This window comes from Microbulbifer harenosus, from assembly GCF_005771435.1.
Lineage (GTDB): Bacteria > Pseudomonadota > Gammaproteobacteria > Pseudomonadales > Cellvibrionaceae > Microbulbifer > Microbulbifer harenosus.
Genome location: NZ_VANI01000004.1, coordinates 287689 through 344762, shown reverse-complemented (window position 1 = coordinate 344762; position 57074 = coordinate 287689). Strand labels below are relative to the sequence as shown.

At 61.2% G+C, this 57074-nt stretch carries 56 protein-coding genes (2 of these 56 only partly in view); 34 read left to right on the top strand and 22 right to left on the bottom strand.

The genetic code is table 11. The annotated features are described in order from the left end of the window. The 5 genes from speA to FDY93_RS03720 all read left to right on the top strand — a co-directional run. On the top strand, window positions 1-1410 hold the 3' portion of the coding sequence (gene speA / locus FDY93_RS03740; RefSeq protein WP_138234395.1) for a biosynthetic arginine decarboxylase. 513 nt of this gene lie to the left of the window's left edge; the window shows 1410 of its 1923 coding nt (coding positions 514-1923); the start codon falls outside the window, past its left edge; its stop codon occupies window positions 1408-1410. Window positions 1411-1916: 506 nt separating this feature from the next. Next, window positions 1917-3116, top strand: coding sequence for a saccharopine dehydrogenase family protein (locus FDY93_RS03735; protein WP_138234394.1), 1200 nt, complete (start codon window positions 1917-1919; stop codon window positions 3114-3116). 175 nt (window positions 3117-3291) lie between these two features. Further along, on the top strand, window positions 3292-4485 hold the full coding sequence (gene nspC, locus FDY93_RS03730; RefSeq protein ID WP_138234393.1) for a carboxynorspermidine decarboxylase: 1194 nt from the start codon (window positions 3292-3294) through the stop codon (window positions 4483-4485). Between the two features lie 396 nt (window positions 4486-4881). Next, the gene (speB, locus tag FDY93_RS03725) at window positions 4882-5754 is read left to right on the top strand and encodes an agmatinase (protein WP_138234392.1); all 873 of its coding nucleotides are present in this window, start codon (window positions 4882-4884) and stop codon (window positions 5752-5754) included. Window positions 5755-5932: 178 nt separating this feature from the next. Then, a complete protein-coding gene (locus FDY93_RS03720; protein WP_138234391.1) occupies window positions 5933-6589 on the top strand; it encodes a DUF6515 family protein in 657 nt (218 codons plus the stop codon). 26 nt (window positions 6590-6615) lie between these two features. On the opposite strand, the gene FDY93_RS03715 is transcribed toward FDY93_RS03720, so the two are convergent. Then, the gene (locus FDY93_RS03715; protein ID WP_246068445.1) at window positions 6616-7797 is read right to left on the bottom strand and encodes a winged helix-turn-helix domain-containing protein; all 1182 of its coding nucleotides are present in this window, start codon (window positions 7795-7797) and stop codon (window positions 6616-6618) included. 70 nt (window positions 7798-7867) lie between these two features. On the opposite strand from FDY93_RS03715, the gene FDY93_RS03710 reads away from it, so the two are divergent. Beyond that, on the top strand, window positions 7868-8674 hold the full coding sequence (locus FDY93_RS03710) for a cyclase family protein (RefSeq protein WP_246068444.1): 807 nt from the start codon (window positions 7868-7870) through the stop codon (window positions 8672-8674). Between the two features lie 5 nt (window positions 8675-8679). Here the strand turns inward: FDY93_RS03710 and bioC are convergent, their stop codons facing one another. Genes bioC through bioB form a run of 3 tightly spaced genes read right to left on the bottom strand, consistent with a single transcriptional unit; the run spans window position 8680 to window position 12501 of the window. After that, window positions 8680-10218 carry a malonyl-ACP O-methyltransferase BioC gene (gene bioC / locus FDY93_RS03705; RefSeq protein ID WP_138234390.1) on the bottom strand — a complete coding sequence of 513 codons (1539 nt, stop codon included), beginning with the start codon at window positions 10216-10218 and terminating at the stop codon, window positions 8680-8682. Beyond that, entirely contained in the window at window positions 10215-11420 is a 1206-nt protein-coding gene (bioF, locus tag FDY93_RS03700) for an 8-amino-7-oxononanoate synthase (protein ID WP_342776597.1), read from the bottom strand. Before bioF ends, bioC begins: the two co-directional genes overlap by 4 nt. A 13-nt stretch (window positions 11421-11433) precedes the next feature. Further along, a complete protein-coding gene (bioB, locus tag FDY93_RS03695) occupies window positions 11434-12501 on the bottom strand; it encodes a biotin synthase BioB (protein ID WP_138234569.1) in 1068 nt (355 codons plus the stop codon). Window positions 12502-12718: 217 nt separating this feature from the next. Here bioB and FDY93_RS03690 point away from each other — a divergent pair, with 217 nt between their 5' ends. The 3 genes from FDY93_RS03690 (at window position 12719) to FDY93_RS03680 (ending at window position 15203) form a co-directional block, all read left to right on the top strand. Then, window positions 12719-13420, top strand: coding sequence for a ComFC family protein (locus tag FDY93_RS03690; RefSeq protein WP_138234389.1), 702 nt, complete (start codon window positions 12719-12721; stop codon window positions 13418-13420). Between the two features lie 173 nt (window positions 13421-13593). Continuing rightward, window positions 13594-14739 (top strand): beta-ketoacyl-ACP synthase III, encoded by a 1146-nt coding sequence (locus FDY93_RS03685; protein WP_220446086.1) that lies wholly within the window; start codon window positions 13594-13596, stop codon window positions 14737-14739. A 5-nt stretch (window positions 14740-14744) separates the two neighbouring features. Then, window positions 14745-15203 (top strand): nuclear transport factor 2 family protein, encoded by a 459-nt coding sequence (locus FDY93_RS03680; RefSeq protein WP_138234388.1) that lies wholly within the window; start codon window positions 14745-14747, stop codon window positions 15201-15203. Between the two features lie 7 nt (window positions 15204-15210). Here FDY93_RS03680 and FDY93_RS03675 read toward each other — a convergent pair whose 3' ends face one another. Continuing rightward, entirely contained in the window at window positions 15211-15537 is a 327-nt protein-coding gene (locus FDY93_RS03675; RefSeq protein ID WP_138234387.1) for an antibiotic biosynthesis monooxygenase family protein, read from the bottom strand. A gap of 144 nt (window positions 15538-15681) precedes the next feature. Here FDY93_RS03675 and FDY93_RS03670 point away from each other — a divergent pair, with 144 nt between their 5' ends. The 3 genes from FDY93_RS03670 to FDY93_RS03660 all read left to right on the top strand — a co-directional run bounded on the left by FDY93_RS03670 (window position 15682) and on the right by FDY93_RS03660 (window position 18422). Further along, the gene (locus FDY93_RS03670; protein ID WP_220446095.1) at window positions 15682-16668 is read left to right on the top strand and encodes a serine/threonine protein kinase; all 987 of its coding nucleotides are present in this window, start codon (window positions 15682-15684) and stop codon (window positions 16666-16668) included. A 21-nt stretch (window positions 16669-16689) separates the two neighbouring features. Then, window positions 16690-17508 (top strand): serine O-acetyltransferase, encoded by an 819-nt coding sequence (cysE, locus tag FDY93_RS03665; protein WP_138234386.1) that lies wholly within the window; start codon window positions 16690-16692, stop codon window positions 17506-17508. A gap of 62 nt (window positions 17509-17570) precedes the next feature. Continuing rightward, window positions 17571-18422: a GNAT family N-acetyltransferase gene (locus FDY93_RS03660; RefSeq protein WP_138234385.1), complete on the top strand. Its 852-nt coding sequence runs from the start codon at window positions 17571-17573 to the stop codon at window positions 18420-18422. Between the two features lie 23 nt (window positions 18423-18445). Here FDY93_RS03660 and epmA read toward each other — a convergent pair whose 3' ends face one another. Both epmA and efp read right to left on the bottom strand, forming a co-directional pair. Next, window positions 18446-19414, bottom strand: coding sequence for an EF-P lysine aminoacylase EpmA (epmA, locus tag FDY93_RS03655; RefSeq protein ID WP_138234384.1), 969 nt, complete (start codon window positions 19412-19414; stop codon window positions 18446-18448). A gap of 226 nt (window positions 19415-19640) precedes the next feature. Then, window positions 19641-20213: an elongation factor P gene (gene efp / locus FDY93_RS03650; protein WP_138234383.1), complete on the bottom strand. Its 573-nt coding sequence runs from the start codon at window positions 20211-20213 to the stop codon at window positions 19641-19643. A gap of 131 nt (window positions 20214-20344) precedes the next feature. On the opposite strand from efp, the gene epmB reads away from it, so the two are divergent. The 4 genes from epmB (at window position 20345) to FDY93_RS19405 (ending at window position 26533) form a co-directional block, all read left to right on the top strand. Continuing rightward, on the top strand, window positions 20345-21394 hold the full coding sequence (epmB, locus tag FDY93_RS03645; protein ID WP_138234382.1) for an EF-P beta-lysylation protein EpmB: 1050 nt from the start codon (window positions 20345-20347) through the stop codon (window positions 21392-21394). 309 nt (window positions 21395-21703) lie between these two features. Next, on the top strand, window positions 21704-23788 hold the full coding sequence (locus tag FDY93_RS03640; protein ID WP_138234381.1) for an EAL domain-containing response regulator: 2085 nt from the start codon (window positions 21704-21706) through the stop codon (window positions 23786-23788). A gap of 306 nt (window positions 23789-24094) precedes the next feature. Further along, window positions 24095-26080 (top strand): M1 family metallopeptidase, encoded by a 1986-nt coding sequence (locus tag FDY93_RS03635; protein WP_220446085.1) that lies wholly within the window; start codon window positions 24095-24097, stop codon window positions 26078-26080. 282 nt (window positions 26081-26362) lie between these two features. Further along, entirely contained in the window at window positions 26363-26533 is a 171-nt protein-coding gene (locus FDY93_RS19405) for a hypothetical protein (protein ID WP_171018878.1), read from the top strand. A 14-nt stretch (window positions 26534-26547) separates the two neighbouring features. Here the strand turns inward: FDY93_RS19405 and serB are convergent, their stop codons facing one another. Further along, window positions 26548-27573: a phosphoserine phosphatase SerB gene (gene serB / locus FDY93_RS03630; protein WP_138234380.1), complete on the bottom strand. Its 1026-nt coding sequence runs from the start codon at window positions 27571-27573 to the stop codon at window positions 26548-26550. Window positions 27574-27721: 148 nt separating this feature from the next. Between serB and FDY93_RS03625 the strand changes: the two genes are divergently transcribed. From FDY93_RS03625 to FDY93_RS03605, 5 genes are all read left to right on the top strand, one after another. Next, a complete protein-coding gene (locus FDY93_RS03625; protein ID WP_138234379.1) occupies window positions 27722-28813 on the top strand; it encodes a hypothetical protein in 1092 nt (363 codons plus the stop codon). Window positions 28814-28999: 186 nt separating this feature from the next. Next, the gene (locus tag FDY93_RS03620) at window positions 29000-29266 is read left to right on the top strand and encodes a hypothetical protein (RefSeq protein ID WP_138234378.1); all 267 of its coding nucleotides are present in this window, start codon (window positions 29000-29002) and stop codon (window positions 29264-29266) included. A gap of 82 nt (window positions 29267-29348) precedes the next feature. Further along, complete coding sequence (locus FDY93_RS03615; protein WP_138234377.1) at window positions 29349-29738, top strand: hypothetical protein; 390 nt, start codon at window positions 29349-29351, stop codon at window positions 29736-29738. A gap of 115 nt (window positions 29739-29853) precedes the next feature. Then, on the top strand, window positions 29854-30639 hold the full coding sequence (locus tag FDY93_RS03610; protein WP_240914031.1) for a 3-hydroxybutyrate dehydrogenase: 786 nt from the start codon (window positions 29854-29856) through the stop codon (window positions 30637-30639). Between the two features lie 41 nt (window positions 30640-30680). Next, entirely contained in the window at window positions 30681-31301 is a 621-nt protein-coding gene (locus FDY93_RS03605; protein WP_220446084.1) for a response regulator transcription factor, read from the top strand. A 359-nt stretch (window positions 31302-31660) separates the two neighbouring features. Here FDY93_RS03605 and FDY93_RS03600 read toward each other — a convergent pair whose 3' ends face one another. The 3 genes from FDY93_RS03600 to FDY93_RS03590 all read right to left on the bottom strand — a co-directional run bounded on the left by FDY93_RS03600 (window position 31661) and on the right by FDY93_RS03590 (window position 37340). After that, a complete protein-coding gene (locus FDY93_RS03600) occupies window positions 31661-32593 on the bottom strand; it encodes an alpha/beta hydrolase (RefSeq protein ID WP_138234374.1) in 933 nt (310 codons plus the stop codon). Next, window positions 32580-33779 (bottom strand): MFS transporter, encoded by a 1200-nt coding sequence (locus FDY93_RS03595; protein ID WP_138234373.1) that lies wholly within the window; start codon window positions 33777-33779, stop codon window positions 32580-32582. The genes FDY93_RS03600 and FDY93_RS03595 overlap by 14 nt, the downstream gene beginning before the upstream one ends. Before the next feature lie 153 nt (window positions 33780-33932). Next, window positions 33933-37340, bottom strand: coding sequence for a PAS-domain containing protein (locus tag FDY93_RS03590; RefSeq protein WP_138234372.1), 3408 nt, complete (start codon window positions 37338-37340; stop codon window positions 33933-33935). Window positions 37341-37521: 181 nt separating this feature from the next. Between FDY93_RS03590 and FDY93_RS03585 the strand changes: the two genes are divergently transcribed. From FDY93_RS03585 to FDY93_RS03575, 4 genes are all read left to right on the top strand, one after another. Beyond that, window positions 37522-39690: a TonB-dependent receptor gene (locus tag FDY93_RS03585; protein ID WP_138234371.1), complete on the top strand. Its 2169-nt coding sequence runs from the start codon at window positions 37522-37524 to the stop codon at window positions 39688-39690. A gap of 373 nt (window positions 39691-40063) precedes the next feature. Beyond that, window positions 40064-40204: a hypothetical protein gene (locus tag FDY93_RS19395; protein WP_171018876.1), complete on the top strand. Its 141-nt coding sequence runs from the start codon at window positions 40064-40066 to the stop codon at window positions 40202-40204. Window positions 40205-40356: 152 nt separating this feature from the next. Further along, on the top strand, window positions 40357-40830 hold the full coding sequence (locus FDY93_RS03580) for an META domain-containing protein (protein ID WP_138234370.1): 474 nt from the start codon (window positions 40357-40359) through the stop codon (window positions 40828-40830). 114 nt (window positions 40831-40944) lie between these two features. After that, the gene (locus tag FDY93_RS03575) at window positions 40945-41475 is read left to right on the top strand and encodes an META domain-containing protein (RefSeq protein ID WP_138234369.1); all 531 of its coding nucleotides are present in this window, start codon (window positions 40945-40947) and stop codon (window positions 41473-41475) included. A 323-nt stretch (window positions 41476-41798) separates the two neighbouring features. Here the strand turns inward: FDY93_RS03575 and smrA are convergent, their stop codons facing one another. The 6 genes from smrA to FDY93_RS03545 all read right to left on the bottom strand — a co-directional run bounded on the left by smrA (window position 41799) and on the right by FDY93_RS03545 (window position 45235). After that, the gene (smrA, locus tag FDY93_RS03570; protein WP_256367335.1) at window positions 41799-42395 is read right to left on the bottom strand and encodes a DNA endonuclease SmrA; all 597 of its coding nucleotides are present in this window, start codon (window positions 42393-42395) and stop codon (window positions 41799-41801) included. Window positions 42396-42428: 33 nt separating this feature from the next. Beyond that, complete coding sequence (locus tag FDY93_RS03565) at window positions 42429-43292, bottom strand: SDR family oxidoreductase (RefSeq protein WP_138234368.1); 864 nt, start codon at window positions 43290-43292, stop codon at window positions 42429-42431. Window positions 43293-43329: 37 nt separating this feature from the next. After that, window positions 43330-43767, bottom strand: coding sequence for an acyl-CoA thioesterase (locus tag FDY93_RS03560; protein WP_138234367.1), 438 nt, complete (start codon window positions 43765-43767; stop codon window positions 43330-43332). Between the two features lie 126 nt (window positions 43768-43893). Further along, window positions 43894-44409, bottom strand: coding sequence for a protein-export chaperone SecB (gene secB, locus FDY93_RS03555; RefSeq protein WP_371808111.1), 516 nt, complete (start codon window positions 44407-44409; stop codon window positions 43894-43896). A 118-nt stretch (window positions 44410-44527) separates the two neighbouring features. Beyond that, on the bottom strand, window positions 44528-44779 hold the full coding sequence (gene grxC, locus FDY93_RS03550) for a glutaredoxin 3 (RefSeq protein ID WP_138234365.1): 252 nt from the start codon (window positions 44777-44779) through the stop codon (window positions 44528-44530). A 45-nt stretch (window positions 44780-44824) separates the two neighbouring features. Beyond that, complete coding sequence (locus FDY93_RS03545; RefSeq protein ID WP_138234564.1) at window positions 44825-45235, bottom strand: rhodanese-like domain-containing protein; 411 nt, start codon at window positions 45233-45235, stop codon at window positions 44825-44827. 346 nt (window positions 45236-45581) lie between these two features. Between FDY93_RS03545 and gpmI the strand changes: the two genes are divergently transcribed. Continuing rightward, window positions 45582-47126, top strand: a complete 1545-nt coding sequence (gene gpmI, locus FDY93_RS03540; protein WP_138234364.1) for a 2,3-bisphosphoglycerate-independent phosphoglycerate mutase — start codon at window positions 45582-45584, stop codon at window positions 47124-47126. 47 nt (window positions 47127-47173) lie between these two features. Beyond that, the gene (locus FDY93_RS03535; RefSeq protein ID WP_138234363.1) at window positions 47174-48316 is read left to right on the top strand and encodes a murein hydrolase activator EnvC family protein; all 1143 of its coding nucleotides are present in this window, start codon (window positions 47174-47176) and stop codon (window positions 48314-48316) included. A gap of 39 nt (window positions 48317-48355) precedes the next feature. Here the strand turns inward: FDY93_RS03535 and FDY93_RS03530 are convergent, their stop codons facing one another. Then, window positions 48356-48787 carry a MarR family winged helix-turn-helix transcriptional regulator gene (locus FDY93_RS03530; protein WP_138234362.1) on the bottom strand — a complete coding sequence of 144 codons (432 nt, stop codon included), beginning with the start codon at window positions 48785-48787 and terminating at the stop codon, window positions 48356-48358. A 118-nt stretch (window positions 48788-48905) separates the two neighbouring features. Between FDY93_RS03530 and FDY93_RS03525 the strand changes: the two genes are divergently transcribed. From FDY93_RS03525 to FDY93_RS03505, 5 genes are all read left to right on the top strand, one after another. Beyond that, window positions 48906-49883, top strand: a complete 978-nt coding sequence (locus FDY93_RS03525; protein ID WP_138234361.1) for a quinone oxidoreductase family protein — start codon at window positions 48906-48908, stop codon at window positions 49881-49883. Between the two features lies 1 nt (window position 49884). Then, entirely contained in the window at window positions 49885-50388 is a 504-nt protein-coding gene (locus FDY93_RS03520) for a DUF4405 domain-containing protein (RefSeq protein WP_138234360.1), read from the top strand. Between the two features lie 94 nt (window positions 50389-50482). Next, window positions 50483-51460 (top strand): lipocalin family protein, encoded by a 978-nt coding sequence (locus tag FDY93_RS03515; RefSeq protein ID WP_138234359.1) that lies wholly within the window; start codon window positions 50483-50485, stop codon window positions 51458-51460. Window positions 51461-51678: 218 nt separating this feature from the next. Continuing rightward, entirely contained in the window at window positions 51679-53067 is a 1389-nt protein-coding gene (locus tag FDY93_RS03510) for a S41 family peptidase (RefSeq protein WP_138234358.1), read from the top strand. A gap of 105 nt (window positions 53068-53172) precedes the next feature. Beyond that, complete coding sequence (locus FDY93_RS03505) at window positions 53173-53418, top strand: DUF6316 family protein (protein WP_138234357.1); 246 nt, start codon at window positions 53173-53175, stop codon at window positions 53416-53418. Between the two features lie 9 nt (window positions 53419-53427). Here the strand turns inward: FDY93_RS03505 and hisF are convergent, their stop codons facing one another. The 4 genes from hisF to hisB form a co-directional block, all read right to left on the bottom strand. Then, complete coding sequence (gene hisF, locus FDY93_RS03500) at window positions 53428-54198, bottom strand: imidazole glycerol phosphate synthase subunit HisF (protein ID WP_138234356.1); 771 nt, start codon at window positions 54196-54198, stop codon at window positions 53428-53430. A 16-nt stretch (window positions 54199-54214) separates the two neighbouring features. Continuing rightward, window positions 54215-54958 (bottom strand): 1-(5-phosphoribosyl)-5-[(5-phosphoribosylamino)methylideneamino]imidazole-4-carboxamide isomerase, encoded by a 744-nt coding sequence (hisA, locus tag FDY93_RS03495; RefSeq protein ID WP_138234355.1) that lies wholly within the window; start codon window positions 54956-54958, stop codon window positions 54215-54217. Between the two features lie 302 nt (window positions 54959-55260). After that, window positions 55261-55905 carry an imidazole glycerol phosphate synthase subunit HisH gene (gene hisH, locus FDY93_RS03490; RefSeq protein WP_138234354.1) on the bottom strand — a complete coding sequence of 215 codons (645 nt, stop codon included), beginning with the start codon at window positions 55903-55905 and terminating at the stop codon, window positions 55261-55263. Window positions 55906-55927: 22 nt separating this feature from the next. Beyond that, window positions 55928-56515: an imidazoleglycerol-phosphate dehydratase HisB gene (gene hisB / locus FDY93_RS03485; RefSeq protein ID WP_105102396.1), complete on the bottom strand. Its 588-nt coding sequence runs from the start codon at window positions 56513-56515 to the stop codon at window positions 55928-55930. Window positions 56516-56676: 161 nt separating this feature from the next. On the opposite strand from hisB, the gene FDY93_RS03480 reads away from it, so the two are divergent. Beyond that, complete coding sequence (locus FDY93_RS03480) at window positions 56677-56967, top strand: hypothetical protein (RefSeq protein WP_138234353.1); 291 nt, start codon at window positions 56677-56679, stop codon at window positions 56965-56967. A 73-nt stretch (window positions 56968-57040) separates the two neighbouring features. Continuing rightward, a protein-coding gene (locus FDY93_RS03475) for a TonB-dependent receptor (RefSeq protein WP_138234352.1) crosses the window boundary here: on the top strand, window positions 57041-57074 show its beginning. It continues 2120 nt past the right edge of the window; only the first 34 of its 2154 coding nucleotides appear in the window; the start codon lies at window positions 57041-57043; its stop codon lies off the right edge, out of view.

The window sequence follows — 57074 nt, the reverse complement described above, 5'->3', positions numbered from 1 at the left end:
GGCGTGCAGGTGTTCTTCGTCGTGGAGACGCCCTCTGAGGTGGACACCATTATCCGCTGTGCCGAGCGCGAGCAGGTGGAGCCCAATATCGGCGTGCGCGTGAAGCTGGCGAGCAAGGTGGGCGGCTACTGGAACGCCACCAGTGGCGACCGCAGCATTTTCGGCCTCGGCAGTAACGACCTGATCGCGATGGTCGACAAACTGCGCGACCACAACATGCTGCACTGCCTGAAGCTGCTGCACTACCATCTGGGCTCACAGGTGCCGAACATCCGCGATATCCGTACCGGCGTGCTGGAGGCCTGCCGCTACTACGCGGACCTGGTGGAAGAAGGCGCGGCCATGGGTTTTCTGGACCTGGGCGGCGGCCTGGCGGTGGACTACGACGGCTCCAAGACCAACTACACCCATTCCAAGAACTACTCGCTGGACGAGTACTGCGTGGACGTGGTGGAAGCCATCATGGGCACCATGGACAGCGAGGGCGTGGAACACCCGGTAATCATTACCGAGTCGGGCCGCGCGACGGTAGCCTATTCGTCGGTGCTGCTGTTCAACATCCTGGACACCACCAGCTTTGAGCCCATTGAGCTTGAGGACGACCAGATCGGCGAGGACGCGCACCCGATGCTGAAGTACCTGCAGCATGCGCTGAAGAATGTGGCGCTGAAGAATCTGCAGGAGAGCTACAATGATGCGCTCTACTACCGCGATGAGATCCGCGCGCTGTATCTGCACGGTCAGGTGAGCCTGCGGGACCGCGCGCTGGCGGAGAACCTGTTTTTGCAATGCGCGCAGAAGATCCGCAAACTGCTGGACGAGGTTGAGGAAATCCCGATGGACCTGCAGGCGCTGCCGGAGGTGCTGTCGGACATTTACTACGCGAACATGAGTGTGTTCCAGTCGCTGCCGGATATCTGGGCCATCGACCAGCTGTTCCCGCTGGCGCCGGTACACCGCCTGGATGAGGCGCCGACGCGCTCGGCGATCATTGCGGATATTACTTGCGACTGCGACGGCAAGATCGACCGTTTCATCGACCGTCAGGATGTGCGCAAGACGCTGCCGCTGCATGCGCTGAAGGATGGCGAGGAGTATATTCTCGGGGCGTTCCTGGTTGGCGCGTACCAGGAGACTCTGGGCGACTTGCACAATCTGTTTGGCGATACCAATGTGGTGAGTGTGCACATTGAGGAAGACGGCCATGTGAATTACAGCCGTGAGATTCACGGTGACAGCATTGCCGATGTGTTGAGCTATGTTGAGTATTCGCCGCAGGACCTGTTCGAGCGTTTCCGCAAGCTGGCGGAGAGCGCAGTGAAGAGTGGCAGAATTACCGCGCAGCAGCGCAAGGAAATTCTGCACACTTATACGGCGAGCATGAGTGGGTATACCTACTTCGAGAAATGATTTTTTAGTTGGAATTTTCTTTAGGTGGATTGGTAAATGGCCTCTCCACCTTGTTGCTAGGGCGGCGGAGACCGAGTTCTTTCGCTGGTCCGGTGGCGGCAGAGCGCTGGGTATCTGTTTTCAAAACCGCTGTAAATACGTCCCTGTACGCTGCGTCGGCGACATCCCTGTCGCCGACGCTTTTGAAAACAGATCCCCATCACTCCGCCTTAACTTTAAATTTCTGCACTTCGTAGCGATGCACTGCGTTGCTAGTGTCGGAGTACGCGATTTAATGCGAAGGGCGTGCTGCCGGGATTTGTTTGCGGGACCGTCTGCGGCCTGGATGGCCGCAGCCGAGCCCCCAGGGCAGATTTTTGCTCCTGCAAAATCTGCATTTCCGCCATCCATGGCGGTCAGATGGTGGTTTACGGCGTGTCCCGCAAACAAATCCCGGCAGCAGGCCCGCCCGGTAACCATCTAGCGGGGCCCCGAACCCCGTTAGCACCCAAAAAAGGGAGAAATAAATGGCCAACGTTCTGATTGTCGGCGCCGGTGGCGTCGGTCAGGTGGTAGCACACAAGTGTGCGCAAGTAGAGGAAGTGTTCGAGAACATTACCCTCGCCAGCCGCACCAAAAGTAAGTGCGACAAGATCGCCGACATGCTGCCGCGCAAAATCGACACCGCGGAAGTAGACGCCGATAACGTGAGCGAGATGGTCGCGCTGATCGAGAAGGTCAAGCCCGACATGGTCATCAATGTCGCGCTGCCCTATCAGGACCTGCACATCATGGATGCGTGCCTGGAAACCGGCGTGCACTACCTGGATACCGCCAACTACGAACCGCCGGAAGAGGCCAAGTTCGAGTACAGCTGGCAGTGGGCCTACCAGGACAGATTCGAAAAAGCCGGCCTGATGGCACTGCTCGGCAGCGGCTTCGATCCGGGCGTCACCAGCGTGTTCACCGCCTACGCGAAGAAACACCACTTCGACCGCATCAAGACCCTCGACATCCTCGACTGCAACGCCGGCGATCACGGCCTGCCGTTTGCCACCAACTTCAACCCGGAAATCAACATTCGCGAAATCACCGCGAACGGTCGCTACTGGGAAAACGGCCAGTGGGTAACCACCAAGCCGATGGAAGAAAAGCGCGTGTTTTCCTTCCCGGAAGGCATCGGTGAAAAAGACCTGTACCTGCTGTACCACGAGGAACTGGAATCCCTGTCCAAACACTTCCCGGAAATCGAGCGCGCGCGCTTCTGGATGACTTTTGGTGCGAGCTACCTGAAGCACCTGGAAGTGCTGCAGAACGTGGGCATGACCAGCATTGAGCCCGTGGAGTTCCAGGGCCAACAGATTGTTCCAATCCAGTTCCTGAAAGCACTGCTGCCCGATCCGGCGAGCCTCGGCCCGCTGACCAAGGGCAAGACCTGTATCGGCAATATCATCAAGGGTACGCCGAAAGGTGGCGGTGAAGACAAGATCTACTACGTCTACAACATCTGCGACCACCAGGAAGCGTATAAGGAAGTGCAGTCCCAGGCGATTTCCTACACCACCGGCGTACCGGCCATGATCGGCGCGAAGATGATGATGGAAGGCAAGTGGATGAAACCCGGCGTGTGGAACATGGAACAACTGGACCCGGATCCCTTTATGGACGACCTGAACCAGTACGGCCTGCCCTGGCAGGAGACCTGGCTCGACAAGCCGTTCGTCTGATATTCCCTGGATGCCGGCCTGCGCCGGCATGACATTGACCACCCTGTAGGAGCCTGCCTGCAGGCGAACGAACCCGGCACCACGCCCGTTCGCCTGCAAGCAGGCTCCTACAGAGATTACGTAGGTTGGGCAAAGCGCAGCGTGCCCAACATTTCCGGACGATGGGCACCTCGCAATGGATTTAACCCCCCGCAAAGACTACTTCGGCGAATTCGACCCAACCCGCGTAACCACGCCCTGTTTCGTGGTGGACGAAATCGCCCTGCGCGACAACCTCGAAGTCCTGGCCGATGTACAGAAACGCAGCGGCGCCAAGGTACTGGCCGCGCTGAAAGCGTTTTCCATGTTCAGCGTCGGGCACATCGTTGCCGAGTATCTCTCCGGCACCTGCGCCAGTGGTATTAACGAAGCCAGGTTGGGATTCGAGGAGTACGGCGGCAAGGATCTCGGCAAGGAAGTTCACGTGTTCAGCGCCGGCTACAAGGAGCAGGAGCTGAAGGAAATCCTCGAGTTTGCCCACCACGTGATTTTCAATTCGTTTTCGCAGTGGAAACGCTACAAGTCACTGTGCCTGGACGCGCAAAAAAAACGCCCGGAACTGCAATTCGGCCTGCGTATCAACCCGGAACACTCCGAGGGCCACACACCGATTTACGATCCCTGCGCGCCCTGCTCGCGCCTGGGCATCGTGCGCTCACTGTTTGACGGCGAGGATCTCACCGGCATCAGCGGCCTGCATTTCCACACTTTATGTGAACAGGATTTCAAACCGCTGGAGCGCACGATTGCGGCGGTAGAGGAAAAATTTGGCGATCTGATTCCGCAGATGGCGTGGATCAACTTCGGCGGTGGCCACCACATCACCCGCTGTGATTATCAGGTGGAAGAGCTGATTGCAGCGGTAAAGGCGTTTTCCGAAAAGCACGATGTGCAGGTTTATCTGGAACCCGGTGAAGCGGTTGCGCTGTTCTGCGGTGTGCTGGTGGGCGAGGTTGTGGATTTGACCTGGAATGGAAAGAATCAGGCGATCCTCGATGTGTCGGCCACCTGCCACATGCCGGATGTGATCGAGATGCCGTATCGCCCGGAAATCACCGGCGCGTCGCTGCCGGGCGAGTTGCCACACAGCTACCAGCTGGGCGGACAGAGCTGTCTCGCCGGCGATCGCATTGGCGAATACAGTTTTGCCGATCCGCTGAAAATCGGCGACCGGATTGTGTTTGAGGAGATGGCCTACTACACCATGGTCAAGACCAACACCTTTAACGGCATCCCACTGCCTTCGATTGCTTTGTGGAACTCCGATACCGATGAACTTCGGGTCGTTAAAGAGTTTGGATACGAGGACTTTAAGGGTCGCCTTTCCTGATTTTGCTCGAACCCGCCGCTTCTCGCTTGGTAGCAGGTGCGGTGGCGGAAAAGCACCGGGTACAGGTTTTCGGGACCGCTGTGAACCCATCCCTGGGCGCTGCGGCGCAAACTTCCTGTTTGCGACGCTCCCGAAAACCTGTACCCGGTACTTTTCCTTAAATTCCAAATTAGAGACTTCGTTAGATCGTCTTGAGGCTACGAAGTAGTAAACGTGATGCGAAGGCCGAGTGCCGGGGATCTGTTTTCAAAAGCGTCGGCGACATGGACGTCGCCGACGCAGCGTACAGGGATGTATTCACAGCGGTTTTGAAAACAGATCCCCGGTGCTCGGCCGCCACAGCAGGTCAATCAAGGCACCAAACAGGGCCAGACCGCAGCACCAGAGATTAAAACCATGCACACAGAAGACCCGAACATTTTCCTGGGCTCCGAAATCGAACAACCGAAGCCGGAAGAAGCCCTGTTCCACATCCTGCCAATCCCCTACGAGGAAACCGTCTCCTACGGCGGCGGCACGGGCAAGGGCCCGGCGGCGATCATCGAAGCCTCCCACCAGCTGGAAACCTTCGACAACTTCTCCTCCCCCTGCGAACTCGGCATCTACACCCGCGAAGCCGTAGATGTCAGCGGCCCCGCCGAGCAGGTCATGGAAAACATCGCCAGCGCCACCCGCGAGATCCTCGCCATGGGCAAAATGCCCGTCGGCATCGGCGGCGAACACTCGGTCACCTGGGGCATCATCAAAGGCTACCTGGACGCCGGCATCACCGACTTCGGTGTGGTGCAGATCGACGCCCACGCCGACCTGCGCGACCGCTACGAAGGCCACAAGCACAGCCACGCCAGTGTCATGCGCCTCGTATGCGAAGCCGGCATACCGCTCTTCCAGCTCGGCATCCGCGCCTACTGCGAAGAAGAGATGGAAGCGCGCAAGCAGTACAACGTCGGCTATTTGGATGCCCACCAGCTGGTGCCCACCCAGGTGCAGTCCTTCGAGCTGCCGGAAAACTTCCCCAGCAAAGTGTTCTTCACCCTCGACATCGACGGCATGGACCCGTCGGTCTTCCCCTCCACCGGCACTCCCGTGCCCGGCGGCCTCGGCTGGTATCAGACACTGAACCTGTTCGAATCGGTGGCGAAACAGCGGGAAATCATCGGCTTTGATCTGCTGGAGTTTGCACCCATCGAAGGCTTCCACGCCTACGAGTTTGGGGCGGCGCATCTGCTGTACAAACTGATGGGTATCGTCCAGCGCAACCAGCGCTGACCCTGTGGAAAAGCACCGGGCGGTCAGAAAAATTGCCATAGCCCGGCGCCGTACCTGTGGATAACTTTAGCGGTGATCTGACAATTCTTAACGTTCAAGCGCTGCCGTTGCGTAGCGCCTGCCCGGGAATGCGGTTATTATTTATCCAGATAGTAAGTACTCGCTCGCGGGGGATTTCATGAACAAGGCAGTCAAATTCCTACTGTTTGGAACAGGACTTGTCGCTCTATTGTCTTTTGCCTTTGCGGCACCAGCCGATGCGCATTCAGGCCATCGGGGACATTATCACGGGCACGGCTACGGCCATGGCCACCGCCACGGTTATTGGGGCCCGCGTTACCGCGGTCCGCGTATCGGCATTGGCTTTACCGTGCCCATACTGCCGGCGGGCTTTGTGAACCTGGCGGTAGGCGGCGTGCCCTACTACTACCACGGCGGTTATTACTACCGTCCGGCACCTTCCGGTTACGTGGTGGTGAATGCGCCGCTGGGTGCGGCGGTAGTGACCTTGCCGGCGAGCGCTGTGCAGGTACAGATCGGTGGATTCACCTATTACCAGTACGGCAGTGCCTATTACCAGTGGCAGCCACACATGGGCCGCTATGTTGTGGTGCCACAGCCGGCGACCGTAGTCGCGAGCGCCGCACCGGTGGCTGCAGCCCCCGTGGCGGGTGCGACTCAGCCGGCCTACGCGCCGGGACAGGTGGTCAATGAACTGCCGGTGGGTTACACCGCGGAAGTGATCAACGGTATCCAGTACTACCGCTACGGTGGCCACTACTTCATGCCCACCCAGCGCGACGGACACGAGGTGTACGTGGTGGTGCAGGTCTGAAGCCCTGGCGGGAAAAACACAACCACCTACACAGTGGCGTTTAAGGGGCCCTCGGTGACCAGTCCGTGATAGCGGGCAAAATCACCCAGGGCCTTGTTGTATCCGGCCAGTAATCCGGCCCCCGGTTTCTGCCGCCAGTGCAGCGCCTTGACCCGCAGCACGCCCGCCTCCCGGTCCGCCTTGAGGTCCGCCACCCCCGCAAAGCTGTCCCGGTACAGGATCGGTAGGCAGAAGTAACCGAACTTGCGCTTGGGACCCGGCACATAGCACTCCAGCTGATAGTCAAAATCGAACAGCCGCTTCAGGCGCTTGCGCTGCAGTACCAGCGGGTCGAAGGGCGACAGCAGCCGCACCTTGCGCGGTGCCGCTGGCGGGTCCATTTCCAGGTCCTCTGTCAGCATCCACTCCTTGCCAACGGGAGTCAGCTCGCCGCTCTTCAGCATTGCCGCGGTCGCGTCCAATACCAATTGTTTATCGTGTTTGCGCAGATAACTCATCTCCTCAGCGCGGCCGAGCCCCTGGGCGCGCAGGAAGCGGCGCACGAGATGCTGCCCGTACTCGGTTTCACTGGCTGCGGCGGTTGTCACGCTCGCAGGCAGCAGGCGCTCCGGCAGATCGAACACTTTCTGGAAGCCCTCGCGGTGGCTCACCATCAGCTCGCCTTCGTGGAACAGCTGCTCCAGCGCTTTTTTCTCCTCGCTCCAGCTCCACCAGCCGCCCTTGGCGCGCACAAAGTCGCTCGCCTTCAGCGGGCCCTCGGCGCGAATGCGGTCGAGTACGAAGCGGCACAGCTTCGCGTTTTTTTTGAACCAGTGATTCTGCCCCTTGCGGATGCGGTCCATGCGCACCCGCGCGAAACGGTAGTCTTCCACAGGCAGGTAGGCGGCGGCGTGGGACCAGTATTCGAAAATCTGCCGCTCACGTTCTGCCCGCTCCAGCGTGTCCAGCAACTTTGCCTCCCGCAGCCGCGGCAGGCGGATGTGCAGTTGATGCAGGTGGGCACGGGTGATCACCTGAATGGCGTCCAATTGCAGGGCGCCCAGGTGTGTGATCAGATCCGCCAGGCTGCCATCCCAGGGGTTGTGGATATGTTGGCGCGCAAGCACCAGTGCGCGGGCGCGCGCCACTGGCAGTGGTGACACTTTGGTATAGGCTTTCAACAGCGGTGCTTCCGTCAATGGAGTCGAAATAATAGTGGCACGGTCCACTATCTTCCTACCGACCATCAGGTTCAAGCACTGCCGGTCGCAAAATAATGGAAATTTCTTGGAGAAAACTATGCTCCGCAGGATGCCTTACTACATTCCCCTCACATTAACACTGCTCCTGCTCAGCGCAGCCAACGCCGCGGCCGAAGGGTTTCCCCAGGGGCGCTGGGTGGATCTCTCACACGATTTTGCCGACGACACCCTGTACTGGCCCACCGCGGACAAGTTCGCCAAGACCACGGTATTCGCGGGCGAGACCGACAAGGGTTACTACTACTCCGCCTACAATCTCGCGGCGGCGGAACACGGCGGCACCCATGTGGACGCACCGGTGCACTTCGGGCGCGATCGCCAGTCTGTGGACAAAATTCCATTGGAACAGCTGATCGGTCCCGGCGTCGTAGTCCGGGTGGCGGATCGCATTGGTCGGGACCGCAATTACCAGATTTCCATTGCCGACATCGAGCGCTGGGAAAAGCAGCACGGCGCAATCCAACGCGGCAGCATCGTGCTGTTCGACACCGGCAGTGCGCAATTCTGGCCGGACCCGGTGAAATACCTGGGCACCGCGGAGCGCGGTGAGGCAGCCGTGGCAAAATTGAACTTCCCCGGCCTGTCACCGGAGGCAGCGCAGTTTCTGGTGGAAAAGCGCGGGGTCAAGGCGGTGGGGCTGGATACACCGAGTATCGATTACGGCGCATCGCAAATGTTTGAAACCCACCGCGCCCTGTTCGAGCGCAACATCCCGGCGCTGGAAAATGTCGCCAATCTGGCGGAACTGCCGGAGAAGGGCTTCACACTGATCGCACTGCCGATGAAGATCCGCGGCGGCAGCGGCGGGCCTACGCGTGTCGTAGCTTTTCTGCCGGAAAAATAACGGTCTCAGCCGGCAGCCGCCGCGCCCGGCGCCGCAATATTTTCCTGGCGCCGCACCAGTTGCAGATACAACACCCGATAGGTCGCCGGCAGGCCGGCTGCGGTGCGCTGCTGTTCATAGGCTTCGGTGAGCCTGCGCAGCTTTTGCCGGCTCAACAATCCCTTGCCCGCAGCGCGATTGACATTGTGGGCGCCGATGCTTTTGAGTTCGCGCATCAGGGTTTTCACATCGTCGAAATGCAGCGCGCGCTGTTCCACATTTGCTGAGCATTCCAACAGATTGCCCTCGCAGGCCCTCCGCCAATCGTCCACGGAAAGGAAGCGGTTGACGTGTACATTGCGATCCACCGCAGCCCAGCTGCTTTCCAGCTCTGCCAGGGTGCCGGGCACCAGCGTGGAAATGAGTGCGTGGGCACCCGGCGCCATCACCCGGCGGATTTCCGCAAATAATTGCGGCAATCGGTAACACCACTGCAGCGCGAAGCTGGAGAACACCAGGTCAAACGAGTGGTCCGCCAGCGGCAACTGTTCCGCGTCCGCGGCCACATAGCCATTGCTGACCGGGCGGTGGAGGCGGGCGTACTGCAGCATTTCGGGCGCCAGGTCCAGCGCGATGATCTCCGCATCGGGAAAGCGTCTGCGCAGCAGTTCACTGCCGTAGCCGGTGCCGCTGCCGAGATCCAGAATCCGCGCGGGCGACCAGTGCTCACCGGCGCGGCCGAGCAAGTCGCGGCACACCGCGCGCTGCAGGTGGGCGGCGGCGTCGTAACTCGCGGCGGCGCGACCGAAGGCGCGGGCCACGGCGTTTTTTTCCAGCGGTGCGGGCTGCTCCAGCCCCGTGGCGAAGCGTTCGATCAGTGCAGCAAATTCTGCCGGGCGGCTCAAGTGCGGGCAGTGGCCCGCGCCGGGGATGATTTTTACGTGAGCGCCGAGGTTTTCAATCTTGCGCGCGGCCGCCACCGGTACCAGTGCATCATTTTCACCGAAAATATGCAGCGCCGGCACGCCGGGATCGGAGAGCAACATGCGATTGTCCAGCTCGCCCAGGCAGTCGAGTGCATCGCCCCAACTGCGGGGAATCGTCTCCGGTTGCCAGTCCTTGAGAATTTTCAACAGGCCGCGCATCTCCAAGTCGCCGCGGGCTTCAAGGCCACAGAAACGCTGCCAGTTTTTCGCAGGCGCGTCGCGCTGGGCGCGACAGAATTCCGCAAAGACTTCGGCATCCATCCCGGGCCAATCCCCCCGCGCAACAAAACTGCCGTTGGCAGCAATGGTAATTAGCGCGCGGACTTTTTTGCTCATTGCCGCGAGCTTCACCGCCAGCATGCCACCGAGCGACCACCCCAGCAGCAGACAGTCCGGCGGCAGCCGCGCGTCCAGTTCGGCGAGCAGCGCTTCCGAATCCGGCCAGGATTCCTGCGCGCGCGCACCGAAGCCCGGCAGTTCTATACTCACCACCTGCCCGGGAAAACTGTTCAATTCATCCAGCAGCGGCTGCCAGCAGCGGGAATCCCCGCCCCAGCCGTGGATCAGTGCGAGATTCATACCGGCACCGCCACAGACTGGAGCGCGGTTGCCAGCGCACTGAGCAGGCCGTCGATCTGCGCCTCGCTGTGGGCGGCGGACAGGGTGATGCGCAAACGCGCCGTGCCCGCGGGCACTGTGGGTGGGCGGATGGCACCGACGAGAAAACCCGACTGCTGCAGTTGTTCGCTGACTGCCAGCACGGTTTTCTCACAACCGAGCAGCAATGGCTGGATGGCGCTGGTGGAATTTTCCAGCGGCAGACTGTACGCGGCCGCGCGCTGGCGGAAATACCGGATGCGAGCGTTTAACGTCTCACGCAGCGGCAATTCCTGCATGAGCTCCAGCGCGTGCAAGTTTCCTGCCGCCACCGCCGGCGACATGCCGGTGGTGTAGATATAGGTGCGCGCGAACTGGGTGAGATAGTCGATCAGCGCACGGGAGCCGGCGACAAATGCACCGGCATTGCCGGCGGCCTTGCCGAGGGTCCCCATAATGATCGGCGCGGTATCCTGATCCAGCCCCGCGGCGGCGGCACTGCCTGCGCAGGGAAAATGGTTACTGCCCATCACGCCGAAACCGTGGGCCTCGTCCACCATCAGCCAGGCGTCGTACTGTTTGCACAGGCCGGCCATCTCGGCGAGCGGCGCGGTGTCGCCGTCCATGCTGTAGACACCGTCTACCGCCAGTAGAATTTTTCCGTCCCGTTTTTCGCGCGCGCGCTGCAACTGGATTTCCAGCGCCGCCACATCGTTGTGAGCAAAGCGCAGGTAATCGGCACCGGAAATGCGCCCGCCGTCGATCAGTGAGGCATGATTGAGTTTGTCCTGCACCACCACATCACCGCGCCCCACCAGCGCACTGATCACTCCGACATTGGCCATATAGCCGCTACCAAACAGCAGTGCGGCCTCGCGGCCGGTGACTTCGGCAATTTTATTTTGCAGTTGTTGATGGATTTCGAAATGGCCGTTGACCAGGTGCGAGGCGGTGGCACCGGCACCGAGTGCTGCACCGCGCTGTTGCGCGGCGATAACCTCGGGGTGGGTGGCGAGGCCGAGATAATCGTTGCTGCTGAAGGTAACCAGCTCGCGCCCGTCCACCACGGCCAGCGGCCCCGGGGCCGCAGTGAGAAGTTTATGGTAACGGTACAACTGCTGCGCCCGGCGTTCGGCCAGACGCGCTTCGAGAAAATCCTGCAGGCTGGTCACAACATCATTCACAACAGATCAATGTTTACGCCTTGGCGGCATCGTAAAAGAACTGGTCGTTCTGCTGTTCAGCGATCTGCGCCTGCAGTTCCGCCTCCACCGCGGACTCGTCGGCATGCTGCTGGTACTCCTCCGGCTTGATGCCGAGGCGCGCGAACAACTGCATGTCCTTGTTGGTTTCCGGGTTGGCGGTGGTGAGCAGTTTTTCCCCGTAAAAAATCGAGTTGGCGCCGGCGAGAAATGCCAGCGACTGCATCTCGTCGTTCATGGACTCGCGACCGGCAGACAGGCGCACGTGGGATTTCGGCATCATGATGCGGGCCACCGCGATGCAGCGAATAAATTCGAACGGGTCGAGGTCCTGGTTGTTTTCCAGCGGCGTGCCGGCCACTTTCACCAGCATATTGATCGGCACGGATTCCGGCTGCTCCGGGAGATTCGCCAGCTGCATCAGCAGGCCCGCGCGATCCTTTTCTTCCTCACCGAGGCCGATGATGCCGCCGGCGCAGACCTTCATACCCGCCGCGCGCACATTCGCCAAGGTATTAAGGCGGTCCTCGTAGGTGCGGGTGGTGATGATGTCACCGTAGTATTCCGGCGAGGTATCCAGATTGTGGTTGTAGTAGTCGAGGCCGGCGTCCGCCAGATCTTTTGCCTGCTCGTCGCTGAGCATGCCGAGGGTCATGCAGGTCTCGAGACCGAGCGCCTTCACTTCCTTCACCATCTGGGTGACATAGGGCATATCTTTGTTCTTCGGCGAGCGCCAGGCGGCGCCCATGCAAAAGCGGGTGGCACCGCTGGCCTTGGCCGCGCGCGCCTCTTCCACCACTTTTTCCACCTTCATCAGCTTCTCGCGCTCGAGGCCGGTATCGTAGCGGGCGCTTTGTGGGCAGTAGCTGCAGTCTTCCGGGCAGGCACCGGTCTTGATGGAGCAGAGGGTGCTCACCTGGACCCGGTTGGCGTCGAAATGCTGACGGTGCACTAGCTGCGCGGTGAACAGCAGGTCGTTGAACGGCAGTGCGAACAGGTCCAGCACCTGCTGGCGGGTCCAGTCGTGGCGGACCTGGCCGTACTGGGACGAAGCGGAAGACATTTGCGGGTTGGCGGTCACAGGGATTACTCTCCTCGGAGGCCGCGGGACCTGATGGTCACTACGCGGCCGGGGATCGGACTTTTCGGTCGGTAAAGGCCTGCCAGTGTAGCGGTGGCCTCTGCGCTGTCAACCGAGAGAACCCGGCGCGGTTTACAAGTCCGCAAGCTGGCAAAAGCCCCAAGCAATCAGGGAGGATTGCCCAGAGGTGATGAATGGAATGCTGAAACTATTGGACCAGTTGCTGGACCGCTGTCTGGCCCGCTGCCTTCTGTGCGGCACCGGCGAAGAGATCCGCGCGGGAATCTGCGCACCCTGCCAAGGCGACCTGCCCAGCATTCAGCATGCCTGCGCGCGCTGCGCGCTGCCGCTCAAAAACGCCTCTGACCGCGCCTGCCCGCGCTGCCTGCAACAGCCTCCACCCCAGAGCCGCAGTTACGTTTGCTGGAACTACGCCTACCCAGTGGCGCAGTTGGTGCAGCGCTTCAAATACCGGCGCGACTTCGCCGCCGGCCGCACCCTCGCGGAGCTGGCCGCGGAGCAGATCGGGCGGAAACTCCACAGCAGCGAGCGTCCGGACTTGCTCATTCCTGTGCCCCTGCACTGGCGCAAGCAACTCACCCGCGGCTACAACCAGGCCCAGCTGATTGCGGACATCCTAGGCAAACACTGGCAGATCCCGGTAGACGGCCGCGCCCTGCGCAAGGTGACTCACACCGGCAGCCAGCAGCAACTGCGCCGCAGCCAGCGATTAAAAAACCTCGCGCGCAGCTTTGCAGCTTCCCCCGCTGTGGAAGGAATGCATATCGGGCTGGTGGACGATGTGATCACCACCGGTGCCACGGTGGAAGCGGCCACTCAGTCACTCCTCCATTCCGGAGCTGTTCGCGTGAGCACCTACGCTCTGGCCAGAACCCCCTAGCACTCAGCCAATCTCCCCCAATGACCATTCGGTACTCGCGTACTCATTCGTAGACCAAGGTGACCCTCGGCGTCACAATAGTCGCCCTTTACGGCCGCTGTGCAAAAAATCACCGGCTGCTAACGTTATAAAAGAAGCTCGCCGCGCAGGCGTGAAGTACGGGATTTAGCATGATGAGCGAATACAAAATGCCCCGGGGCATCGTGATCAGCGGCACCGGCCTGTGGACGCCCCCGGATGTGATCAGCAATGAGGAGCTGGTACACGCACTCAACACCTTCGCGGAGAAGTACAACCGCGAGAATGCCGCCGCCATCGAGGCGGGCGAACTCGCCGCCAAGCCGTTTTCCTCCGCGGAATTCATCGAGAAGGCCTCCGGTATCAAGAGCCGCTATGTGATCAGCAAAGAGGGCATTCTCGACCCCGAGCGCATGCGCCCCTACCTGCCGGAACGCGCCGACGACGAGCTGTGCCTGCAGGCGGAAATGGGCCTGAACGCGGCCAGGCGCGCGCTGGAAAAGGCCAACAAGAAGCCGGAAGACATCGACGCGGTAATCGTCGGCGCCTCTTACCTGCAGCGCGCCTACCCCGCCATCGCCATTGAGATCCAGGGCGCTCTCGGCATCGACGGCTTTGCCTTCGATATGGAAGTGGCATGTTCCTCCGCCACCTTTGCGCTGCAACGCGCGGTGGACGCGATCAGCTCCGGTTCCGCCAAAGCGGTGCTGGTGATCAATCCGGAACTGGCGTCACCGCAGGTGGATTACACCGATCGCGACAGCCACTTTATTTTCGGCGATGTAGCAGTGGCCACGGTGGTGGAGCGCAAGGAGAGTTGCAGCGCGGACACCGCCTGGGAAATTCTCGGCACCAAGGCCAAGACCGTGTTCTCCAACAATATCCGCTCCAACGTCAGCTACACCTCGCGCGCGGCAGATGTGGATCCGTTCGGCGAGGGCAAGCTGTTTCGCCAGAACGGCCGCAAGGTATTCAAGGAAGTCTGCCCGATGGCGGCGGCGCATTTGGAAAACCAGGTGCAGGAGTTAGGCTTCGAGCCCAATGCCATCGACCGCTGGTGGCTGCACCAGGCCAACATCAACATGAATCATCTGATTGCGAAAAAGCTGATGGGCGATGACACCACCCCCGAGCGCGCACCCGTCGTACTGGACCGCTTCGCCAACACCGGCTGCGCCGGTTCGGTGATCGCGTTCAACCTGCACAGCGACGATCTGGAGGTCGGCAGCAGGGGGGTGATCTGCTCCTTCGGTGCGGGCTATTCCATCGGCAGCCTGGCGCTAGAGAAAGTCGCGGTGTGAGCGGCGTGAAAAAACGACTGGCCATAATCGCGTTGGGCGCTGCGCTGGCACCGGCTGCCCAGGCGCAAAGTTGCCTCGAGCCCGACCAGTTACTGGCACTCGATACCCGCTACGAAACTGCCCTGCAAATCGGAGATGTCACGCTGCTGGACGAGCTTCTCGCGCCGGAATTCGTGTGGGTGCACAATCTGGCCAGCATGAAGGAAAACAAGGCGCAATTGCTGGCGCGGCTGGGCAAAGGCCCTGGGCCCATGAAGCAGCGACGCTCCCACGATATTTCCCGCCACCGTCTCGGCAACACCGCGGTGCTGCAGGGCCTGAGCAGCGTGGAAAAATGGAATCCCGGTGGCGAAAGCTTCCGCACCCTGCGCTACCAGTTCATGCGCACCTATGTGGAAATGAACGGGGTGTGCCGGCTACTCGCGGTGCAGACCCAGAAGGTCTGGTCGAGCGAAGGCCTGTAAATTCGCATCATGTGTGGTGCCGCGGTATAGCGGGCATCACCACCCACTCGGGTTCCTCGTACGCGCCCAGGCTGCGGATTTCCACAAACGGCGCGGCACTTTTGATGATGGCGTCGATCTGCGGATCGTGTACCGCCTCCATGGCGTCGCGCTGTTCCTTACTGGCCCAGTGGGCAATGGCGATCAGCCTGTCCGGTTCGCCGATCTTGCGGTGCAACTCGGTGTCGAGGGCGCCGGGGGCCTGCTGGATCAGTTCGGAGGCGCGCACCCAGGCGTCGGCGTATTCTTCGGCGGTGTGGCCCTCGCGGATTTTCACTTCGAAGATATATTTCATAGTGCATTCCGGCTATTGGTTCGCCTGCAAGGCAGGCTCCTACATGTGATGTTGGGGGTTTGGTGGTATCGGGTAACCGCGTTAGCATAGCGCCCCAATTTGTATGAGCCTCGCGAGGCTCACCGGAGCGCTTCCATGACCGACATGACCAATATGTCACACCCCTATGACGCGCTCACCCCGGACCGGGTGATCGACTGCGTGGAGAGCGTGGGACTGCTCTCGGACGCGCGCATCTTCCCTCTCAACAGCTACGAAAACCGCGTCTACCAGGTGGGTATCGACGAGGCGCAGCCGCTGATCGCCAAGTTCTACCGCCCGGGGCGCTGGAGCGACGAGCAGATCCTCGAGGAACACCGCTTCGCGCTGGAGCTGGCCGACGCGGAAATCCCGGTGGTAGCGCCGCTCGCGTACCACGGCCACACCCTGCACGAGGCCCACGGCTTCCGCTTTGCGCTGTTTCCGCGCCGCGGCGGCCACCAGCTGGAACTGGACAACTTCGACCACCTGGAACAGGTGGGCACCATGCTCGGGCGCATCCACGCTATCGGCGCGGCCAAACCCTTTGAGTTCCGCCCCACGCTGACCCTGCAGCATTTCGCCATCGACAGCCGCGAATTCATTCTCGGCGGGGATTTCCTGCCGCGGGAGAACCGCGAAGCCTACGCGACCACCTCCGCGCACATCATCGAGCGCATCGCGCCGCTGTTTGAGCGCGAGTGGACCACGCTGCGCCTGCACGGCGACTGCCACAGCGGCAACTTCCTGTGGCGCGACGAGACTCCCTGGTTTGTGGATCTCGACGACTGCCTGCAGGGACCGGCGATCCAGGATATCTGGATGCTGATTTCCGGCAATCGCGCGGAGCAGACCGCTTATCTCGACGCGGTGGTAGAGGGATATGAGACCTTCTATCCTTTCGATCCGCAGCAGCTGCAGCTGATCGAGCCACTGCGTTGTCTGCGCCAGATGCACCACGCCGCGTGGCTCGCGCGGCGCTGGCAGGACCCGGCGTTCCCGCGGGCCTTCCCCTGGTTCAACACGCCACGCTATTGGGCGGAGCACATTCTCGCACTGCGCGAACAGCTGTCGGCGCTGCAGGAGCCGCCACTCACGCTGGGCTCGGTGTAATCGCATAAGGAGCAGTTCATCATGGAAAGTCTCAAACCTGTCGCGGCACAGGATCAGCTGTGGCAACAGATTCGCCGGGATGTCGCGGTGCAGGTGGAGCGGGAGCCGATTCTCGCAAGCTTCCTGCACGCCACCATCCTCAACCACTCGACGTTGGAATCGGCGCTCAGCTTCCACCTCGCCAACAAACTCGACAGCGCGGTGGCTCCAGCACTGCTGGTGCGCGAGGTGATTGACGAGGCGCTGGAGGCGGATCCGGGCATCGGCCTGGCGGCGCGCGCGGATCTCGCCGCGATTGAGGCGCGCGACAGCGCCTGCCACTCGCTGTACGAACCCTTCCTGTTTTTCAAAGGCTTCCACGCACTGCAGGCGTGGCGTGTGGCGCACTGGCTGTGGCAACAGCAGCGCCGCTCGCTGTCGCTGTTTGTGCAACACCGCATCTCGGTGGTGTTCGGGGTGGATATCCACCCGGCGGCACAACTGGGGCAGGGCATCCTGCTGGATCACGCCACCGGCATCGTCATCGGCGAGACCGCGGTGGTGGAAGACAACGTCTCCATCATGCAGTCGGTTACCCTCGGTGGCACCGGTAAGGAATCCGGCGACCGCCACCCGAAAGTGCGCTGCGGCGTACTGATCGGCGCCGGCAGCAAAATTCTCGGGAATATCGAAATCGGCCGCTGCTCGCAGATTGCCTCCGGCAGCGTGGTGCTGAAGGCCGTGCCTGAGAAATCGCTGGTGGCCGGAGTGCCGGCGAAAGTGATCGGCACCGCTAGCTGCGAGCAGCCGGCGCTGTCCATGGACCAATGCGCGCTGTCGCAGGTGGATCAATTGCGCTGATTCTGCTGTCACAGGATGCGAACAAAAGAAACGCCGGGCAACGGCAGGACTATCCTGTAACCATGAAATACAGTCTCAGCGCCAAGAATCTCGTGTGCCGCAACCTGGAAAACAAAGCCGGGTACTGCGCCGACCTGCTCAACCCTAAACAGAGCAAGGAAATTACCGGCCTGCTGCGCACCGACAGCGGCCTGCTCTCCACCCGCTTCAATCAGGTGGTCAGCAACACCGTGATGCAGCCACGTATCCTGCAGCGCTTTGTTGTGGATTACTTCGCCGAGCGCCACAGCCCCTTTGCCCTGTGGCACTGCGCCAGCAAACCACTGGATGACGCAGCGCTGGCGGAGCTAGGCCTGATCCGCCAGGCCCCGATGATCGCGATGGCGGCGGAAGTGAAGCAACTGGCCACCGATGAAAAAATGCCGGAAGGGCTGGAGATCAAGGCGGTGCACAGCGCCGACGAATTGCTGGTCTATGGCGACCTGGTGGCCGAAATGCAGAACTGCCCGCGCGAGACCGCCCAGATCAAGAAATTCTACCGCCAGCTCGCCGAACTGCCGGAACACAAGCACAGCCGGCTCAAGTATTTCCTCGGCGAATTCCAGGGCACCCCCGCCGCTACCGGCTGTCTCTTCTCTTCCGCCGACGCACTCGGCTTCTACGACCTCGGCACCCTGCCCGCCTACCGCGGGCGCGGCATCGGCACCACAATGGTGCAACACCTGGTCAACGAAGTACTGCACAGCCACCACAAGCACGCCGTGGCGCTGGTGGGGGAAGAACAGCAGGATATCTGGCTGAATGCCGGTTTCTACGCCGTCGGCGAAGTGGCCCGCTACGATTTCATCCCCGAGCGCGGCAGCGCCCATATCCCCAACGGCGAAACGGACGACGACGACCGCCAGAGCGCCTGAACTGAGCCTCTTTGCTGCCTAAATCAGGCGCGGTCGATGGGAAATGCAATTACCTCGTCGATACGCCTTGCCCCGCACGCCAACATCAGCAGGCGGTCAAACCCCAACGCCACCCCGGCGCAATTCGGCAGTCCCGCTTCCAGCGCCTGCACCAGCCGCTCCTCAAACGGATACACCGGCTTGCCCTGCGCCTCGCGGAAGCGGTGATCCGCCTCGAAGCGCCGCTGCTGCTCCGGCGCGTCCGTCAGCTCCCAGTACCCGTTCGCCAGCTCCATGCCCTTCACATACGCCTCAAACCGCCGCGCCACCGGCACCCCCAGCTCATCCACCTCCACCCGCGCCAGCGCCGCCTGGGTCGCCGGAAAGTCATACACCAGCGTGATCCTATCGCCCCCATCTCCATCCATTCGGGGCTCGATATGGTGGCTCATCAGCAGATCCAGACACTCATCCCGCCCCGCCGGCTCAAACGACAACTCCAACACCCGCGCCACCGCATCCTTCAGCTCCGCAAACGACGCCCGGTGCGGATCCAGCCCCACATGCTGCAAAAACAGCGCGCGGTAACTATAGGAACGTACCTGCGGAATCCTCAGCACCCACGACAGCAACTCCCCCACCTCAATCATCAGGCGGTGATCATCCCAACCCACCCGGTACCACTCCAGCATCGAAAACTCAGGATTGTGCCGCCCCCCCGCCTCGCCATTGCGAAACGCCTTGCCGAGGTAGTAACAATCCCCAATCCCCGCGGCCACCAAACGCTTCAGCCCAAACTCCGGGCTCGTCGCCATATACGCGGGCTCGCCACTGCAATTCGCGGTAATCGAATCGATATGCGGATCGCTGGTGGCGCGGCGGGACAGGATGGGCACATCCATTTCCAGTACCTGGCGCTCGCTGAAAAAACGGCGGATATCTGCGAGCAGAGCCGCGCGGCGACGGAGGTTTTCAAGCGGGGCAGTGGGCTGCCAAACAGAAAAGTCAGACATGCAAAAAAATCCAAGAAAATTGGATGAGGCTTCAGTTTAGATACGCCGACAGGCACAGGAATAAGAATCGAAGGCGAGGCGCCGGGGATGGGTTTTCAGGAGCGTCGCAAACAGGATGTTTGCGCCGCAGCGCCCAGGGATGGGTTCACAGCGGTCCTGAAAACCCATCCCCGGTGGCTCGCCGCCACCGCACCAAAAGAATGGCGAAAATGGCAGCGAGCAAAGGTCAGTCTTCCTTGGCGCGACCCAGGTATTCCGCAGAGCGGGTATCCACCTTGATGGAATCACCAATTTCCAGGAACAGCGGCACCTTCACCACCGCACCGGTCACCAGCGTCGCCGGCTTAGTACCACCCTGGGCAGTATCACCGCGCACACCCGGATCAGTCTCCGCAATTTCCAGAATCACATGGTTCGGCGGCGTCACCGCCAGCGGCGCACCGTTGTACAGCGTCACCACACAGATATCCTGCTCCTTCAGCCACTTCGCCGCATCGCCCACCGTATTCACATCCGCCTGGTGCTGCTCGAACGACTCCGGCTCCATGAAATGGTAAAACTCGCCATCGTTGTAGAGATACTCCATCTCCCGGTCCATCACATCCGCCGACTCCAGGCTCTCACCGGAACGGAAAGTGCGCTCCCACACGCGACCAGTCTTCAGATTGCGTAGCTTCACACGGTTGAACGCCTGGCCCTTGCCGGGCTTCACGAACTCATTCTCCACAATGGAGCAGGGGTCGCCGTCCAGCATCACCTTCAGACCGCCTTTGAATTCGTTAGTGGAATAACTAGCCATGGGTTCCTCGAAATATTCAGCATTCTGCCGTCAGATTGATTAAACTTCGCGCGCCCCACACCGGGTCAGACCAGTAAAGATACCCGTCACAAAAGCAGTACCGCCGCCGACCGCGCCAAAAACAGCCGCCTATGATACAGCACGCCCAGCCCCCCAGTGAAATCAGCCGCATCGAAATTGCCCGCCAGCGCAGCGACGACACCCAAACGCGCCGCTGGCAGGACGAAATGGCCGACCTGGTCACCGACCCGCAGGAACTGCTCGAGCTGCTGCAGCTGGCCCCCGCGCAACTGCCGCAACTCAGCGCCGCCGCCGGCCTGTTCCAGCTGCGCGTACCGCGGCCGCTGCTGCGCCGTATCGAGCGCGGCAACCCGCGCGACCCGCTGCTGCTGCAAGTATTACCGAGCGCCGCCGAACTGCAGCCCACCCCAGGTTTCAGCGACGATCCGCTGGAAGAGGCCAATGCCAACCCAGTACCGGGCGTAGTGCACAAATACCGCGGACGCCTGCTGCTGATTGCCGCCGGCCAGTGCGCGGTGAACTGCCGCTACTGCTTCCGCCGCGCCTTTCCCTACAGCGATAACCACCTGAACCACAGCCAATGGCAGCGGGCACTGGACTATATCCGCGAACAGCAGGATCTGCGCGAGGTGATTCTGAGCGGCGGCGACCCGCTGGTGATGAGCGACCGCCAGCTCGGCTGGCTCGCCGGCGAACTGGCACAGATACCGCAACTCGACAAGCTGCGCGTCCACACCCGCCTGCCGATTGTCGCGCCCTCGCGGGTCACCCAGGAGCTGCTCCAGTGGTTCGCGGGCAGCCGCCTGAAACCGGTGCTGGTACTGCACTGCAACCACGCCAACGAGATCGACGGCGAAGTGCGCGCGGCACTGGGCAGACTCAAGGCCGCCGGCGTCACCCTGCTCAACCAGTCGGTACTGCTGAAAGGCGTGAACGACCGCGAAGACACACTCTCGGAACTATCGGAAACCCTGTTCGATGCCGGTGTACTGCCCTACTACCTGCACCAGCTGGACCGGGTACAGGGCGCGGCGCATTTTGAGGTGAGCGACGAGCGCGCGCGCGCGCTGGTGGAAGCCCTGCGTCAGCGCCTGCCCGGTTATCTGGTGCCGAAACTGGTGCGGGAAATCCCCGCAGAAAAGTCAAAAACGCCGGTGTAATCCGAAGGGAAGGGCCAGTCCAAAAGAGTCACCTCCCTCCTCAATTGCGATATTTGAGTGTGCCTGAAGGGCCGCAGCAAACGCATATCACCGCAATAATCCGCTGTGGATTTGGCGAACCGCATCGCAGAGTGCGCCCCCCGCACTTGTGCCCGCGGCCCGCGGCAGACAAACTACCAGGTTCGCGGCTGATGGCAGGAACACCTGGGCCGCTCCGCACGACAGATTTCAAACAGATCCCAGGTACGGCAAGGAAGCGGTATTACATAACCAGACAGCACCGCCGCAACGCAGTACAACAGGAACATAATGAGCAGCGACAACACCATCCGCCTACTTCTGATCAACGACAATCCCGCCGAAGCCCAGCGCCTGGTGAGCATGCTACAGAACGCCGGCCGTCCCAACCGGGCCCAGCACGTGGCCAGTGAGGCGGCCCTGACCAAACTCCTGCAGGAACACACCTGGGACCTGCTGATCGCCACAGAGCAGACCAAACAGCTGGAGGCGGCCAACGCCATCCGCACCATCAGCAAGCTGCAGAAAGACGTCCCTGTCATCCTGCTGAGCGAGCGCGAAGGGGCGCAACCCGCCGTGGAAGGGCTCAAGATCGGCGCCCGCGACGTAGTCACCGTGGATGAAGACCAGCATCTGCTGCTGGTCATTCAGCGCGAACTCATCGCCCTGGAAGAGCGCCGCAAGTCGCGCCTCAACGAGCGCCGCTACGTCGCCACCCTCAAGCGCACCCGCGAGCTGCTCGACAGCTCCAAAGACGCCATCGCCTACGTCTCCGATGGCCTGATCGTCTACGCCAACGACTCCTTCGCCGAGCGCTTCGGCTACAAAGACCGCGACGACATCGAATACCAACCGCTGATCGATATGCTCACCGAAGGTGAGCAGCCGGATGCCCGCGAATTCCTGCGCCAGTGCGCCATCAGCAACAACGAAGTGGAAGCCCAGGAGTGGCAATTCACCGCGCGCACCGTCAACGGCGCGCCGCTGCCCACCCGCGCCGAAGTGCTCTCCACCGTGTACGAAGAAGAGCGCTGCCTGCAGGTGCGCATCGCCGCCAGCAGCGGCAACACCGAGGAGCTGGAAGCCCAGCTGAACGAAGCCAAATTCCGCGATGCCGCCACCGGCTTGTACAACCGCCAGCGCTTCGTACAGCTGCTCGACAACGCCATCCAGTCTGCCGCCGGCTCCCAGCGCACCGGCGGCCTGATGTATATCGAAATCGACCGCTTCGAGGAATCCGTGCAACAGATCGTCGGCGTCGCCGGTGCCGACCACCTGCACATGAAATTCGCCGAACTGCTGCAGGCCGGCGTGCGCCGCGGCGACATCATCGCCCGCTACGGCGAGCAGAGCTACTGCCTGCTGATGCCGGAAACCACCCCGGACAGCGCCGAATCGCGCGCGAAAGAACTGCTGCAGAAAGTCGCCGACACCATCTTCGAAGCCGCCGGCAAAACCCTGCACATCACCGCCTCCACCGGCATCTCCCTGTTGAGCGAAACCTCCGGCAACGCCGACAAGGTGCTGGAACAGGCCACCAAAGCCCACAGCCAGGCCGTCGGCAAAGGCGACGGCAACACCTTCGCCCTGTTCGAACCCGACAGCGACACCCAGGGCGACACCGACACCTACCACCGCGCCCGCGTGGTCCAGGCGCTGGAAGCCGGCAACCTGAAACTGCTGTTCCAGCCGATTCTCAGCCTGCAGGGCAGCGGCGAGAAAATCTACGAAGTACTGGTACGCCTGGTGGACGGCAAGGACGAACTCGCCCCCATCGCCTTTTTGGAAGCCCTCGGCGACGCCGGCCTCTCCACCAAAATGGACCGCTGGGTAATCCTCGCCGCCGTCAAAGCCGCCGCCGCGCAGATCGCCAAAGGTCAGGACGTATCCCTGCTGCTGCACCTCACCGCCGCCTCCCTCAAAGACCCCAGCCTCCCCGCGTGGCTCGGCGTCGCCTTCAAGGCCGCCAAAGTACCTCCCAAAACCGTCACCTTCCAGATGCGCGCCGAAGACATCAACAGCAACCTGCACGCCGCCCGCGACTTCGCCAAACAGATCCAGGACATGGGCTGCCGCGTCGCCGTGTGTCATTTCGGCACTGGCTTGAGTCCATTCAAAGCGCTGGAACACGTCAACGTCGACATCGCCAAAATCGACGCCTCCTTCGTGCGCGAAGTGCAGGACGAAGGCGAGGGCGCAGACGCGCTGGTCAAACTCGTCGGCCAGCTCAAGGAAATCAACACCCAGGTCATCGTCCCCCACGTCGAACAGGCCAGCATGCTGCCCACCCTGTGGCAGACCGGCACCGACTACATCCAGGGCTACTACGTGCAGCCGCCGGGGGATGAGATGGATTTTGATTTCAGTCTGGATTGATCGAACGAAACTGCCCAAATCCGATGCGAAGGGGCAGATACCGGGTGGGCCTTTGTGAAACCTTCCGCGAGAGGGACCTCGCGGAAGAGCCCCCATGGATGGGTTCACGGCGTGTTTCACAAAGGCCCACCCGGTAGCTGCACCGCCACCGTAGTTCATGAGTTTCGCCAGACCACCAGAATCCGGACTACTTTAAACACCAAAGAAATAACCGGATTTCCATCTCGCCCTATCAATTGGGTATTCTGTGCCGCGACGAATTTACCCAATTCCAATTTCCCCATTACAACAATCATGGAGCCCCGAATGCTTCCCCAATTGTTCACCCCAAGCCTCGGCCGCCTGATCGGCGCCGGCCTGCTCGCCTGCAGCCTCACTACCCTCACCGCCTGCAGCAAATCCGAAGACCCCGCGCAGCAGAAGCAGATTGAAAAACCGCCGGCCGCCACCGCCAATCAGCCACAAAAAGACGCCGCCCCCGGGCAGAAAACCGCTGACGCCGAGCCCAAATCCGGCGTCGACTACCACTCCTTCGCCAACACCGACGACTACCGCGTGAAGCACCTCGACCTCGACCTCACCGCCGACTTCGACAACAAAGTGCTCAAGGGCGAAGCCATCCTCGACATCCAGCGCCTCACCCAGAAAAACCCGTCGCTGATCCTCGACACCCGCGACCTCGACATCAAAGCCGTGCGCGCCGGTGTAGGCAACAACCTCAAAGACGTGAAATTCAGCCTCGGCAAAACCGACCCGCACCTCGGCACCCCGCTCAAGATCGAACTGCCCAAAGGCGCCAACCGCGTCGCCATCCAGTACCAGACCTCCCCGGATGCCTCCGGCGTACAGTGGCTGGAACCGCAGCAGACCGCCGGCAAAAAACACCCCTTCCTGTTCACCCAGGCCCAGGCCATCCACGCGCGCAGCTTCATCCCGCTGCAGGATTCCCCCCAGGTGCGCATGACCTACAAGGCCACCATCCGCACCCCGAAAGAACTGCTGGCGGTGATGAGCGCCAACAACGATCCTGAAACGGAAAAAGACGGCGTGTATGAATTCGACATGCCGCAGCCGATCCCGTCCTACCTGATCGCACTCGGCATCGGCAACCTCGAGTTCAAACCCATGGGCGAGCGTACCGGCGTCTACGCCGAGCCGGAACTGCTCGACGCCTCGGCCAAGGAATTCGAAGACACCGAGGACATGCTCGAAGTCACCGAAGAGAACTACGGCCCCTACCGCTGGGATCGCTACGACCTGCTGATCCTGCCCCCAAGCTTCCCCTTCGGCGGCATGGAAAACCCGCGCCTGTCGTTCATCACCCCCACCGTAATCGCCGGCGACAAAAGCCTGGTGGCCCTGATCGCCCACGAACTGGCCCACTCCTGGTCCGGCAACCTGGTCACCAACGCCAGCTGGCGCGACCTGTGGCTGAACGAGGGCTTCACCACCTATCTCACCAACCGCATCATGCAGTTCGTATATGGCGACGAGCGCTACAACATGGAGATGGCGCTGGGCTACGACGACCTGCAGGCGGACCTGAACGATCGCCCGGACAAGGACGAGATCATGGCCATCGACATGCGCGGCCGCGATCCGGATGAAGTCTTCTCGAATATTCCCTACGAGAAGGGTTCGCTGTTCCTGTACGAACTGGAGCAGAAAGTCGGCCGCGAGAATTTCGATAAATTCCTGATGGACTACTTCAACAACTTCGCCTTCCAGAGCATCACCACGGAAGACTTCCTCAAGTACCTGGATGAAACCCTGCTGAAGCAGTACCCGGATAAACTCAGCCGCGAGCGCATCAACCAGTGGGTATTTGAGCCGGGCATTCCCGAGGGCGCCCCGCACCCGCAGTCGGATGCGTTCAGCAAAATCGACCCCGTGCGCCAGCAGTGGCTGGACGGCAAGATCAAGGCGAGCGACATCGATACCAAAGGCTGGACCTTCCACCAGTGGAAATACTTCCTCGACGGCATGCCGGAAAAACTGACTGAAGAACAGCTGAAGGAACTGGACAGCACCTTCAAACTCACCCAGTCGAAAAACAATGAAGTGGCGTTCAGCTGGCTGATGATCGCAGTGCGTAACAACTACGCGCCTGCCAATGCGCGCCTGGAAGAATTCCTGGTGGGCATCGGCCGCAACAAGTTCGTGCGTCCGCTGTACCGCGCCATGATGGAAAATGGCATGGAAGACGAAGCCAAGCGCATTTTCGAGAAAGCCAAACCGGGCTATCACCCGCTGACGGTGAAGGTAAACAGTAAAGTAATTTACGGGGATTGATTCAACCCAGCGCTGCGAAGCTATCCACCTCAAAGCAAAACGCAGCCTGCAGCTGGTATCGGGAACGGACACCAGCTGCAGGCGCCACACGCCAATCACTATGCCAATTTCCAACTAATCAGCCGCGAGCACTCAGAAAGGATTGGCGGCCATTTCCTCATGCGGCTATCCAATGCCGCGTATTTCTCTTAATCTCTTGCGCCGACCGCAACTATTTACCCCCACTGGTCGTCTAACTGGCATCAATCCGGAAGACACAGCAACTCGCACACAGGGAACCCCATGCGCAAGCTCATCGCAACGGCACTGGTAATATTCATGGCAATGGCCGCCATGGCCTGTGATCGGCAGGTCTGCTACGGGGACAGCGAGCGGGGGCGCAAGCCGACTATTCCCTTCGCCAGCATCGGCAGCGATATCACGCCACTACTCGCACTTGCCCACCCTTACTGAAGTTATTCCTGAAGTTATTCGGCAGACTCGCCTAGCAGCGCGCTGATCTGACGGTCGTTCAGACCAAACAGGTACAGTGCCGCATCCAGACCAAAGCCATCGATCGCCTGTGGCGCTTCAGCGCGCACCTTGGGCTTGGCGTGGAACGCAATACCCAGCGCCCCCAACGCCAGCATCGGCAGATCGTTGGCACCGTCTCCCACTGCGATCACCTGATCCAGTGACAGATCCAGCTCCGAAGCAATTTCCTGCAACAGCAGCGCCTTGCGTGCGCCGTCCACAATCGGGTCGATCACACCGCCGGTAAGCGCGCCGCCGTTGAATTCCAGCTGATTGGCGTGCACGAAATCCACCGCGAGGTGGTTGTCCCGCAGATAGTGGGCGAAATAGGTGAAACCGCCGGAGAGTATGGCGGTTTTACAGCCCAGCGCACGCAGGGCCAGAAGCAGACGCTGGGCACCGGGCATCAGCGGGATGCGCGGGGCAATTTCAGCGAGGCTGGCCTCGGTGAAGCCTTTCAGGAGACTCATGCGCTTGCGGAAACTCTGCTGGAAATCCAGCTCGCCGCGCATGGCAGACAGGGTAATCTCCGCCACCTGGTCGCCAACGCCGGCGATTTTGGCGAGCTCATCGATAACCTCCGCCTGAATCAGGGTGGAATCCATATCGAAGCAGGCGAGTTTCGGCGCGCGTTGGGTGTGGCCCGCCTGCAGTACCAGTTCCAGCCCCAACTCCTGGCCCAACTCCAGCAGCGCCAGACGCGCGTCGCTGAACACGAGGTCGCCGTCGAGCTGTAAACGCACCACACAGCAGCCGTCGCGCGCGGCGAGAATATCCGTGGCAACCGGCTGCCAGCGGCACTCGCGCAGGAATTCCGCCAGTTTTTCCAGCTGCGCGCCTTCAATCTCCATCGCCAGCAGCGTCAGGCACCATGGGGCGGTCACGTCCGTCGGAGCGCCACCCTCAACCGGCAGGGAAAAATTCTGCTGACACAGACTGGCCAGTGAGGAAAAGAGGTCGGAGTGAGCGGTTGCTTCCATGGCGGACTCTTGCTGGATTCTCGGTAGGCGGGCCGGCGATAGCCGGCGACTTGGCCGCGTATTATAGCCCGGCGCCTTTTTTCGCTGAAGAAGCCGGTTAAGAATGCGTTAAAATCCGTTCCCTGAACTGCCCGCGGTCGATAACAAGATGAAAAAGCTCCTCGCCAGCCTGTCTGAACTGTCCACCAGCCTGCCCCAGTGGCTCAGGGGTCTGAGTCGCAACCAACAGCGCCAGCTGCTGGCCGCCGCCATCTGGCTGACGCTGGCTGGCTTCGCTTTAGCCACCCTCGGTCACGCCTGGGGCCAGCAGAAAGCCGCCACGACTCAACGCGACCGCGCCAGCGCCGCCGCCATGGCCAAGCTGCTGGCGAGCCAGAGCCTGGAGCAGATCGTCGCCGGCGACCGGATCAGCCTGCAGCTGCTGGCCCAGCAGGCCCTCGCACTGCCCGCGGTGCGCGGAGTAACCATCCAGGATGTGGACTCAAGCCCGCTGGCTCAGGCCGGCGAACGGGACCGCGGTGAGGTGATTACCGAGCCGGTGGTGCTGCATGACAGCCTGGCCGGCAGTGTGGCGCTCAACATTCAGCCCGGCGCCAGCGCAGGTTACCCCTGGGCCAGCCTGCTACTGTGCCTGATCTTCGCCCTGCCGTTCAGCGCCGCGTGCGCACTGGTGGTCACCCAGCTGCAGTCGGCGCAGCCGAAGCGCAAACCACTGCTGGTGCCCAAGGCCCAGCCCAAACCGCCACCGGAAGTGACCGCCGGCCTGTACCTGCGCCCGCTGAACTGGGCTCAGCTCGGCAACCAGCTGTCGCGCAGCGCACTGGACAATCTGCAGGCCGAGCTGGAACAGCGCCTGCAACTTCTCACCCGTATCTACGATGCCCGCCCGCTCCCCAGCGCCGGTCCCGCCGTGGGACTCGGCTTCGCCGGCGACGACGCCGCCTTCCGCGCAATCTGTGCGGGTCTGCTGCTGCGCGGCCTGCAACAATCCAGCCGCGCCACCGGACTGCAACTGGCACTGGCGGTACTGCCGACAAAACCGGACGAATTCGACCTCAACGGCGAGCAACTGCTGAGCCAGCCCCGCGGCCTGACTCTGCACCCGCAGTTAATTGCCGACGAGTCGCTGGAAAATCGCATCCAATGCCACACCACCAGCTGGGGCGCGGAGGTCACGGGACTCAATCCGAAATTGCAGCAGTTGCTGGACAACCAGTTACATCAGTTGATTTCAGCCTAACCCAGTCGCTTTTTATTTCATTTTAGTTGTTGATATTCAGCGAAAATCTTCGTGATCGCCGTTTCGCGACGCTTAAATAACTTCCACTTGGGTTTCGGTTTGTTGCCCGCCGTTTCCGGCGAGTGATCGGATCGAAAATTTAAGAAAGTTGAAAAGGCGCACCCGCCACTCGGCGTGGAGGTTTTCATGACGCGTTCACTCGCAGGATTAGCAGGTACTCTGGGGGCTGCGATACTGTTGACGCTATCCGCTTGCACCAGCATGGACGACATGACTGGCACCACAACGGCCATCAATCCGGACAAACGCCCGGGCTATTACAGCATTCAGGGCCGTTATTACCACTGCCACGAAAATGGTCGCTGCCACAATGTGCGGCACCCCACCTACTACATACACGGTAGCGATTACCGTATGGATGTACGCTCATCACGCGTCAACCCGCCACGCTGAACCGCTCTTTTCAATGCAATTCAAACACCGGTGTAACGGCGAGCGCCGTACTGCATCGGCTTTCTGTCCGCGGAGGTCTCGCATGAACAGACTCGTCAAAAAAGGCCTGTTGGCCGCAACCGTGTTTGGCTCGCTCACTCTGGGAGCCTGTGTGTCCGATGGCTACTACAGCTCCGGCAGCGTGGGATACTCCACCTATCCCTACTCGCGCCCCTACGTCTATCCCGCAGGCAATGTCTCCTTCTATTACACATCGCCGCGCTACTACCGCTATGGTTACTACCCGCGCTATTACCGCGGCGGTTACTATCGCTATCACGGCCGCCACTACTATAACCGTCCCGGGTACTACAACCGTCCGGGGTACCACTACAACCGCCCTGGACGGCACTACAATCGCCCCGGCTATAATCGCCCGGCGAGACCGAGCTACCACGGCCGCTCCCATGGCACCGTGCATCGTCGCCGCTGATTCCTGCAAACTGACCTCGGTGTGAGGCCCACTTCATACCTTGGTCATACAGACCCGCAGCTCCCGCCACTGCTAGGATTTCTGCAAAGAATGAATAAGCATGCGGGAGTTTGCCGTGCAGCCCAGTCAGCCACACACCGTTCTCATTACCGGTTCCACCAGCGGAATAGGTCTCGCCATAGCCCACTGCTTTGCCCGCGCCGGTCACCAGGTGATGCTGCATGGACTCGCCGATGCGGCTGCCGAACAGGCACTGCTGGCTGAATTCTCGGAATACTCCGGCCGCACCGGCTTCAGTAGCGCCGACATTTCCAGCGAAGCCGGCTGCGCCCAGTTGGTGTCGGATACCCGCGAGGCCATTGGCAATCCCTCGGTGCTCATCAACAACGCCGGCATCCAGTTCACCGCGCCGGCCCACGAATTTCCCGCAGAAAAGTGGCACCAGATCCTCGCCATAAACCTAAGCGCCGGTTTTTTTCTCGCCCGCGACCTGCTCCCCGCCATGCGCAACGCCGGTTGGGGGCGCATCATCAATATCGCTTCCGTACACGGTCTGGTGGCCTCGGAACACAAGGCTGCCTACTGTGCAGCCAAGCACGGACTGGTAGGGCTCACCAAAGTGCTGGCGCTGGAAAATGCGGACCGCAATATCACCGCTAATGCCATTTGCCCTGGCTGGGTGGAGACACCACTGATCCAACCCCAGATCGAGGCCATTGCGCGCGAGCAGCAGGTGGATATAGAAGCCGCGCGCGCGGAACTGGTCGGCGCGAAGCAGCCGATGGCGAAGGCGACAAGTCCCGATGCCATCGGTGAACTGGCGCTGTATCTGTGTGGCAACTTCGCCAGCACCATTACCGGTGCGGCTCTGCCGGTGGACGGTGGATGGAGCGCGCAGTAGTATCTTTTGCACCCGCTCCTTTCCTTCTTCAGGGTGCTGCCGTGAATTATCAATTGTTGATTGCTGACGATCACCCGCTGTATCGCGATGCGTTGGCGACGACGCTTTCCAGTCATTTTCCGAATTCGGACCTGTTGCAGAGTGAGGATCTGGATTCGACCCTGCAGCGCCTTTCCCAGAATGAAATCGACCTGTTGCTGCTGGATCTGAATATGCCGGGCAGTGAGGGTTTCAGTGGACTGGCGCGGATTCGCAATGATTTTCCGGCGGTGCCGGTGGTGGTGGTGTCCGGTAGTGACAAGCATGCGGTGATCCAGCAGGCGGCGGGGCTTGGGGCGAGTGGTTTTCTTTCCAAGACGGCGCGGCCGGATGAAATCCTGCAGTGTATTGAGTGTGTGCTTGCGGGGGATCAGTGGTTCAGTGAGGAGGCGTTGCAGGCGGAGACGGAATCGCAGCTGGCCGAAAAACTGAGTCAGCTTACCCCGCAGCAGTTGAAAATTTTCCAGATGATTGCGCAGGGGATGTTGAACAAGCAGATTGCGTTTGATCTCGATATCACCGAGCCCACGGTGAAAAGCCACGTTACGGCGATTTTGCGCAAGCTTGAGCTGCGGGATCGCAAGCAGTTGATTCGTGAGGCTCAGGTGCTGATTCAGCTTTGATTCTTGGTTTGCACTTCGTAGCGTTTCGAGCTTTGCTTGGAACCCGGTGGCGGCAAAGCACCGGGTATCTGTTTTCAAAACCGGGCTAGGCACCCCCCTTCAATACATCCCTGTACGCTGCGTCGGCACTTAGCCTTCAATTCAAATTTTTGTACTCCGTTAGCTCGATATTTTTCTACCCGCTTACGGAGTAAATCGCTTTCAATTAAGGCAGGATACCGGGTGCGGGTTTTCAGGAGCGTCGCAAACAGGATGTTTGCGCCGCAGCGCCCAGGGATGGGTTTACAGCGGTCCTGAAAACCCGCACCCGGTAGCCTGCCGCCACAGAAATATAAACAGAGCTCCGAAAAACCACAAAGCTAAACGCCCCGCAAATACTCAGCAACGTGGCGATAAACCCGCCCACACGCTTCCGGCACCAGATTCTCGATATTCAGAAATGCATGAATCATGTCTGCAAAGTGCAGGTGCTCGGCATTGGCGCCACCTTCTCGCACCTTGCGTACATATTCCACACCCTCATCCCGCAGCGGACAAAACTCCGCAGTAACCACCAGCGCAGCCGGCATGTTCCGCGTAAACTCGCCGTGCAGCGGTGACGCCTGGTATGGATTTTCCGCGTGCTGAAAATAATTCTGGAAGTACCAGAGAATTTTCTCTTTTTCCAGCAGATAACCCCGCCCGTTTTCCTCAATAGACGGCGTCTGCATGGTGTAGTCCAGGCTCGGGTAAATCAGTACCTGGGCGTCGATATTGTGCGGCTGGTGTTGCAGCAGTCGGGAGGCGGACGCGCAGAGTGCGCCGCCGCCGGAATCGCCCATCAGAATCCAGCGGCCGTTGTGGGCAATACCCTTGCGGTCGAGCGCCGTACCCAGATGGCGCACCACACTAATCAGGTCGTTGAGCGCTGCGGGATAGGGGTTTTCCGGGGCCAGGCGGTATTCCACGGAAATGACCGGGCGCTGGCAGGCCGCAGCCACGCGGCGGCATATGGGATCGTAGACGGAAACACTGCCGGCCATATGGCCGCCGCCGTGGCAGTAAATGATCGCGGCACCCTCGATAGCATCTACAGGCTGATAAACCCGCACCGGCACCGCATACTCCCCACCGGTAACCAGCGTATCCGCCACCGCCATGTCGGGGCCGGGCTCGACGAACGTGCGCGTGAGGTTGGCGAGGCTTTCGCGCGCGTTGACTGGTGTAGCTTCAAAACCTGCGGCTTTCAGTTGTGCAATCTGGGCGTTGACCGCCGCCAACCACTCCTCAAGCTTCGGCTCAAGCTGCCGCATTGTCGACCTCCAGATTCTCCACGGTGGCTTTTTTACCGCTCTCTGGCAGCAGGAAAGAAAACACGAACAGCGAAGCGGAACAGGCCACGGCAAAATAGGCCGCACTCGCCGGTTCACCGGTGATATCCGCGAGTACACCGGCACCGTACATCAGCGCAGTTTCCACTCCGTAGGAAATGGACCAGAACATCGCAAAGGTGACGGTGATTTTTGCCGGGGTCATGCCGGGAAGATCCTGCGGCAAAGTCACCAGCGCGGTCATCGGCAGGAACATGCAGAAGCCCGCGAGCGCGGCGGCGCTGTAGGCGACGATGGGATCGCGACTGGTGACCATAAGTGCGGCAAACACCACCAGCGCCAGGCCACCGAAGCGCAGCACCGGCAGGCGCAGCGCGTAGCGCTTGGTGACGATAATACCGGCCACGGTGCCCACCATGCCGGCGGCGATCATCACCGCGGAGAGGTGGTGGCTCGCCACCGCAAAACCGTCGATGAGCGGGAACAGCGCAAACACCGCGATGTAGCAAAACAATACGCCGCAGTAGGCCAGCGGCAGCCACCAGTTTAAGCTCTCTTTTACGCCCTGCTTAAAACCGTAGCTTTCCTGCGGCGCGCCACTGCCGCCAGACAGCGGGAAGTTTTCCGCGGTGAGCCACCACAGCACCCCCAGTGCCAGTACCATCACCCCGTAAAGTACGACGACCGACTGCCAGCTGCCGAGCCAGGCAAGCAGGGAGGAGGTGGTGAGCAGCGCGAGCAGGTTGCCGGTATTGAAGGCAGCGGCGTTGATGCCGTTGATTAGCGGGCGCTCGTCGGCTGCAAAGTAGTGCAGTACCACCGGTGCGAAATATACGATGGCCAGTGCACCGCCGAGGCCGAGCGCCAGGCGCGACAGCAGCCAGCCGCCATAGCTGTCGGCGAGCGCGCCGAAACCGCCAGCGGCAATCAACACAATGGCAATAGCAAAGGCGCGCTTGGCGCCGAGGCGCATCAGCAGCGCGGCGGCGGCGAGATTGCCGACGATCTTGGCAATGGTGATGACATTACTGCCCCAGGTGGCATTGGCGAAGCCCTCTTCTCCGAAGGACGCCTGGATCGCCGGGGTGAGGATGGCCCCGGACACCCAGCTCGCGGCGAACAGCGCATAAGCGCTGAACATCAGGATTTCGAGCAGGATTTTTTTCATTGTTATACCGCCTTTGCTTTGAATGTATTCACGCTGGTTCGCCTGCAAGCAGGCTCCTACAACGCGCCCGTAGGAGCCTGCTTGCAGGCGAACCCATTCCGGATGGATTCAAAAATAAATTCGCACAAGAGTGCGTCTCCGCACCCCCCATCGCTATACGACCTTGGTCGCACGGGGTTCGCCGCGGGTTTTCTGCCGCTGCTGCAACAGCGCGCGCAGCGCCGCCGGGCGCAGGGGTTTTTGCAGGAACTGCCAGCCCGCGTTGTGGGCGCGGGACTTTACGGTGTTGGTGTTTTCCGCGGAGATGATCACGCAGGGCACGTTACAACCACCTTCGCCGCCCCAGTGGGACAGCAGCTCTGCCGCCAGGTCGATGCCGTTGTCGCCGTCGTCCAGGTGGAAGTCCATCAACAGCAGATCCGGCTCCGTCGCCGCCAGTGCCTCAGTGCGGTTGCGTGCGCAATGCACGCTGCAGCCCCAGCCGCCGAGGAGTGCCGCCATGGCCTCAAGAATGGAGGGCTCGTTGTCCACACAGAGCACCCGCAGGTCCAGTTGCGCGCCGCGGCCGGCAACTGCCGTCAGCGGCGGGCGGGGCTCGACGCGGGCGCTGGCGCGCGCCAGGCGCACCCGGAACACACTGCCGCACCCGGGCACCGACGACAGGCTGATGGGGCTGTTGAGCAGGCGGCACAGGCGCTCCACGGTGGCGAGGCCGAGGCCGTAGCCGTGCTGGCGGGCGGTATTGGGGGAATCCTGCGGGGCAGTTTGTGGTGTCAGCCGACAGAACTCGCGGAAGATGTCCTGCTGCTGCGCGCGCGCGATGCCCTCACCGGTATCCCACACCTCCAGGGAGATGTCCGCACCGCGCCTGCGCGCCGCCACCAGCACGCCGCCGCGGGCGGTGTATTTGACCGCGTTGTCCAACAGGTTCTGAATCACCCGACGCAGCATTTTCTCGTCGCTGTGCACCCACAGGTGGCTGCGGCGGTAGCGCAGGCGGATGCCGCGACTGCCGGCGGCAAGGCGCGCCTGGGCCACAGCGTCGTCGAGGATGCTGTCGAGGGACACTGCGGTAAAACTGGGGCGGATATCCCCCGCGTCCATACGCGCGATCTGCAACATATCGGTGATCAACTGCTCGGCGGAGGCGAGCGCGCGGTCGGCGCGGGTGAGCAGCTGGCGGCTGCCGTCTTCCAGCGGGTGTGCCGCGAGGGCGTCGATAAACAGGCGGCTGGCGTTCAGCGGTTGCACCAGATCGTGGCTGGCAGCGGCCAGGAAGCGGGTCTTGCCGGCGCTCGCCGCCTGCAGTTCGCGGTTCAGGTCCTGTAGCTCGTCATTCACCGCTTCCAGCTCGGCGGTGCGGTGCGCCACTTTCTGCTCAAGGGAATTGCGGATCTCGGTAAGCTCGGCGAGCGCGCGCTGGTAGTCAGACACGTCGGTATAGGTGGTAACAAAACCGCCGCCCGGCAGCGGGTTGCCGCGAATTTCCAATACCGTGCCATCGGTGCGGTTGCGCTGCACCCGGTAGGCGGTGCCGTTGCGCAGGTGCTCCACCCGCTTTTGCACATGCTCTTCCACTTCACCGGGGCCGCACTCACCGCGGCTCGCGTTGTAGTGCACCAGTTCCGCCACCGGCCGGCCCACGTAGATCATTTCTTCGGGATAGTGGAACAGCTCCAAGTAGCGGCGGTTCCAGGCCACCAGGTTGAGGTTGGCATCCACCACCGAAATACCCTGGTCGATATTGTCGATACTGCTCTGCAGCAGGCCGCGGCCAAACTGATAGATGTCGGAGGCCTGATCCAGCTGCTGCGCCGCCATTTCCGGCTCACTCAACTGGCGCACCAGGCGCTGGGCGCTGGTGCTGCCGACGATACCGGCGAGAATTTTCTCCACGGTTTCGCGGTAGTCCGCCGCTGCGGATTTGCCCTCGGTGTTTTCAATGAGTGCGCGCTCCGCCGCATCCGCGCCCACAAAGCGCGCCAGCAGCTGACGCAGGCGCGTCTTGTCCACCGGCGCCGACGGCAGCGCAGCGCCGCCGGGCTGCCAGCGGGCGAACAGCAGCGACACGGCCACCAGCGCGACACCGTTGAGGCCGAGGCCGAACACGCAGCTGGTGGTCAGTGCATTCCACTTGAGCCCCAGTGCGGTGGCGATCAGGTCCTCCTGCCCGAGGGCGACGGGCAGTGCGGACAGCGCCCACACCAGTGCACCCAGCAGCAGCCCCGCCATCACGCCGGCGGCGCGCAGCCGCGGCCAGCGCGCGGGCCAGGTCACGGCCGCGACCATCGCCGGCGCCAGCTGCGCCACCAGTGCCAGCGACAGCAGGCCAAAGGTACCCAGGCTGACGCCGGAGCCGATCAGTTCGCTCACGCCGAATGCCGCCAGCATCAGCAGTCCGATGATGACCCGCCGCACCCGACGCAGGTCGCTGCCGAGCGCCACACCCGCGGGGCGCTGCTGCAGCCGCTTCAGCCACCAGGGCACCACCATGGTGTTGGCGATCATGGTGGACAGCGCGATGGTGGCAATGATCACCATGCTGGAACCGGCGGAGAGACCGCCGATAAACGCCAACAGCGCGAGCCAGGGAGTGCCGCTCTCCAGGGGTATGCCGAGCACAAAGCGCTCGGCATTGCTGTAGTTGTCGGGGAGCCACAAAAGCCCGCCGTAGCCGACAGCGAGTACCGCCGCCGACACCAGTGCCAGATACAGCGGAATGAGTTTGCGCACCGGGCCGATATCGCGCTCACCGTCGCTTTCAATCATCAGGATGTGGAACTGCCGCGGCAGGCAGAAGATCGCTGCCATCCCCAGTACCACCACCGCGAAGTAACCGGTATCCGCCGGGCGCGCCTCGGCCATGGCCCCCACCCGCGGGCTTGCCAGCGCGCTGCGCGCCAGTTCCGCGGTGCCGTCGAACGCGGAGTGCACCACAAACCAGGCCACTGCCACCAGCGCGCCGATCTTCACCAGCGCCTCGAACGCCACCGCCAGCAACATGCCGTTGCGGTGCACGCTGCTGTCAATATGACGGGTGCCGAATAACAGCGCAAACAATCCGAGGGTCGCCCCCACCACGGCGGTCACCACCGAGGCGCTCAGCTCGCGGTACTCGGCGCCGCGGGCCAACAGCAGGAAACTGTCTGCCACCGCGCGCAGCTGCAGCGACAGATAGGGCACGATGGCGACCACCGCCAGCAGTGCCACCGCCGCCGCCAGCCATTGGGAGCCGCCGTACTGGGCGCTGATAAAGTCCGCGATGGAGGTGGAGCCCTGCTGTTTGGACAGGCGCACAAAGCGCATCAACAGGGGCGCACCGAAGATCAGCATCAGGCAGGCGCCGACAAAGGTGGGCGGCACCAGCCAGCCCTCGCTCACCGCCTGGGCGGGCACGCCGAAGAACATCCAGGCACTGGTATAGGTACCGGCGAGCGCCAGCAGCAGGGGTTTCACCGGGCGGAGTCGCGCCGCCGGCAGCCGGTCACCCCAAAAGGCGATGGCGAACAGCAGCAGCAGATAGCTCAGGCCCACAGTGGCAAGCAGGGTAAGGCTGAACAATTGGCGCCTCTTTCGTTATTCTGTTTATGCTTGGAAGCCTAACCCATCGGGTGTTTTTTGTCCTGCCCGCTGAAGGCGGGCAGGCGTCATACCTTGGTCTAGCAGGCAGCGACATTGCCAGCGGATACAGTGCAGGTCCGAAACTTACATAAAAACCATAATCTGGTGATCGGAGAGAGCCATGCGCAAAACAATCAAGTTCAATCCCCTCGCCGTGGGCATCATGCTCGCCTGCGGCGCGACCCTCGCCTACGCAGACCCACAGCTGGAAGAAGTCACCGTAACCGCGCAGAAACGCGAGCAGTCGCTGCAGGAAGTGCCGGTGGCGGTCACCGCCATCAACGCGGACCAGTTGATGCAAAACGGTGTCACCGATCTGACCGACGTCCAAAAGTTATCCCCAAATACCACCCTGCAAGTGAGCCGCGGAACCAACACCACCCTGACCGCCTTTATCCGCGGCATCGGCCAACAGGACCCCCTGTGGGGCTTTGAGCCGGGCGTCGGCATCTACGTGGATGACGTCTACATCGCACGTCCGCAGGGCTCCGTCCTGGACATCCTCGACGTGGAGCGCGTGGAAATCCTGCGCGGTCCCCAGGGCACCCTGTATGGCAAGAACACCATTGGTGGGGCAGTCAAATACGTCACCAAAAAGATGACCGGCGATACCGAAATCAACGTGGGCGGTGCCCTTGGATCCTATAATCAGCGCGACCTTAAAATTGCCGCCTCTACCGCTGTATCCGATACCGTGAATATCGGTGGCGCGATCGCCAGCTTCCAGCGCGACGGCTACGGTGAAAATGTCATTACTGGAGCGGAACAGTACAACAAGGACATTTTCAGCGGTCGGATCGCGCTGGAGTGGAATCCCTCAGACACCGTCTGGGTACGCCTGGCCGGAGACAAGACGGTTGATGAATCTGCACCCCGCCATGGCCACCGCCTAGCTCCGGGCCTGGGGGAGGAACCGGTACTGGACAGTATTTACGATACCGAATCCAACATGCCTTCCGAAAACCGCGTGGAAACCAGCGGCATGTCGCTGACCGCAGAATGGGAAATGTCTGACAGCGTCACCATCAAATCCATTACCGCCTACCGCAGCGGGGAAACCGAAACCGCGATTGATTTCGACAGTGTCAACCGCCCGGATTTTGATGTGCCCGCCTACTATGAAGACGACCAGACCACACAGGAATTCCAGCTAATCTGGGAGGGCGACAATGCGGACCTGGTCAGCGGCTTGTACTACTACACGGGTAAGGCCGCCGGCGCATTCGACGCGGTTCTTGGCTACATCAATCTGACACAACAGGTGGCGGGCTCTGTCGATACCACCAGCCTTTCCGCCTATGCCCACTACAACTGGCAATTCGCGCAGGACTGGAACCTGAGCGTCGGCGGCCGCTACACCAAGGATGACAAGGATGCGTCTGTCTTCAAGGGCAACTTTGCCGGTGTTTACAGCCCGCTATTTGCTGGCAAGTACAATCCCGGCCAACCCGCCGCAGTATTCCTCGGAGCATTGACCGACTACGAAAACAGCGACAGCTGGGGCGAATTCACTCCTCACCTGGGCCTGGACTACCAGATTGACGACAACAACATGGTCTACGCCAAGTACAGCGCCGGCTTTAAAAGCGGCGGTTTTGACATGCGCGGCGATGCCAGTGTGCTGCCCTCCACCGTTGATGGCTTCGACCCGGAAACGGTGGATACCTATGAATTCGGCGTGAAGTCCGATCTGTTCAACAACCGGCTGCGCCTGAATGCCGCCGCGTTCCGCGCGGATTACAAAGACATGCAGATCACCGTCCAGCAATTCACTCCCAGCGGCGGTTTCTCCAGTGCGGTACTCAATGCCGGTGAGGCGCGCATCCAGGGTCTGGAGCTTGAGGCCACGCTGGCGCTGACCGACAACCTGCTGGCAAATATGTCACTGGGTCTCGCCGATACCGAGTTCCTGGAGTTCATCTCCGGCGGCGTCGACGTTTCGGATGACCGCGACATGCAGAACACGCCCGATACCACGGCGATGTTCCAGCTGAACTACTCGGTGCCCATGAACAATGGTGCAGAACTGGTATTCCTGCCAACCGTGTCCTATCGCGCAGATACCCAGATCTTTGAAACACCCAGTCCTCTTGATCAGGAGGCGTACACCCTCGTGGATATGACCGCGACATACTACAGCCCGGACAGCAAATGGAACTTGAGCCTGGTGGGTAAAAACCTGACGGACGAAGAGTATCGAGTGGCGGGCTACGCATTCGGCGGCGCCTTCAATACAGCCTTCTACGGTGCGCCGCGCACTATCGCCCTCACCGGCAGCTACAACTTCTAGTCTCTCGTCTTTGACGTCATCTCATTGCACTATCATTGCGGGGCCCACTGGGCCCCTTTTTTGCTCTCCTCTCCGTCTTCAAACTTCCCTGTCGCAGCAATCCCCAGTCCGGCGCGGACTTAAACAAATTGGCATCAATTTCCTCACTTTGGCGGAAGCCTCTTCTAACCTGAAATGAGAGGGCGGCAGTGACGCCGCTTCTCTTACCAGCCATCGAGGTACCAGCGTGCAGAAATTGAGTCGTATTCTGCTGGCTGTGGCGATAGCGACAGGAGTTGTTGCCGGTTGCACCACAACCGCGCCTATGGAAAGTCATGCAAACCGCGCTTTCAGCAGCGCCGTTCCCCCCCATATGGATTCCGCACAGTTTTCAGTGAGATCTTCCGACCGCCGCCCCCGCAGTGGCAGACGAGACACCCCACGCTCACTGAATGTCAACGGCACCCGCTTTCGCTGCTTCGAGCAGGAGCTGGATGCCAAGGTGGTGGTGCGCTGCGTGCGCCAACCGGACTAATCCACTCGGCGCCGATATCAGGCTGGAACCAGCCCCTGTCCGTGCGAATCCTCATTCCCCCTTAGTCGCCAAAATCCTCTCGCCCGCTGGCGGACTGACTAAGCTTGATCTATCTGCCAGGGAACGGCCAAAACCAGGGAAAGGGGAAGAGAATGAGCAAAGCGGTTCCGGTGTGGTTTCTCGGCCTCGCGATTGTTATCGCGGGCTGTATGAATATGGGCGGCAAGGATTCGGGCCCGAGCCAGACGCCGGGTTCCATGAACAGCGTGTGCGGCCACAAGTGGGAGCTGCGCCTGTTGCGCATCAACGGCCAGGCCGTGCCTGTCGACCAGCCGCGGGAGTTCACTTTTCTGTGTAACGCCGGCGGTGAGGCCATGGGCAAGAGCGGCCTCAATACCTACCGCGGCACCCTGCAGATCACTGCCAACGGGGGCCTGCTGTGGGATTCCGCCAGTTTTGCCTCCACCAAGATGGCCGGACCGCCGCAACTGATGGAGCAGGAAAACCAGTATCTGCGGGCACTGTCCGGCACCAGTCAGGCGTTTGTGAAAGGGGGAGGCGGCCGGCTGATCCTGCGGGATGCCTCCGGCAACATCTATCTCGAGTACATCAAAGCGGGGCTGTGATGCCGCCGCTCACGCCGCGCCAGTGACTTGACCGGCCACACATCAGACCGATGGGGTCACAGACGCCGGCGGCCATTTCGTGTTAAATGGCGCAAACGGCCACCGGATGGAATCATGCTTCCCCTGCTTCAGTCCCCGCTTTCCCCAACGCGCTTTCCACGCCCTGTGTTGGGCCTGCTTTCACTGTTGGTCGCAGTCCTGGTGTTCAGCGGTTGCGGGAGCCACAGCAGCCAGCCAGCGGCGATGGCTGAAGCCGGCGAGCGCAGCATCTGCGAACACCAGTGGATTCTGGACAGCCTCACGGTGGACGGACGCGAGCACAAACCGCGCATGTTCTGGCAGAAAATGTGGCGGGACCGCCCCTACTTCACCTGTGACAAGCTCGGTTTTGTGCGCGGCAGCGCCGGCGCCAACCCGTACCTCGGCAAGTTTGAGCTGGCGGACAGCGGCAGTGTACGCTGGTTGAAGCCGCCAAAAATCTCCCGCATGGCGGGGCGCCGCGACAGCGATACGCTGGAAAAAGACTTCCTGCTGGCCATGCCCCGCATCTCCCGCGCTCACACCCAGGGCGACACACTGATTCTCGAAGGCAGCGACGGCACCCGTCTGGAGTTCAAGCAGGCGGGCGATCAGCCCGGTTCCTGATTCTCTTCCCGCAGATACAAAAAAGGCGGCCACTGGGGCCGCCTGAATCATTCAAGAAGGATCTCCACCCGCAAGTGCGGATCTCGATACCAGTCCTCCAACTGGAGGCACTTCCAAACTCGGAAGCATAAAATCACCAATAAAATTGGTGCGATGCAAAGAGAGAAGAACAACGAAAACTTAAGCGGCTGAGCGATGAAACAGCCGGACAAGCAAAATTTCGTTGTGGGTACAGAGTAGTTGTCAGACGTGACAATCAGATTACGAAACAGGAAATTTTCTTGTTTCCCGGTAATTTTTTTACAAACTACCTGTTGAATACCTCAGGGCCGCTTGCGCCGCTGGTGCTGCTCCAGGTTTTGCTGGCGCTTGCGCTCGCTCTTGCGCAGCAGAATATAGGTGGCACCCAGACCGCCGTGCTGCTTCTGTGCACTGTGAAACGCAAGCACTTCCTGCAGTTGCGGCAGCCAGGCATTGACGCAGCTTTTCAGCATTGCCGGGGTCTTGCGGCCCTCGCCTTTGCCATGGGTCACCAGCGCGCAGCGCACATCCGCTTCCATACAATCGCGCACAAACTGGTACAGCGCGCTGCGGGCCATGTCGACGGTGTGGTGATGCAGGTCGAGGCGCGCATCAACAGTGTATTTGCCGAGGCGCAGGTTGCGGTAGACGCCGTTCTGCACACCGTCGCGTTTGAATTCGATGGGGTCGTGGGGTTCTACCGGCTCGACGAATTCGCCGCCGAGCGGGTTCAGTTCGCGCTGGGTCTGCGCGGTAGCGGCCTCGCGGCGGGCGCGCTGGTTTACGCGGTCGGAGGTGTCTTTTCTGAGGGCGCGCTCCTGCTGCGCAGGCGCCAGCGGCTTTACGTCGCCGAGCGCGCCCATGGCGCCGCGAAATTCATCCAGATCGGTCTTGTCCACATTCTCCCCCGTACCTCTCGCGCCGGCAGTCGCTCAGGGATCGAGAAACAGATCCACCGCCAACTGGCCGGCCTTGGCGGGATTGTGCGCATATTGGGTGAAATCTTCCACCCCTCGTTCATGCAGCAGTTCCTCGTCGATAAGCTGCGCACCGTTGAGCCCCTGATTGCGGGTGATCAGCACTTCATAGGCCGCGTCCGCCATGACCATGGGCTTGCGGCTCTGCTCAAACATCTCGCGGTTCCCCACCGCGAATTCAATTGCGGCGGTCGCCACCAGAGTGCGCGGCCACAGGGTGGCAACGCTGATGTTGGTTTCCCGCAGCTCCTCCGCGAGCCCCAGGCTCAGGATGGTCATGCCAAACTTCGACAGCGCATAGGGGGCGAAAGGTCCCAGCCAGCGCGGCTCGAGATTGAGCGGCGGCGACAGGCTGAGGATATGCCCGCGCTCAGCCTGCTTGAGGTAGGGAATCGCCAGGTGTGCGGTGAGGTACACGGCGCGGGCGTTGATATCCAGCATCAGGTCGTAGCGCTTGGGCGGGGTGTTCTCGACGTTGGTGAGGTTGATGGCGCCGGCATTGTTGATCACCGCGTCGATGCCGCCGAAGGTGTCGGCGGTATTTTTCAGCGCCTCCGCTACCTGGTCTTCCTCGCGCACATCCACCTGCATCGGCAGCGCCTTGCCGCCGGCGGCTTCGATCTCTTCGGCGACGCTGAAGATGGTGCCGGGGAGCTTGGGGTGCGGTTCGGCGGATTTGGCGGCGATGGCGATATGGGCGCCGTCGGCCGCGCACTTCAGCGCGATGGCGCGGCCGATACCGCGGCTGGCGCCGGTGATGAAGATGGTTTTGCCCTTGAGGGCGCCGGTGTTTTTGGTGAGGGTGATCTCTTCGCTCATGCGGGCGCTCCGTTGGCGTTTTCCGATTTTGCGGCGATTACAGTTCTGCCACCACCGCAGGGCAGTAGATGTCTTTGAAGGTCTGCGGCATGCGCTTGGGTTTGCCGCTGGAGAGTTCGATACACACCATCTGCCAGGTGGCGCGCAGGATCAGGGCTTGGTCGCCGGCGCGAAATACCTGGAATTTCCGGGTCATGTTGAGTCGGCCGTCCACCATGGTGAGCCAGGTGCCGATCAGCAGTTCGTCGTCCTCTCTGGCGGCCAGTATATAGTCGTACTCCGCCTGGCGGATGGCCATTCCCCGGTCCAGCGACTGGTAATTGGTGACATCCAGGCCCAGTTCTACACTGTGGGACCAGGCGGCGCGCTCGCACCAGCGCACGTATTCGGCGTTATTGGCGTGGTGCAGGCCGTCGACGTGCTCCGGTTCCACGCGGACTTTCTGGATATAGGGTTGGGGCAGGTCCCAGTTCATGGAAATTGTACTCCGTAGATCGGCCTGTGGCGGACGCGCACCTGGCATCAGCACCTTCGCCCTTGACTATGGGGCCACCGAAACAAAAAAGGCCCCCGAAGGAGCCTTTCTCTGGAAAAACGCGACTTAAGCGTCGGTTTTCTCTGCGCTCTGCGCGGCGGCCTGTTGCTGGGCCTGCTGCATGGCAGCGGCGAACAGGGCGTCGAAGTTGATCGGCGGCAGCATCAGGGCGGGGAAGGAGCCCTTGGTCACAACGTTGTCCACGACTTCGCGGGCATAGGGGAACAGGATGGTCGGGCAGGCGGTGTTCAGGGCCTGGGCCAGCTGCGCACCTTCGAGGCCTTTGATGCCGAACAGGCCGGCCTGCTGCACTTCCACCAGGAACGCGGTGTCGTCTTCGATTTTTACGGTGATGGTCAGGGTCAGGGCCACTTCGTAAAGATCTTCGTCGATCTTGGCGGTTTTGGTGTTCAGTTCCTGGTTTACCTGCGGTTTCCACTGCTTTTTGAAAACCTCGGCGCCCATCGGGGTTTCGAAAGAGAGGTCTTTCAGGTAGATGCGCTGCATTGCGAATTGGACTTGTTGCGCTTCGGTGCTCGCCGCGGCGCCGTTGAGTTCTTCAGCCATGTTAAAGCCTGTTATCGAATTAGTTTTTGACTGCCTTCCCTGAAAGAAGACTCCCTGTAAGAGCCTTACTTATGGGGGCCTCGAAATACCCTTTCAAGGCGTAGGGTATGAATTTACCGACTGGAATGGCGCGTTACGCCAATAGTCTATCCAGCTCGCCGCTGCGCTCAATGGCCATCAGCTCGTCACAGCCACCCACGTGGTGGCCGCCGACCCAGATCTGCGGCACGGTGTGTCGCCCAGCCTTGGCGGTCATCTCCGCGCGCAGCTCCGGTTTTCCATCCACGGAGATCTCCGTGTAGGAGACGTTTTTGTTGTCCAGCAGGTACTTGGCACGGATGCAAAAGGGGCAGAAGCGGGTGGTGTAAATAATGACGTCTTTCACGACCGGATAACCTCTTTGCGTTGCAATTCGGCGGGCTCAGGCCGATCAGCCTTTCACCAGCGGCAGTTTCTGGTTGGTCCACTCGGACATACCGCCCTCCAGGCGGCGCACGGTGTAGCCGGCTTTTTTCAGCTGGCGACCTACCGGGCCCGCGTGCTGGCCCATCTTGTCGGCCAGGATCAGGGTCTTCTCTTTATAGGGTGCCAGTTCGCCCATGCGTTTCTCGACCTCACCATGGGGGATGTGGATCGCGTCCACAATGTGCCCGGCGGTGAATTCGGCGCGATCGCGCAGGTCGATGACCTTGGCGCCATCCCTGTTGATCAGCAGGGTGGCTTCGTGGGCCGACGCCGGTTTGCCCGCCCTGATCCGCTCGGAAATGGCCAGTGCGTAGATCAGCGCCACCAACAGGCTCACCAGCAGCCACTGCTCGCTGATAAAGACGAAAAAATCCAACTCCGCCCCCAAAATCTCTGGTTTGTTGTTCTGATTGCGACCACCGACTGCTCGGTCGGTCACGTTTGCGCCGGGCATTGTAAAACATTAACGCCAACGGCTCGAAGGGGGCGGAGTATACACGGAAATGGCCATTTCTTAGTCAGCCTTTTACCCGCGTTGTCTCGCGTTTATTGCCCCGATCGCTGCGCAAATACTGACCTCGGCGGTGCAAACAGGTTAAAATCCGCCACCTGCGGTACAACTCGTGCAAGAGTTCCGTCTTCTGGCAGTGACGCCGAACGATCCACCATCCACGTATTCCGCAGCACCGACCTACAACACCCAACACAGGAAGTCTGATCCCATGGCAACCGAGTCTTCGTCCAAACGCCCCCTGGTATTGCTGATTCTGGACGGTTTCGGCTATAGCGAACACGCCGAACACAACGCCATTGCCGCGGCGAACTCCCCGGTGTGGGACCAGATCTGGGCCACCCGCCCGAAAACCCTGATCCACACCTCCGGTATGGCGGTGGGCCTGCCGGAAGGCCAGATGGGCAACTCCGAAGTGGGCCATATGACCCTCGGCGCCGGCCGCGTGGTGTACCAGAACTTCACCCGCATCAACAAGGCGATCAAAGACGGCGACTTCTTTACCAATCCGGCCTACACCGCCGCGGTGGACAAGGCCGTGGCCAACGACCGCGCGGTGCACATCATGGGCCTGCTGTCGGACGGCGGCGTGCACAGCCACGACGACCACATCGTCGCCATGGCCACTCTCGCCGCCCAGCGCGGCGCCAAGGCGGTGTATATCCACGCCTTTACCGACGGCCGCGACACCGCGCCGCGCAGCGCGGAAACCCCGCTGGCGCGTCTCACCCAGGTGTGCGACGCCCTCGGTACCGCGCGCATCGCGAGCCTCAGCGGCCGCTACTTCGCCATGGACCGCGACAACCGCTGGGACCGCGTGCAACCGGTGTATGACCTGATCACCCAGGGCAAAGCAAAATACCAGGCGGACGATGCGCTGGCCGGCCTGGCCGCCGCTTACGCCCGCGACGAGAACGACGAATTCGTGGCGCCGACCCTGATCGGCGCGCCGGCCCCTATGCAGGACGGCGACGCGCTGATCTTCATGAACTTCCGCCCGGACCGCGCGCGCCAGCTCACCCGCGCCTTTACCGACGCGAATTTCGATGGCTTTGAGCGCGCCGCCACCCCCAAGCTGGCGGACTTCGTGATGACCACCGAATACGCCAGCGACATCGACGCGGCCTGCGCCTTCCCGCCGGAGAGCCTCACCAACACCCTCGGCGAGTACCTGCAGAACCAGGGCAAGACCCAATTGCGCATTGCCGAGACAGAAAAGTATGCACATGTGACCTTCTTCTTCAGCGGCGGTCGCGAAGAGCCTTACAATGGCGAAGAGCGCATCCTGATCAAATCACCGGACGTGGCCACCTACGACCTGCAGCCGGAGATGAGCGCACCGGAGGTCACCGACAAGCTGGTCGCCGCAATTGAGAGCGGCAAGTTCGACGCGATCATCTGCAACTACGCCAACGGCGACATGGTTGGCCACACCGGCGTGTTCGAGGCTGCGGTAAAAGCCGTCGAAGCACTGGACGTATGCGTGGACCGCGTCACCAAGGCCGCGCTGGCTGCCGGCGGCGAAGTGCTGATCACCGCCGACCACGGCAATGTGGAAGAGATGTTCGACGCCGGTTCCGGCCAGGTCAGCACCCAGCATTCCACCCTGCCGGTGCCCTTCGTGTACATTGGCGAGCGCAGTGTGACCATGCGCGATGGCGGCAGCCTCGCGGATGTCGCGCCCACCATGCTGGCGCTGATGGGTTTGGCGCAGCCGGTGGAAATGAGCGGCGAGCCGCTGGTCAAACTCAACTAATTTGTTCAATAGAAAGAACGCAACAAAACGAAACCGCAGCCGACGCTATGAAATTTTCTGTCTTTGTCATCGCAGCCCTGCTGTCTCTGGTCCTGGTTCCCGCCTGTTTCGCACAGGCGGATGACGAGGCGCAGCAGGCGCGGCTCGCGGAAATCAAACAGCGCATCGAAACGCTACAGCGGGAGCTGAACCAGGTGAAAAGCGAGCGCGACCAGCTGCTCAAAGACCTGGAATCCAACGAGAAGGACATCTCGGAACTGCTGCAACGTATCGACAAGATCAAGGCGGACATGAAGAGCCGCGGCGACAAACTGCAGGAACTCAAGAAGGAAGAGCAGCAGCTCGAGGATTCCCGCCGAAGTATGCAGCGGCGGGTCGAGCAGGAAGTCGCCGCCGCTTACCGACTCGGTCGCCAGGAGCAGATAAAACTGCTCCTCAATCAACAAGATCCTCAGCACATCGCCCGCCAACTCCGCTACCACGACTACTTCCTCAAGCAACGCAGCCGCGTCATCGACGATTACGTCAGCACCCTCGATCAACTCTCCACCGTTAGCTCGGGCATCCAGCGCGAACAGGACACTCTCGCGCGCGAACGCAGCCAGCTGGAGGAGAAACACCGGGCGCTGGCCAGCGCGCAGAAAAACCGCCAGCGCACCCTGGACAAACTGGCCGCACAGCTCGCCAGCAAAAGCGGCGAACTGAACCAGCTGCACAGCGACCGCGGCCGCCTGCAGAGGCTTGTCGACGAGGTGGGCCGCGCCATCGCCAGCCTGATCAACCCCAGCGACCAGACCCCCTTCGCCAAGCAGCGCGGCCGCATGCAGTGGCCGGTTGCCGGTCGTCGCGCCAATGCCTATGGCCAGCGCCGCGCCAACGGCATCACCTGGACCGGCGTCACCATCCGCGCCAATGAGGGCAACGCGGTCAACGCCATCCACCGCGGCAGAGTGGTATTTTCCGATTACCTGCGCGGCCACGGCATGCTGATCATCCTCGATCACGGCGACGGCTACATGAGCCTGTACGGCCACAACCAGTCCCTCACCCGCGCCATCGGCGAGTGGGTGGAGCGCGGCGATACCATCGCGCGCGTCGGCAATACCGGCGGCATGAGCCAGCCCGGCCTGTATTTTGAAATCCGCCGCAACGGCAAACCCCAAGACCCCACCGCCTGGTGCCGCGGCTGATCGCGCCGGGGCCAACTCCGCCCGACAATCACCTGGCCTTCAACTCTTCCGGCTCTCAAGCATGCGCTGAAGCAGTTCCTGAAGCTGTCGCTGATCTGCCGCGCTGAGCTGTTCGGTGAGCGGCGCCAATGCCTGTTGCGTCTGTGCATGCAGGCGTTTGGCGAGCCTGGCCCCCTCACTTGTCAGAAAAACATCCGTCGCCCGGCCGTCTTCCGCGTTGGGTGCGCGCGCTACGAGCCCCTTTTTCTCCGCTCGGGCAATAAGCCCCGACATCGTTTGCTTCTCCAACCCAAGGTAGTCGGCCAGTTCGGTCATCCGCGGGCGCTGGTCCGACAGGATGCCCAGGACGCGGATCAGCGTCAGAGACAGGTCGTTCTCGGCGCCGATTTTGTTGAGCACGGCCATGGTGACAAAGGCGGTTGGCACGAGTGCGTCGGCCAGTCCTTCACCGGGTGAGTGGGGTTCTTTCATGGATTTTTGCTCCTTCATCGTGGCCCGATCTTGACATGGTTCGTATTACGCATCAATAATTGATCGTAATACGAACTATGTGGGCTGCGCGCCCACCCAGACACCCAAGGAGAGCCCCGTGAAAGCAGCCGTCATCACTTCGTCCGACCAACCGCCGCGCTACAGCGACTTCCCTGATCCGACGCCCAATGGACCCGGAGAAATACTTGTTGAAGTGCTCGCTGTCGGCCTGCATCACCTCACCCGAGGGAGAGCTTCAGCTACGCATTACTCCAGCACCCGCGGGCTCCCGCTCGTTGTGGGTGTCGATGGTGTCGGGCGTGACGCCGACGGCAAGCTGCGCTATTTCGCACAGAGTCCCGGCCAGATCGGCACGATGGCCGACAAGACAGTGATCAAACTCGACCACAGCATCGAGCTGTCGAGCGAAAGCGACCCGGTCGCCATCGCCGGCGCGATGAACCCGGCAATGGCATCCTGGCTTGCACTGCGTTGCCGCGTTCCGTTTGAGCGTGGACAGAAGGTGCTCGTCCTCGGCGCCACCGGAAGTTCAGGAAGCATGGCCGTGCAGATCGCCCGGCATCTCGGCGCGTCGCAAGTCATCGCCGTGGGGCGCGACGAGCAGAGGCTCGGGAAACTGCTGGCACTCGGTGCCACAGAAATCATGACGTTGAGTGATGCGCAGCATGGGGCGGGTGCCGTCGCATGTGAAGTCGATTGCGTACTCGACTTCCTCTGGGGCGACAGTTCGCTGCGTGTCATGGAAACCGTACTGAAGCAGCGCGCGGATCGCAGCCGGCCCCTCACCTGGATTCACGTCGGCTCAATGGCTGGTGAAGTTGCCGCCATTCCCGGCGCCTTCCTGCGCTCTGCCAATCTCCATATCGTGGGCAGCGGGCACGGCTCGGTGTCCGGCCGCGACATTCTCACGGAACTGCCCGCGCTGGCGAAAGAGATCACACGCGGCACGTTCCGCATCGACGTGAAGGCCGTGCCACTTCGCAACGTAGAGCAGGTGTGGTGCGAGGCTTCCCGATCCGGTGAGCGCATCGTCATCACGCCACAGCAACCAGCGATCGACGCGACAGAGAACTGAGATGAAAACAACCAAACCTTTCACTCTGCGCACCTGGTCCACGCCACTGACCATCGGCTCCTTCATTTTGATGGCCGTTACCGGTGCCCTGATGTTCTTCGACGTAGTGCCGGGTTACCTCTCCTTCGCACACGAGTGGTTCTCATGGTTCTTTCTTGTCGGCGCAGGCGGTCATATCGCGGTGAACATCCGTCCTCTGGCGAAGCATCTCAAATCGAACTGGGGGAGAGCCAACGTTGCCATCTTCGCAATCATTCTTTTGGTCTCGATGTTCTCTTTCGGGCGCATCACGGCCCCTCAATTGAAGTGGCCAATCTCCAATGCGCTTATCGAGGCCCCACTGTCCGCACTCGCTGACGTGACGCGCACAGAACCGGCGGAGCTTCTAGCGAGGCTCAAAACACACGGCGTCACCGCGACACCCGACCAGAACATCAAGCAACTGGCGGACGCGCATGACATGGAGGAATTCCACATCCTGGGCCTCGTGATCCTTCGCGAGTGAATCGCGCAGTCGGAAGGCTCAGCAACAACTGCCTCCGTCATACACCGCCACGCCTGGCGTGCGGTGTTCAGAACCCAACTCTGGAAGCAAGCCTATGAACATCCCTTTACTGACCAATAACCTGGCGACAACGCCAACGGGGGCCGCTCCAGCCCTCGACATAGCGGCGGATCTGGCTCACAAGCGCGACTACACGCTCAACTCTTGGTTCGTGGTCGGCCACTTTGAGTCCGAGGGTCACACGCTCAACTATCTCGTCCACCTGTTTGCGCTCAGCATCGGCGGGATCACGGTGGGCGTGGACAGCGCGGCCAGCATCACCGACGAGACTACGGGCTGGTACGGAGTACGGCACGGCTTTCACCCGGTCTTTCGCGCGAACGCTCGCTCGGATCGACTGCTGGTCACAACGCCGCACATTTCGCTCTCGGGAACGCTCGACGAAATGCATGTTCGTGCGCAAATCAAGGGTGCCAGCATCGACGTGGTCCTGAGAGCGGTCGGCCACCCGCTCTACAACAAGGGCACGGGTCGGTTCGACATGCTGGGCATGGACGTGTTCCAGTATTCCATCCCGACGCTGGAAACCACGGGGAGTCTCACCATCGACGGTCGCGAATTCCGGGCATCGGGCATGAGCTGGTTCGATCGACAATGGCAGAACCAACCGCTGGGCGCACCGCGCGGCAGGTGGACGTGGATGGATCTCAACCTCAGCAACGGCTGGCGGATCAGTCTCTGGGATGCGACAGGCGTCGACGGCAAGTCGGATGCCTGGGTTACCGTGATTGATGAAAGCGGCAAGCACCTCGTCGCCGACCTGATTCCACTCGCCGAGGGCGCCTGCGACTACTGGCTGAGCCCGCAATCCGGCGCCCGCTTCCCGACCCGATGGCAGGTGCTGGTGCCTGCGCTCGATATGCGGTTGCAGGTCATCGCAAGACCGCGCGAGCAGGAAGTCAGGGGCCTGCATGCGCGCTACGAGGGCGCGAGTTCGGTCAGCGGCTCAGTGCGCGGCGAAAATGTCAGCGGCTACTGCTATGTCGAAATGGTCGGCGATTGGCAGGCGTGAACGTGACCCTCCAAACCTCCGCGACGGCCCCGTAGTCGCGTGCCCCGGGGTGTTTCTGCCCTTGCGACATGAAAGACCTGGCAGCGAACATTTGTCATCCCGCCGCGCCGGATCAGTTATCCGCCAACTTCAAACCCGGCCGGAGTGCCGGGTCTACAATCTTTTTGAGCATCCCGAATTTGTAGACAGTAAAGATAATTGCCAAGGACGTGCAGATTATGTTCACCCGCAAAACGCTCGCCAGCCTCATAGGCGCGGCAGCTCTCACCGCCCTGCCACTGATGGGACTCAGCCAGGGCGGCAGCAGCGAGCGCACCTCGCTGGAAGCCGAGGCGCGCCTGCCTCTGGAAGACCTGCGCAGTTTCGCCAAGGTGTTCGAGCAGATACGCCAGGGCTACGTCAACGAAGTGGACGACAGCACCCTGTTGGAATACGCCATCAAGGGCATGCTGCAGGGGCTGGACCCGCACTCCGCCTATCTCGACAGCCGCTCCTTCGACGACCTGCAGGCCAACACCACCGGTGAGTTTGCCGGCCTGGGTATCGAAGTGGGGGTCGAGGACGACTACATCACCATCATCACGCCGATGGACGACACGCCAGCGGAACGCGCCGGGCTGCGCGCAGGCGATGTGATTTTGCGCCTGGCCGGCAAGTCCATGCGCGGTGTGAGCCTGGATGAGGCGGTGGAGAAAATGCGCGGCCCGGTGGGCTCCTCGGTCACGCTTACCATCGGACGCAAGGGACACAAGGAGCCCTTCGACGTCACGGTGAAGCGCGACAAAGTGCGCGTATACAGTGTGCGCGGTGAAATGCTTGAAGATGGCTACGGCTACGTGCGCATCAGTCAGTTCCAGCTGGACACCGGCGGCGACCTGATGCGGGCGATGAAAAAACTCAAGAAAGAAGGCGAACTCAAGGGCCTGGTGGTCGACCTGCGCAACAACCCCGGCGGCGTATTGCAGTCGTCCGTGGAAGTGGTGGACGCCTTCCTGGAAGACGGTCTCGTGGTGTATACCGAGGGCCGCAATGAGTCCTCCAACCTGCGCTACTCCGCCAGCCCCGGCGACATTACCAATGGCGCACCGCTGGTGGTACTGATCAACGACGGCTCCGCCTCTGCCGCGGAAATTGTTGCCGGCGCGCTGCAGGATCACCGCCGCGCGGTGGTGATGGGCACCGACAGTTTCGGCAAGGGCTCGGTACAGACCGTCATCCCCATTACCGACGACCGCGCCATCAAGCTCACCACCGCGCTCTATTTCACCCCCAAAGGCCGTTCGATCCAGGCCCAGGGAATCAAGCCGGACATCACCGTTGAACGGGTACAGGTCACCCGGTTGGACGGCGTGGCTCGCACCACCGAGGCGGACCTGGCAGGACATCTGGATAACGGCAACGGCGGCAAGGAGAGCGGGTCGGAAGACCGCAAACGCGCCAAGGCGGACAAGGACGACTGGTATGACCGCGACAATCAGGTATTCGAGGCACTGAATGTGCTGAAAGGCCTGAACCTTTATGGGTACCGCGCGCCCGTGCCGAGCGAAAAAAGCAGTGCGCCGGCAGTGAAAGACCAGGTTGCGCAGATTCGCGCGGAAGACCTTTAAGATAGGGCGACGTCTGAATTCCGGGGTGCCCGGCCATCGTCGGGTTAAGCGCGGTATCTGGTTATAGTTGTCGCGCTGGGCCCCACAAGCAGTAGCGAGGTAGTCATGCAGCAGTATCGTCGTGGCGAACAGGGAGCCCCGATCCCCCCCCGCGCCGACCGCTTCTTCAAGGTGGACGACGACTGGTATTTCACCGTGCGCGGCGGCAAGACCTTCGGCCCTTTTTGCTGCCGCGAAGAGGCGGAAAAAGCCGTGGACAACTACCTCAATCCGCGGCAGAAATACTCCGGCAACGTGCGGCCATTCGGTAGCCAGCGCGCACGCCATTGGTATCGCACACAGAAATTCTGACCTGCGGACTCAGATCCGCATTTCTATTCCAGCCTGCTGCATAAAGGCCTTGGCTTCGCCCACGGTGTATTCGCCGAAGTGGAAAATGCTGGCGGCGAGTACAGCATCGGCCCCGCCTTTCAGGACCCCATCCGCCAGGTGCTGCAGATTACCGACACCGCCGGAAGCAATCACCGGTACCGATACCGCATCGGAAATGGCGCGGGTCAGGGCCAGGTCAAAGCCGTTCTTGGTGCCATCCCGATCCATGCTGGTCAGCAGGATTTCACCGGCGCCGTAGCTATCCATTTTTTTCGCCCATTCCACCGCGTCGATACCGGTGGGTTTGCGGCCGCCGTGGGTGAAGATTTCCCACTTGGGCTCTTTGTCATTGCCTACCTGCTTGGCGTCGATGGCAACAACGATGCACTGGCTGCCGAAGCGCTCGGCGGCTTCGCGCACGAAGTCGGGATTGTGCACCGCGGCGGAATTGATTGCAGTCTTGTCGGCACCGGCATTGAGCAGGTTGCGGATATCCTGGATCTCGCGCACGCCGCCGCCCACGGTGAGCGGGATAAATACCTGTGAGGCCATCTTTTCCACCGTGTGCAAGGTCGTATCGCGACCTTCGTGGGTGGCGGTGATGTCGAGGAAGGTGATTTCGTCAGCGCCAGCTTCGTTGTAGCGGCGCGCGATTTCCACCGGGTCACCGGCATCGCGAATGTCGACGAAGTTGACGCCCTTGACGACGCGGCCGGCGTCGACATCCAGGCAGGGGATGATGCGTTTAGCGAGACCCATTGAATAATCCCTGCAGTTACTTCTTCCAGTTGTCGCACAGTTCCTGCGCGGCGCGCAGGTCGAGTTTGTCTTCGTAGATGGCACGGCCAGTGATAGCGCCGAAAATTTCGGTGTTTTCGTCGCCGGCTTCCAGCAGCTGCTGGATGTCTTCGATGCAGCTGACACCGCCGGAGGCGATGATCGGAATTTGCACGGCGCGCGCGAGGTCCATGGTGGCCTCGATATTGACGCCCTGCATCATGCCGTCGCGGGCGATGTCGGTATAGACGATGGAGCTCACGCCGCAATCCTGGAACTGCTTGGCGAGCTCGGTGGCCTGCACGTCGGAGACTTCGGCCCAGCCTTCGGTGGCGACCAGACCGTCTTTGGCGTCGAGGCCGACGATGATGTGGCCTTCGAATTCTCTACAGGCTTCTTTCACCAGTTTGGGATTTTTCACCGCGGCGGTGCCGATGATGGCCCAGGTAACACCGGCGTCGATATAGCGCTCGATGGTTTTCAGATCGCGGATACCGCCGCCGATCTGAATCGGGAATTTGGGGAACTGGCGGGCAATGGCTTTGACGGCATCGCCGTTAACGGGGTTGCCGGCAAAGGCGCCGTTCAGGTCGACGATATGCAGGCGCTTGGCGCCGTGGCTGAGCCAGTGTTCGGCGGTAGCGACCGGGTCGTCGGAGAAGACAGTGGCGTCTTCCATCTCACCCTGGCGCAGGCGTACACACTGGCCGTCTTTCAGATCAATGGCTGGGATTACGATCATTTTGGTTAACTTCCTGTAGATTGATCCGGCCCCGCGTGGTTCTCAGCTGGCCCGGTGGCGGCGCAGCACCGGGGAAGGGGTTTCGGAACCGCTGTGAATACATCCCTGTACGCTGCGTCGGCAACATCCCTGTTGCCGACGCTTCCGAAACCCCTTCCCCGGCACTCCGCCTTCGCATGCAAATTTTTTACTTCGTCAGCCGTGTTTGCACTGACCTGTAGGAGCCTGCTTGCAGGCGAACCTGTAAAACCACCGCGGGTATTCGCCTGCAAGCAGGCTCCTACAAAAGCGGTCTGCAACTTCTATGCTGCGCCGTTCCAACCGACAAAATTCTTCAGCAGCTGCATCCCCGCATCCGCGCTTTTCTCCGGATGGAACTGGGTGGCAAAAATATTGTTGCGGGTAACCGCAGCCGCAAACTTCACACCGTAGTCGGTCTCGCCGGCAACGGCGTTGTTATTCTCCGCAGGCACGTAGTAGCTGTGCACAAAATAAAAGCGGCTGCCATTTTCGATATCGCGCCACAGCGGGTGGTCGATTTTCTGCTGCACCTGGTTCCAGCCCATATGCGGGACTTTCAGGCGTTGGCCGTTTTCTTGCAGATCGGTACCAAAGAATTTTACCGGCTGCGGGAATAGGCCGAGGCAGTCGACGCCATTATTTTCTTCGCTGCGTTTCATCATGATCTGCATGCCCACGCAGATGCCGAGTATCGGCAGCCCGGCTTCGATGCACTGGTTGAGCAGCGGTACGAAGCCTGGGCGGATGAAGCCTTCCATGCAGTCGCGAATGGCGCCAACGCCGGGGACGATAAGACGGTCGGCGCCGTGAGCTTCCTCCGGGGTGGTGGCGAGTACCACTTCGTCAGTGGGGGCGACCTTTTTCAGGGCGCTCGCTACGGAGTGGAGATTGCCCATGCCGTAGTCGAGGACGACGATCTTTTGCACAGTCACTTTTCCCTACCTCTGCTTACAGCACGCCTTTGGTGGAGGGCATGGCGCCTTCCATGCGCGGGTCCGGGGTCAGGGCCATGCGCAGGGCGCGGCCGAACGCTTTGAATACGGTTTCGATCTGGTGGTGGGCGTTGAAGCCGCGGATGCAGTCGATGTGCAGGGTCACCAGCGCGTGGTTTACAAAGCCCTGGAAGAATTCGTAGAACAGCTCGGTGTCGAAGTTGCCGATGCGCTTCTGGGTAAAGGGTACATTCATGGTGAGACCGGGGCGACCGGAGAAGTCGATGACGACCCGACTCAGCGCCTCGTCCAGTGGCACGTAGGCGTGGCCGTAGCGGGTCATGCCTTTCTTGTCGCCCACCGCCTGATTGATGGCCTTGCCGAGGGTGATGCCGATATCTTCTACGGTGTGATGGTCGTCGATGTGCACATCGCCGTCGCAGGTTATATCCATGTCGATCATGCCGTGGCGGGCAATCTGGTCCATCATGTGCTCAAGGAAGGGTACACCGGTGTTGAATTTGCCGGTGCCTTTGCCGTCGAGATTGACGCTGACCTGGATCTTGGTTTCCAGGGTATCGCGGTTGACGCTGGCGGTGCGCATGAGGTCTGCATCCTTGATTGCGAGCTTGTTTGCAAGTCAGTTCGGCCCCGTTGGCCGGCCTGAGACAGAAGGCGCGAATTATACGCCCAAATGGGGCGGAATTTGGCGGTTAGTCTCAGATGAAACTTGATTCGTCACTGATATCAAATATCATACCGCCCATGACTATGTACCCCCGCCATAAGACCCCTGTCTGGGTCAGCCTTGTGCTGCTGTTCGCGCTCACGCTCGCGCAGCCGGTGCTGGCGGAGCATATTCACATCGACGACCGCTCGCACCAGCTGTGCGACCTGTCCCACAACCACACGCCTGCGCCCGTGGGCAGTGAGTTCGCCTTTGCCACTGAAGACCTGGCGCCGCTGTATACCGAACAGCAGTCCCCAGTAGCACTCGACTGCCAGCCGGAACGCCAGTCCGCCCGCGGCCCGCCCGCACTCCTGTCACTCCGCTAAAAAACCACTTTTTTGCATTTCCGGCACCGGCCTTTGGGTGGCTGCTGCCCGTCCGTGACAGGAATAACCAACAATGTACCGAGTAAATACTCTGGCGCTGGCAATTG

Bases quoted from the DNA above. Each gene is read 5' to 3' on its own strand.
- FDY93_RS03735 (WP_138234394.1), top strand. From the start codon at position 1,917: ATGGCCAACGTTCTGATTGTCGGCGCCGGTGGCGTCGGTCAGGTGGTA.
- nspC (WP_138234393.1), top strand. From the start codon at position 3,292: ATGGATTTAACCCCCCGCAAAGACTACTTCGGCGAATTCGACCCAACC.
- speB (WP_138234392.1), top strand. From the start codon at position 4,882: ATGCACACAGAAGACCCGAACATTTTCCTGGGCTCCGAAATCGAACAA.
- FDY93_RS03720 (WP_138234391.1), top strand. From the start codon at position 5,933: ATGAACAAGGCAGTCAAATTCCTACTGTTTGGAACAGGACTTGTCGCT.
- FDY93_RS03710 (WP_246068444.1), top strand. From the start codon at position 7,868: ATGCTCCGCAGGATGCCTTACTACATTCCCCTCACATTAACACTGCTC.
- bioC (WP_138234390.1), bottom strand. From the start codon at position 10,218: ATGAATCTCGCACTGATCCACGGCTGGGGCGGGGATTCCCGCTGCTGG.
- bioB (WP_138234569.1), bottom strand. From the start codon at position 12,501: ATGTCTTCCGCTTCGTCCCAGTACGGCCAGGTCCGCCACGACTGGACC.
- FDY93_RS03690 (WP_138234389.1), top strand. From the start codon at position 12,719: ATGCTGAAACTATTGGACCAGTTGCTGGACCGCTGTCTGGCCCGCTGC.
- FDY93_RS03685 (WP_220446086.1), top strand. From the start codon at position 13,594: ATGAGCGAATACAAAATGCCCCGGGGCATCGTGATCAGCGGCACCGGC.
- FDY93_RS03675 (WP_138234387.1), bottom strand. From the start codon at position 15,537: ATGAAATATATCTTCGAAGTGAAAATCCGCGAGGGCCACACCGCCGAA.
- FDY93_RS03670 (WP_220446095.1), top strand. From the start codon at position 15,682: ATGACCAATATGTCACACCCCTATGACGCGCTCACCCCGGACCGGGTG.
- cysE (WP_138234386.1), top strand. From the start codon at position 16,690: ATGGAAAGTCTCAAACCTGTCGCGGCACAGGATCAGCTGTGGCAACAG.
- FDY93_RS03660 (WP_138234385.1), top strand. From the start codon at position 17,571: ATGAAATACAGTCTCAGCGCCAAGAATCTCGTGTGCCGCAACCTGGAA.
- epmA (WP_138234384.1), bottom strand. From the start codon at position 19,414: ATGTCTGACTTTTCTGTTTGGCAGCCCACTGCCCCGCTTGAAAACCTC.
- efp (WP_138234383.1), bottom strand. From the start codon at position 20,213: ATGGCTAGTTATTCCACTAACGAATTCAAAGGCGGTCTGAAGGTGATG.
- epmB (WP_138234382.1), top strand. From the start codon at position 20,345: ATGATACAGCACGCCCAGCCCCCCAGTGAAATCAGCCGCATCGAAATT.
- FDY93_RS03640 (WP_138234381.1), top strand. From the start codon at position 21,704: ATGAGCAGCGACAACACCATCCGCCTACTTCTGATCAACGACAATCCC.
- FDY93_RS03635 (WP_220446085.1), top strand. From the start codon at position 24,095: ATGCTTCCCCAATTGTTCACCCCAAGCCTCGGCCGCCTGATCGGCGCC.
- FDY93_RS19405 (WP_171018878.1), top strand. From the start codon at position 26,363: ATGCGCAAGCTCATCGCAACGGCACTGGTAATATTCATGGCAATGGCC.
- serB (WP_138234380.1), bottom strand. From the start codon at position 27,573: ATGGAAGCAACCGCTCACTCCGACCTCTTTTCCTCACTGGCCAGTCTG.
- FDY93_RS03625 (WP_138234379.1), top strand. From the start codon at position 27,722: ATGAAAAAGCTCCTCGCCAGCCTGTCTGAACTGTCCACCAGCCTGCCC.
- FDY93_RS03620 (WP_138234378.1), top strand. From the start codon at position 29,000: ATGACGCGTTCACTCGCAGGATTAGCAGGTACTCTGGGGGCTGCGATA.
- FDY93_RS03615 (WP_138234377.1), top strand. From the start codon at position 29,349: ATGAACAGACTCGTCAAAAAAGGCCTGTTGGCCGCAACCGTGTTTGGC.
- FDY93_RS03600 (WP_138234374.1), bottom strand. From the start codon at position 32,593: ATGCGGCAGCTTGAGCCGAAGCTTGAGGAGTGGTTGGCGGCGGTCAAC.
- FDY93_RS03595 (WP_138234373.1), bottom strand. From the start codon at position 33,779: ATGAAAAAAATCCTGCTCGAAATCCTGATGTTCAGCGCTTATGCGCTG.
- FDY93_RS03585 (WP_138234371.1), top strand. From the start codon at position 37,522: ATGCGCAAAACAATCAAGTTCAATCCCCTCGCCGTGGGCATCATGCTC.
- FDY93_RS03580 (WP_138234370.1), top strand. From the start codon at position 40,357: ATGAGCAAAGCGGTTCCGGTGTGGTTTCTCGGCCTCGCGATTGTTATC.
- FDY93_RS03575 (WP_138234369.1), top strand. From the start codon at position 40,945: ATGCTTCCCCTGCTTCAGTCCCCGCTTTCCCCAACGCGCTTTCCACGC.
- FDY93_RS03565 (WP_138234368.1), bottom strand. From the start codon at position 43,292: ATGAGCGAAGAGATCACCCTCACCAAAAACACCGGCGCCCTCAAGGGC.
- FDY93_RS03560 (WP_138234367.1), bottom strand. From the start codon at position 43,767: ATGAACTGGGACCTGCCCCAACCCTATATCCAGAAAGTCCGCGTGGAA.
- gpmI (WP_138234364.1), top strand. From the start codon at position 45,582: ATGGCAACCGAGTCTTCGTCCAAACGCCCCCTGGTATTGCTGATTCTG.
- FDY93_RS03535 (WP_138234363.1), top strand. From the start codon at position 47,174: ATGAAATTTTCTGTCTTTGTCATCGCAGCCCTGCTGTCTCTGGTCCTG.
- FDY93_RS03530 (WP_138234362.1), bottom strand. From the start codon at position 48,787: ATGAAAGAACCCCACTCACCCGGTGAAGGACTGGCCGACGCACTCGTG.
- FDY93_RS03520 (WP_138234360.1), top strand. From the start codon at position 49,885: ATGAAAACAACCAAACCTTTCACTCTGCGCACCTGGTCCACGCCACTG.
- FDY93_RS03515 (WP_138234359.1), top strand. From the start codon at position 50,483: ATGAACATCCCTTTACTGACCAATAACCTGGCGACAACGCCAACGGGG.
- FDY93_RS03510 (WP_138234358.1), top strand. From the start codon at position 51,679: ATGTTCACCCGCAAAACGCTCGCCAGCCTCATAGGCGCGGCAGCTCTC.
- FDY93_RS03505 (WP_138234357.1), top strand. From the start codon at position 53,173: ATGCAGCAGTATCGTCGTGGCGAACAGGGAGCCCCGATCCCCCCCCGC.
- hisF (WP_138234356.1), bottom strand. From the start codon at position 54,198: ATGGGTCTCGCTAAACGCATCATCCCCTGCCTGGATGTCGACGCCGGC.
- hisA (WP_138234355.1), bottom strand. From the start codon at position 54,958: ATGATCGTAATCCCAGCCATTGATCTGAAAGACGGCCAGTGTGTACGC.
- hisB (WP_105102396.1), bottom strand. From the start codon at position 56,515: ATGCGCACCGCCAGCGTCAACCGCGATACCCTGGAAACCAAGATCCAG.
- FDY93_RS03480 (WP_138234353.1), top strand. From the start codon at position 56,677: ATGACTATGTACCCCCGCCATAAGACCCCTGTCTGGGTCAGCCTTGTG.